At 72.6% G+C, this 55,753-nt stretch carries 52 protein-coding genes and 1 tRNA gene (1 of these 53 cut by a window edge); 22 read left to right on the top strand and 31 right to left on the bottom strand.

From position 1 onward, the window contains the following. Both JW613_RS31945 and JW613_RS31940 read left to right on the top strand, forming a co-directional pair. Window positions 1-220 carry the 3' portion of an excisionase family DNA-binding protein gene (locus tag JW613_RS31945; RefSeq protein ID WP_209214348.1) on the top strand. 11 nt of this gene lie to the left of the window's left edge, so 220 of the gene's 231 nt are visible here — the last part of the coding sequence; the start codon falls outside the window, past its left edge; the stop codon is at window positions 218-220. Beyond that, entirely contained in the window at window positions 217-1,479 is a 1,263-nt protein-coding gene (locus tag JW613_RS31940) for a tyrosine-type recombinase/integrase (protein WP_245226621.1), read from the top strand. Before JW613_RS31945 ends, JW613_RS31940 begins: the two co-directional genes overlap by 4 nt. Window positions 1,480-1,574: 95 nt before the next feature. Here JW613_RS31940 and JW613_RS31935 read toward each other — a convergent pair. Then, window positions 1,575-1,648, bottom strand: a tRNA-Thr gene (locus tag JW613_RS31935). 165 nt (window positions 1,649-1,813) lie between these two features. Here JW613_RS31935 and JW613_RS31930 point away from each other — a divergent pair. From JW613_RS31930 to JW613_RS31920, 3 genes are all read left to right on the top strand, one after another. After that, on the top strand, window positions 1,814-2,938 hold the full coding sequence (locus tag JW613_RS31930) for an ABC transporter ATP-binding protein (RefSeq protein ID WP_209214346.1): 1,125 nt from the start codon (window positions 1,814-1,816) through the stop codon (window positions 2,936-2,938). A 234-nt stretch (window positions 2,939-3,172) separates the two neighbouring features. Further along, window positions 3,173-3,610, top strand: coding sequence for a hypothetical protein (locus JW613_RS31925; protein WP_099882304.1), 438 nt, complete (start codon window positions 3,173-3,175; stop codon window positions 3,608-3,610). A 138-nt stretch (window positions 3,611-3,748) separates the two neighbouring features. Further along, a complete protein-coding gene (locus JW613_RS31920) occupies window positions 3,749-4,468 on the top strand; it encodes a nucleotidyltransferase family protein (RefSeq protein WP_209214345.1) in 720 nt (239 codons plus the stop codon). A gap of 101 nt (window positions 4,469-4,569) precedes the next feature. Here the strand turns inward: JW613_RS31920 and JW613_RS31915 are convergent, their stop codons facing one another. The 11 genes from JW613_RS31915 to JW613_RS31865 form a co-directional block, all read right to left on the bottom strand. Continuing rightward, complete coding sequence (locus JW613_RS31915) at window positions 4,570-6,711, bottom strand: DoxX family membrane protein (protein WP_443742849.1); 2,142 nt, start codon at window positions 6,709-6,711, stop codon at window positions 4,570-4,572. Window positions 6,712-6,942: 231 nt separating this feature from the next. Beyond that, window positions 6,943-7,854, bottom strand: coding sequence for a 23S rRNA (guanosine(2251)-2'-O)-methyltransferase RlmB (gene rlmB, locus JW613_RS31910; protein WP_099882310.1), 912 nt, complete (start codon window positions 7,852-7,854; stop codon window positions 6,943-6,945). A gap of 178 nt (window positions 7,855-8,032) precedes the next feature. Then, a complete protein-coding gene (cysS, locus tag JW613_RS31905) occupies window positions 8,033-9,433 on the bottom strand; it encodes a cysteine--tRNA ligase (RefSeq protein ID WP_209214343.1) in 1,401 nt (466 codons plus the stop codon). A 114-nt stretch (window positions 9,434-9,547) separates the two neighbouring features. Next, window positions 9,548-9,955, bottom strand: coding sequence for a PPOX class F420-dependent oxidoreductase (locus JW613_RS31900; protein ID WP_099882314.1), 408 nt, complete (start codon window positions 9,953-9,955; stop codon window positions 9,548-9,550). A gap of 172 nt (window positions 9,956-10,127) precedes the next feature. Next, a complete protein-coding gene (locus JW613_RS31895; RefSeq protein WP_209214342.1) occupies window positions 10,128-11,429 on the bottom strand; it encodes an MDR family MFS transporter in 1,302 nt (433 codons plus the stop codon). After that, the gene (locus JW613_RS31890; RefSeq protein WP_209214374.1) at window positions 11,419-13,293 is read right to left on the bottom strand and encodes an ABC transporter permease subunit; all 1,875 of its coding nucleotides are present in this window, start codon (window positions 13,291-13,293) and stop codon (window positions 11,419-11,421) included. The genes JW613_RS31895 and JW613_RS31890 overlap by 11 nt, the downstream gene beginning before the upstream one ends. A 47-nt stretch (window positions 13,294-13,340) precedes the next feature. Then, on the bottom strand, window positions 13,341-14,894 hold the full coding sequence (locus tag JW613_RS31885) for an ABC transporter substrate-binding protein (protein WP_209214341.1): 1,554 nt from the start codon (window positions 14,892-14,894) through the stop codon (window positions 13,341-13,343). A 27-nt stretch (window positions 14,895-14,921) separates the two neighbouring features. Continuing rightward, window positions 14,922-15,509, bottom strand: coding sequence for a GNAT family N-acetyltransferase (locus JW613_RS31880; protein WP_209214340.1), 588 nt, complete (start codon window positions 15,507-15,509; stop codon window positions 14,922-14,924). Window positions 15,510-15,664: 155 nt separating this feature from the next. Next, window positions 15,665-16,219, bottom strand: a complete 555-nt coding sequence (gene ispF, locus JW613_RS31875; RefSeq protein WP_245226620.1) for a 2-C-methyl-D-erythritol 2,4-cyclodiphosphate synthase — start codon at window positions 16,217-16,219, stop codon at window positions 15,665-15,667. Further along, window positions 16,209-16,988, bottom strand: coding sequence for a 2-C-methyl-D-erythritol 4-phosphate cytidylyltransferase (ispD, locus tag JW613_RS31870; RefSeq protein ID WP_209214339.1), 780 nt, complete (start codon window positions 16,986-16,988; stop codon window positions 16,209-16,211). The genes ispF and ispD overlap by 11 nt, the downstream gene beginning before the upstream one ends. Before the next feature lie 349 nt (window positions 16,989-17,337). After that, on the bottom strand, window positions 17,338-17,820 hold the full coding sequence (locus JW613_RS31865; RefSeq protein WP_016472332.1) for a CarD family transcriptional regulator: 483 nt from the start codon (window positions 17,818-17,820) through the stop codon (window positions 17,338-17,340). A gap of 756 nt (window positions 17,821-18,576) precedes the next feature. Between JW613_RS31865 and JW613_RS31860 the strand changes: the two genes are divergently transcribed. Beyond that, a complete protein-coding gene (locus JW613_RS31860; RefSeq protein ID WP_209214338.1) occupies window positions 18,577-19,251 on the top strand; it encodes a copper chaperone PCu(A)C domain-containing protein in 675 nt (224 codons plus the stop codon). A gap of 244 nt (window positions 19,252-19,495) precedes the next feature. On the opposite strand, the gene phoP is transcribed toward JW613_RS31860, so the two are convergent. Then, window positions 19,496-20,176, bottom strand: coding sequence for a two-component system response regulator PhoP (gene phoP / locus JW613_RS31855; protein WP_099882326.1), 681 nt, complete (start codon window positions 20,174-20,176; stop codon window positions 19,496-19,498). Continuing rightward, the gene (gene phoR / locus JW613_RS31850) at window positions 20,173-21,474 is read right to left on the bottom strand and encodes a two-component system sensor histidine kinase PhoR (protein ID WP_099882328.1); all 1,302 of its coding nucleotides are present in this window, start codon (window positions 21,472-21,474) and stop codon (window positions 20,173-20,175) included. Before phoR ends, phoP begins: the two co-directional genes overlap by 4 nt. Before the next feature lie 255 nt (window positions 21,475-21,729). Here phoR and phoU point away from each other — a divergent pair, with 255 nt between their 5' ends. Further along, window positions 21,730-22,494 carry a phosphate signaling complex protein PhoU gene (gene phoU, locus JW613_RS31845; protein WP_245226619.1) on the top strand — a complete coding sequence of 255 codons (765 nt, stop codon included), beginning with the start codon at window positions 21,730-21,732 and terminating at the stop codon, window positions 22,492-22,494. Between the two features lie 424 nt (window positions 22,495-22,918). On the opposite strand, the gene JW613_RS31840 is transcribed toward phoU, so the two are convergent. The 3 genes from JW613_RS31840 to JW613_RS31830 all read right to left on the bottom strand — a co-directional run bounded on the left by JW613_RS31840 (window position 22,919) and on the right by JW613_RS31830 (window position 25,689). Beyond that, window positions 22,919-24,289, bottom strand: coding sequence for a sensor histidine kinase (locus JW613_RS31840; RefSeq protein ID WP_209214337.1), 1,371 nt, complete (start codon window positions 24,287-24,289; stop codon window positions 22,919-22,921). Between the two features lie 123 nt (window positions 24,290-24,412). Then, window positions 24,413-24,772: a cupin domain-containing protein gene (locus JW613_RS31835; RefSeq protein WP_209214336.1), complete on the bottom strand. Its 360-nt coding sequence runs from the start codon at window positions 24,770-24,772 to the stop codon at window positions 24,413-24,415. 155 nt (window positions 24,773-24,927) lie between these two features. Further along, complete coding sequence (locus JW613_RS31830) at window positions 24,928-25,689, bottom strand: phosphoglyceromutase (RefSeq protein ID WP_209214335.1); 762 nt, start codon at window positions 25,687-25,689, stop codon at window positions 24,928-24,930. 126 nt (window positions 25,690-25,815) lie between these two features. Here JW613_RS31830 and JW613_RS31825 point away from each other — a divergent pair, with 126 nt between their 5' ends. Continuing rightward, window positions 25,816-27,291 (top strand): MFS transporter, encoded by a 1,476-nt coding sequence (locus tag JW613_RS31825; RefSeq protein WP_209214334.1) that lies wholly within the window; start codon window positions 25,816-25,818, stop codon window positions 27,289-27,291. Here JW613_RS31825 and JW613_RS31820 read toward each other — a convergent pair. Together JW613_RS31820 and JW613_RS31815 are read right to left on the bottom strand one after the other, a co-directional pair. Next, window positions 27,253-29,352 (bottom strand): helix-turn-helix domain-containing protein, encoded by a 2,100-nt coding sequence (locus JW613_RS31820; protein ID WP_245226618.1) that lies wholly within the window; start codon window positions 29,350-29,352, stop codon window positions 27,253-27,255. The two genes, JW613_RS31825 and JW613_RS31820, sit on opposite strands and share 39 nt — an antisense overlap. Window positions 29,353-29,362: 10 nt before the next feature. Next, window positions 29,363-30,193 (bottom strand): 3-hydroxybutyrate dehydrogenase, encoded by an 831-nt coding sequence (locus tag JW613_RS31815; RefSeq protein ID WP_209214333.1) that lies wholly within the window; start codon window positions 30,191-30,193, stop codon window positions 29,363-29,365. A 241-nt stretch (window positions 30,194-30,434) separates the two neighbouring features. On the opposite strand from JW613_RS31815, the gene JW613_RS31810 reads away from it, so the two are divergent. The 4 genes from JW613_RS31810 to JW613_RS31795 all read left to right on the top strand — a co-directional run bounded on the left by JW613_RS31810 (window position 30,435) and on the right by JW613_RS31795 (window position 33,781). Further along, on the top strand, window positions 30,435-31,430 hold the full coding sequence (locus tag JW613_RS31810) for an extracellular catalytic domain type 1 short-chain-length polyhydroxyalkanoate depolymerase (RefSeq protein WP_209214332.1): 996 nt from the start codon (window positions 30,435-30,437) through the stop codon (window positions 31,428-31,430). A 191-nt stretch (window positions 31,431-31,621) separates the two neighbouring features. After that, entirely contained in the window at window positions 31,622-32,920 is a 1,299-nt protein-coding gene (locus JW613_RS31805; protein ID WP_209214331.1) for an MDR family MFS transporter, read from the top strand. 249 nt (window positions 32,921-33,169) lie between these two features. Next, window positions 33,170-33,355 (top strand): class I SAM-dependent methyltransferase, encoded by a 186-nt coding sequence (locus JW613_RS36165; RefSeq protein ID WP_245226617.1) that lies wholly within the window; start codon window positions 33,170-33,172, stop codon window positions 33,353-33,355. A gap of 141 nt (window positions 33,356-33,496) precedes the next feature. Then, on the top strand, window positions 33,497-33,781 hold the full coding sequence (locus JW613_RS31795; RefSeq protein WP_209214330.1) for a hypothetical protein: 285 nt from the start codon (window positions 33,497-33,499) through the stop codon (window positions 33,779-33,781). A gap of 181 nt (window positions 33,782-33,962) precedes the next feature. On the opposite strand, the gene JW613_RS31790 is transcribed toward JW613_RS31795, so the two are convergent. Further along, the gene (locus JW613_RS31790) at window positions 33,963-34,412 is read right to left on the bottom strand and encodes a hypothetical protein (RefSeq protein ID WP_209214329.1); all 450 of its coding nucleotides are present in this window, start codon (window positions 34,410-34,412) and stop codon (window positions 33,963-33,965) included. 272 nt (window positions 34,413-34,684) lie between these two features. Between JW613_RS31790 and JW613_RS31785 the strand changes: the two genes are divergently transcribed. Genes JW613_RS31785 through JW613_RS31775 form a run of 3 tightly spaced genes read left to right on the top strand, consistent with a single transcriptional unit; the run spans window position 34,685 to window position 35,771 of the window. Then, entirely contained in the window at window positions 34,685-35,134 is a 450-nt protein-coding gene (locus JW613_RS31785; RefSeq protein ID WP_209214328.1) for a phage holin family protein, read from the top strand. After that, on the top strand, window positions 35,131-35,508 hold the full coding sequence (locus tag JW613_RS31780; protein WP_209214327.1) for a DUF3618 domain-containing protein: 378 nt from the start codon (window positions 35,131-35,133) through the stop codon (window positions 35,506-35,508). The genes JW613_RS31785 and JW613_RS31780 overlap by 4 nt, the downstream gene beginning before the upstream one ends. Continuing rightward, a complete protein-coding gene (locus tag JW613_RS31775; RefSeq protein ID WP_099882367.1) occupies window positions 35,505-35,771 on the top strand; it encodes a DUF4235 domain-containing protein in 267 nt (88 codons plus the stop codon). Before JW613_RS31780 ends, JW613_RS31775 begins: the two co-directional genes overlap by 4 nt. Window positions 35,772-35,891: 120 nt before the next feature. On the opposite strand, the gene JW613_RS31770 is transcribed toward JW613_RS31775, so the two are convergent. Beyond that, entirely contained in the window at window positions 35,892-36,404 is a 513-nt protein-coding gene (locus JW613_RS31770) for a type III secretion system chaperone family protein (protein WP_099882369.1), read from the bottom strand. Next, the gene (gene mshA, locus JW613_RS31765; protein WP_209214326.1) at window positions 36,397-37,779 is read right to left on the bottom strand and encodes a D-inositol-3-phosphate glycosyltransferase; all 1,383 of its coding nucleotides are present in this window, start codon (window positions 37,777-37,779) and stop codon (window positions 36,397-36,399) included. Before mshA ends, JW613_RS31770 begins: the two co-directional genes overlap by 8 nt. A gap of 155 nt (window positions 37,780-37,934) precedes the next feature. Here mshA and JW613_RS31760 point away from each other — a divergent pair, with 155 nt between their 5' ends. Further along, entirely contained in the window at window positions 37,935-38,756 is an 822-nt protein-coding gene (locus JW613_RS31760) for a class I SAM-dependent methyltransferase (RefSeq protein WP_209214325.1), read from the top strand. A gap of 44 nt (window positions 38,757-38,800) precedes the next feature. Here the strand turns inward: JW613_RS31760 and JW613_RS31755 are convergent, their stop codons facing one another. From JW613_RS31755 to JW613_RS31715, 9 genes are all read right to left on the bottom strand, one after another. Continuing rightward, the gene (locus tag JW613_RS31755; protein WP_209214324.1) at window positions 38,801-40,099 is read right to left on the bottom strand and encodes a CHAD domain-containing protein; all 1,299 of its coding nucleotides are present in this window, start codon (window positions 40,097-40,099) and stop codon (window positions 38,801-38,803) included. Between the two features lie 111 nt (window positions 40,100-40,210). Then, window positions 40,211-42,421, bottom strand: a complete 2,211-nt coding sequence (locus JW613_RS31750; protein ID WP_245226616.1) for an RNA degradosome polyphosphate kinase — start codon at window positions 42,419-42,421, stop codon at window positions 40,211-40,213. Between the two features lie 181 nt (window positions 42,422-42,602). Beyond that, window positions 42,603-43,298 (bottom strand): ester cyclase, encoded by a 696-nt coding sequence (locus JW613_RS31745; protein ID WP_209214322.1) that lies wholly within the window; start codon window positions 43,296-43,298, stop codon window positions 42,603-42,605. Window positions 43,299-43,395: 97 nt separating this feature from the next. Continuing rightward, entirely contained in the window at window positions 43,396-44,295 is a 900-nt protein-coding gene (gene mshD / locus JW613_RS31740; RefSeq protein WP_209214321.1) for a mycothiol synthase, read from the bottom strand. 70 nt (window positions 44,296-44,365) lie between these two features. Beyond that, window positions 44,366-45,796, bottom strand: a complete 1,431-nt coding sequence (locus JW613_RS31735) for a HAMP domain-containing sensor histidine kinase (protein WP_209214372.1) — start codon at window positions 45,794-45,796, stop codon at window positions 44,366-44,368. 56 nt (window positions 45,797-45,852) lie between these two features. Next, window positions 45,853-46,608, bottom strand: a complete 756-nt coding sequence (locus JW613_RS31730; protein ID WP_209214371.1) for a response regulator transcription factor — start codon at window positions 46,606-46,608, stop codon at window positions 45,853-45,855. A 50-nt stretch (window positions 46,609-46,658) separates the two neighbouring features. Further along, window positions 46,659-47,801 carry a S1C family serine protease gene (locus JW613_RS31725; protein WP_245226615.1) on the bottom strand — a complete coding sequence of 381 codons (1,143 nt, stop codon included), beginning with the start codon at window positions 47,799-47,801 and terminating at the stop codon, window positions 46,659-46,661. A gap of 73 nt (window positions 47,802-47,874) precedes the next feature. After that, window positions 47,875-48,951, bottom strand: coding sequence for a LacI family DNA-binding transcriptional regulator (locus JW613_RS31720; protein ID WP_209214320.1), 1,077 nt, complete (start codon window positions 48,949-48,951; stop codon window positions 47,875-47,877). 167 nt (window positions 48,952-49,118) lie between these two features. Beyond that, window positions 49,119-49,910 (bottom strand): winged helix-turn-helix transcriptional regulator, encoded by a 792-nt coding sequence (locus JW613_RS31715; RefSeq protein ID WP_209214319.1) that lies wholly within the window; start codon window positions 49,908-49,910, stop codon window positions 49,119-49,121. A gap of 309 nt (window positions 49,911-50,219) precedes the next feature. Between JW613_RS31715 and JW613_RS31710 the strand changes: the two genes are divergently transcribed. The 6 genes from JW613_RS31710 to JW613_RS31685 all read left to right on the top strand — a co-directional run bounded on the left by JW613_RS31710 (window position 50,220) and on the right by JW613_RS31685 (window position 55,524). Continuing rightward, complete coding sequence (locus JW613_RS31710) at window positions 50,220-51,347, top strand: alpha/beta hydrolase family protein (protein WP_209214318.1); 1,128 nt, start codon at window positions 50,220-50,222, stop codon at window positions 51,345-51,347. 13 nt (window positions 51,348-51,360) lie between these two features. Beyond that, window positions 51,361-51,627: a MoaD/ThiS family protein gene (locus JW613_RS31705; protein WP_209214317.1), complete on the top strand. Its 267-nt coding sequence runs from the start codon at window positions 51,361-51,363 to the stop codon at window positions 51,625-51,627. Then, window positions 51,624-53,036, top strand: coding sequence for a YML083C domain-containing protein (locus JW613_RS31700; RefSeq protein ID WP_209214316.1), 1,413 nt, complete (start codon window positions 51,624-51,626; stop codon window positions 53,034-53,036). The genes JW613_RS31705 and JW613_RS31700 overlap by 4 nt, the downstream gene beginning before the upstream one ends. A gap of 107 nt (window positions 53,037-53,143) precedes the next feature. Next, window positions 53,144-53,860 carry an LmeA family phospholipid-binding protein gene (locus JW613_RS31695; protein WP_209214315.1) on the top strand — a complete coding sequence of 239 codons (717 nt, stop codon included), beginning with the start codon at window positions 53,144-53,146 and terminating at the stop codon, window positions 53,858-53,860. 507 nt (window positions 53,861-54,367) lie between these two features. After that, window positions 54,368-55,204, top strand: coding sequence for a sulfurtransferase (locus JW613_RS31690; protein WP_209214314.1), 837 nt, complete (start codon window positions 54,368-54,370; stop codon window positions 55,202-55,204). 32 nt (window positions 55,205-55,236) lie between these two features. Beyond that, on the top strand, window positions 55,237-55,524 hold the full coding sequence (locus JW613_RS31685) for a DUF1416 domain-containing protein (protein WP_099882393.1): 288 nt from the start codon (window positions 55,237-55,239) through the stop codon (window positions 55,522-55,524). The last annotated feature ends 229 nt before the right edge of the window (window positions 55,525-55,753 follow it).

Here is a 55,753-nt window from a genome sequence, read left to right as displayed (position 1 = left end):
CACGACCACCATCACGCCCAAGTGGCACACCACGGCTGAAGTCGCCGCCATGCTCGGCTTCGGCCTTTCCAAGACCAAGATGCTCGTCCTGACCGGTGAGATCCGTTCGGTCAAGGTCGGCCGTAACCGTCGCATTCTCCCGGCCTGGGTGGACGACTACGTGAACCGCTGCGCCGAGGAAGCCGAGGCCGGCACCGACGTCTTGGGGTGGTCCGCATGAGCGGCAAGCGGGGCAACGGCGAAGGCTCCATCTACCCGTACCGCAACGGTGGCTTCGCCGCGTACGTCTGGGTCACCACCCCGGACGGCAAGCGCAAGCGCAAGTACGTCTACGGCAAGACCCGCCCGGAGGTCCACGAGAAGTGGCTGAAGCTCCACAACGAGGCCAAGAAGGGCCCGGTGGCCACCCAGCACCGCACCGTGGCCACCTTCCTCGACTACTGGCTGACCTCGGTCGTGAAGCCCAACCTGGCGCCCCTGTCGTACGTCGCGTACGAGGGTGCCGCTCGCCTCTACATCGTGCCCCGCCTCGGCTCCAAGCGGCTCGACAAGCTGACGGTTCGCGACGTGCGCGAGTGGCTGACGAAGCTCGCCGACACCTGCCAGTGCTGCGCCCAGCGCAAGGACGCCAATCGCCGTCCCGAGCGGCAACGCTGCTGCGCCATCGGCGAGTGCTGCGAGCAGTACCCGAGCGGGCGGGTCGTCCAGATCGCCCGGGACACCCTCCGCGCGGCTCTGAGTCAGGCCGTGGTCGAAGAGGAGATCCCGCGCAACGTCGCCAAGCTCGTACGTGTCCCGAAGCCCCGGCGCCGGAAGGTCAAGGCGTGGTCCGTCGGGGAAGCCAGCGGCTTCCTGGAGCACGCCGTCACCTCGGACGACCCGCTGTACGCCGCGTGGGTCCTGGCGCTCACTCTCGGGCTCCGGCGCGGTGAGATCCTCGGCCTCACGTGGGAGTCCATCGACTTCGACGCCGGAGAGCTGTACATCGATCACCAACTCCAACGCGCGGGCCGTGAGGTCCTGCACCGCGAGACGAAGACGGAGGACTCGGAGGACTTCCTCCCCCTGCCGGAACTCTGCCTCGCAGCGCTTCGCCAGCGCCGCCAGCAGCAACAGGAGGACCGAAAAGCGGCCGGAGAGCTCTGGCAGGACGTGCATGGGCTGATCTTCACCACTCGCTACGGGACGCCGATCGAGCCCGGCAACCTCACCCGGGCCTTCGCCGTCCGCATCCGCCAGGCCGGCGTCCGCGCGATCCCGCTCCGGAACACTCGGCACACCACCGGTTCGCTGCTCGTCGCGATGAAGGTGCACCCCAAGGTGGCGCAGCGGATCTTGCGGCACTCCAAGTTCACGATGACCTTCGACGTGTACTCGGAGGCCAGTGACGAGGAGATCCGCGAAGCACTACAACGGCTCTCCCGCGGCTTCGGCCAGAGCTCACCGGACGACGCCGAGGAGTCCGACGAGGACTCGTAGCGGCCCGTAACGATCACCCCGGTTGCTGTACTTCGCTGCTGTACGGCACGAAAGAGGCCCCGCATCGATCATGATGCGGGGCCTCTGACCTGCGGAGCCGCCTGTCGGATTCGAACCGACGACCTTCTGTTTACAAGACAGATGCTCTAACCAGCTGAGCTAAGGCGGCGGGGTGTCGTCGCTCGTGCAGTGTACCTGGGAGCTGGATCGTGATGTCTGGGGCTACTGACAAACGGGCGGGGAGGGGCTAGCGTCTCGCCAGGTTCACGCGGTGGACCACCTCCCTTTACGACGGATCGTCCGGCACGTACCTGCCGGTGAAGGAGAAGAGAACATGGCCACGGTCACCTACGACCAGGCGACCCGGGTGTACCCGGGCGCCGACAGCCCCGCCGTCGACAAGCTCGACATCGAGATCGCGGACGGGGAATTCCTCGTTCTCGTCGGTCCCTCCGGTTGCGGTAAGTCCACCTCGCTGCGGATGCTCGCGGGGCTGGAGGACGTGAACGAGGGCAACATACGCATCGGTGACCGGGATGTGACCCACCTTCCGCCGAAGGACCGGGACATCGCGATGGTCTTCCAGAACTACGCGCTGTATCCGCACATGACCGTGGCCGACAACATGGGCTTCGCCCTGAAGATCGCGGGTGTGCCGAAGACCGAGATCCGCAAGAAGGTCGAGGACGCGGCGAAGATCCTCGACCTGACCAAGTATCTGGACCGCAAGCCCAAGGCGCTCTCCGGTGGTCAGCGGCAGCGGGTCGCGATGGGGCGGGCCATCGTCCGGGAGCCGCAGGTCTTCCTGATGGACGAGCCGCTGTCCAACCTGGACGCCAAGCTCCGCGTCCAGACCCGTACCGAGATCGCCAGCCTGCAGCGTCGGCTCGGCATCACCACCGTGTACGTCACCCACGACCAGGTCGAGGCCCTGACGATGGGCGACCGGGTGGCCGTGCTCAAGGACGGGCTGCTCCAGCAGGTCGACAGCCCCCGCAAGATGTACGACCGCCCGGCCAACCTGTTCGTCGCGGGCTTCATCGGCTCCCCGGCCATGAACCTGATCGAGGTCCCGATCACCGACGGTGGCGTGAAGTTCGGCAACAGCGTGGTGCCGGTCGAGCGGGAGGCCCTGACCGCCGCCGTGGACAAGGGTGACAAGACGGTCACGGTCGGCGTCCGCCCCGAGCACTTCGACATCGTCAACGGGGACGGCAACGGCAAGGCGCTGTCCAAGGACGAGAAGGCCGGCGTCCCGGTCACGGTGAACGTCGTGGAGGAGTTGGGCGCCGACGGCTACGTCTACGGCACCGCCGAGGTCGGCGGCGAGAAGCGCGACCTGGTGGTCCGCGTTCCGGGCCGCAGCGTCCCGGAGAAGGGCAGCACCATCCACGTGGTGCCGCAGGGCGGCGAGAGCCATGTCTTCTCCACCTCCTCCGGCGAGCGCCTCAGCGACTGACCCGGGCGGCACCCAGGGGGTGCAGTGAGCGACAAGGGCCGTGACGGCATCCCCGTCACGGCCCTTCGCCGTACGGGGATGCCGCACGCCGCATGCCGAACACCGCACGCCGGACGCCGCGTCACCGTTCCGTTCCCTCTTCCGTGCGGTATCGCTCGAACAACCCACTTTCCGCGTCCCTCGATGTGGTGACCAAATGTCGCCAAATCACTACCGCTCGCTACCATCGCGGTCGTGAACCACGCAGCCCGCCGTATCGGCCGATCCCTCGCCCTTGTACTCCCGGTCGTACTCGTCCTGTCCGGGACTCTCGCCGTCACGCATGTCCCGTGGGCGCCAGCGCCCGCGGACTCGCCGGTTCTCGCCTCCTCGGCGCACAAGGCGTCGGCGCCCGACGCCTCGACGCCTGCCGGGCCGGCGACGCACCGCGCCCCGAAGGACGTGCTCCGTGACCGGCTCATCGCCGAACTCCAGGAGCAGGACCCGGGGGTGGCGCTGACCAGTCTGCAGCGCGCGATCACCCGCAAGCCGTCCCTGGCCCGCCACTGCGTCTCGATCGCGCGGGCGCTCGGCAAGGCAGCCGTCCACAAGTACGGTGCCCAGCGCGCCCAGCGCTTCTCGCGGCCCGTCTGCGACACGTCCTTCGCGTCCGGAGTCGCGCAACTGAGCTGAAGGCAGCAGCCCGAGCCGGACATCGCGGGCGCCCGAGGCTTCGGGGCGGGCCGCCGGAGTCCGTGCGTACGGCGCGAAGACAGCTGGAATCCGGGGCACGACCCCCGGCGTGCGCCCCGCACGCATAGGCTGCGGCACATGACCCAGCACCCGACCCAGGCCGTGATCCTTGCCGGTGGACAGGGATCACGGCTGCGGCCGTACACCGACGACCGTCCCAAGCCGATGGTGGAGATCCCGGGTACCGGCGTACCGATCATCGGTCACCAGCTGGCCTGGCTCGCGGCCGAGGGCGTCACCGATGTCGTCGTCTCCTGCGGCCATCTCGCCGAAGTGCTCGACGAGTGGCTCGCCAAGGCCGAACTCCCCTGCCGCGTCACGACGGTGATCGAGCGCGAGCCGTTGGGGCGCGGCGGCGGACTCAAGTTCGCGGCGCGCTCCCTGCCGCGCGCGGACGAGCCGTGGTACGCCACGAACGGCGACATCTGGACCCGCTTCTCGTTGCGCGAGATGGCCGCCTTCCACGGCGAACGGGACGCCACCGCCACGCTGGCGCTGGCCCGTCCGCGTATCCCCTGGGGCGCCGTGGAGACCGACGAGTTCGGCCATGTCCTCGACTTCATCGAGGCGCCGCCCTCCCCGTATCTGATCAACGCGGGTGTCTATGTCTTCTCCCCGCGGTTCGCCGGGCTGCTGCCCGAGCGCGGGGACCACGAGCGCACCACGTTCCCGCGTCTCGCCCGGGAGCGCGCCCTCGCCGGCTTCCCACTTCCCCAGGGGTCGTACTGGCGGGCCATCGACACCGCCAAGGATCTCCGCGAAGCAGCCAAGGAACTCGCGGACGGCAACCCCCGCTGAAGCCCTCCATACAGGCCCGTAAAAGTGCCTTCGGCTCCCCTTCCTGGGGAGCCGAAGGCACTTGTCCGCGGTTCAGCCGCGTCCGGTGGGTGCGGTGCGGTTCAGCGTCCCAACAGGCCGCCCAGCGCGCCGCGTCCACCGCTGCCACCGCCCGACGAGGACGTGCCGCCGCCGGAGCCGGACGAACCGCCCGTGGTGTCGGAGTCGTGGGAGAGGCCCGAGCGGGAGCCGGTGCTGCCGCCGGTGGTGGCCTGCGGCTGCTGCTCGGGCTGCTGCTGGGCCGGGGGCGCCGTGGTGCCCTGCTGCCGGCCCGGCGTCGTGGCGCCCTGCGGGCCGCCCTGGTCGGCGCCCTGCGTCCGGCCCTGGCTGGGGGTGGACTCGGGGCCGCTGGTGGCCCGGCCCTCGCCCGGCTCGGTCTCGTTCGCGGAGGGGCGGCCGTCCTTGCCGCGCCGGTCCGCGTCGCCGCGCCGTCCTTCGGAACCGGCCGGGCCCTGGGTCTCCTGGCCGGACGAGGACTGTCCCGGTGACTGCGGCATCGGGGAGCCCGGCAGCCGGTTGGTGGGCGTCTTGCCGCGCTCGGGGGCCGTGGTCGGCTGGGAGGAGCGGACGGCGCTGCCCAGCAGCGATCCGATGAGCAGGGCGAGGCCGACGACGACCGTGGCGATGACGGTTCCCCGGCGCAGTACGCGGCGGCGCAGGTCCCGTAGTTCGACACGGGGGCCGAGTTTGCGCCAGGCCTCGCCGGCCAGCCGTCCGTCGACGGAGTAGACGGGGGCGCCCGCGATGATCAGTGGGCTCCAGGCGGCGAGGTAGATGATGTCCGGCGCCTCGTAGGCGGGGACGCTGCTCCAGCTGACCGTCATCAGCAGTGCCGCCGACAGCAGGGCGCCGATGCCCGCCGCGACCCGCTGCCACAGCCCGAACATGGTCAGCACGCCGACGATCACCTGGAGGAAGGCCACCGTCAGGCCGGCCCCCACCGGGTGCGCGAGGGCGAAGTCCCGCAGTGGGGAGGCGATCGTCCACGGGTCCAGGGAACGCAGCCAGGTGACCATGGAGCCGCGTTCGCCGCCGTCGAAGTAGACGGGGTCGCACAGCTTGCCCATGCCGGCGTAGACGGTGATGAAGCCCAGGAAGAGCCGCAGCGGGAGCAGGACGACGCCGAGGTTCATCCGGCGCCCCGGGTAGTACGCGTGCCGTACGGTCTCGCGGCGGCGCCGGCTCTCGGAGTCCACCGCGCCGTCGTCGGCCCCGTGCTGGGCGTAGCCCCCGTACCCCTCGTAGTCCTCCGGGTCCTGGTGGCGGGAGTGGTAGTGGTGGCCGTCGTGGTCGAGGTGGCCGTCGTGGTCGGGGTGGCCGTCGCCCGGCCGGTAGGGGTCGTGGCCGCGGTAGGCGACCGTCGCCAGCTCTCCGGTGTCCTGCTCGAGCGCTTCGAGTTCACCGGTGTCCTCGTCGAACGCGCCGCGCGCCGGGCGTACGCCCTTCAACAGCGGTTCCGGGCGCGGGGGTTCGGGCCGCGGCGGCACCGGCCGGCCGCTCTCGGACGGCTGCGGGCCGCGGGGCGGGCCGACCACGGTGGCGGGGCCGCTCCCGGAGGCACCGGCCCCGGCCCCGGTCCCGGCGCGACCGGGGCCGCCGGGGCCCTTGACGCGGGGCAGGGTCTGGGTGGCGGAGGGGTCGGACTCGGCGGTGGCGGTACCGCTTTCGAAGCCGACGAGACCTGCGGTGCGGGCGGCCTGGATCAGCTTCGTGGCGCCCGTGTCGTCCGGCTCGCGGCCGCCGCTCCACACCACGGGGGTGCGGCGCCCGGTCCGGGCGGAGCCGGTGCGGCGGGTCGCCGCCGACTCGCTGCCGCCGGCCGCGACAGGAAGGGGCTCGGTGTCCTCGAACGCCGCCGCCTCGCGCCCGGCGGGCGTCAAGGTACCGGCGGATGCGGACGTCCCCGCGGATGCGGACGTCCCGGCGGGCGCGGGGCTCGCGGAGGCCCCGAGTTCGGCGGCGGTCCCCGCTGCGGAGCCGGCCCGCGTTCCCGGCCAGGTGGGCGCGGGCGGTGCGGCGGCGGTGGCCGGCGAGAGGGCGGCGTACGCGCCCGTGGGCGAGGAGGCGGCGGGCGGCGGGGTCGGCCCGGCCGCGGTGGGCGGCGTGGCCGAGGCGGCGGACGCCGCGCCGAGCCGCACTCGGAAACTCGCGTGGTTGACGACCACCTCGGCGGGGTCGGACGGGACCTTGACCGTGCTCAGCACCGGTTCGTCGTCGAAGAAACCGCGTGGGCTTCCCGCTGGGCCGTGCCCGGAGCCGCGGCCCGAAGCGCCGGGTGCGCGGGGTGTTCTGGTGTCCACACTCATCTAACCGAGTGACGGACGGTTAGGACACTGCCACGGAGCCGCCGATCTGTCCGAGGCCCGTCAAGTGATCAACCGGAGCGGAACCGGCCGCGTCCCGGGCGCCGCCGCGGGCCGCGGTTCAGCCCCGTCTCACGCGCGTCGCCGCGCCGCCTCGTAGAGGACGACGCCCGCGGCGACGCCCGCGTTCAGCGACTCGGCGCCGCCCGGCATCGGGATCCGTACCCTCAGGTCACAGGTCTCGCCGACCAGCCGCGACAGGCCCTTGCCCTCGCTGCCGACGACCACCACGAGCGGACCGTCGAGCGCGGCGACATCGCCGAGCTCCACCTCGCCGTCGGCGGCGAGCCCGATCACCGTCAGTCCCGCCTTCTGGTACCCCTCCAGCGCACGGGTGAGGTTGGTGGCGCGCGCCACCGGCGTGCGCGCCGCCGTACCGGCGGACGTCTTCCACGCGCCGGCCGTCATGCCGGCCGCCCGCCGCTCCGGTACGACCACACCGTGCCCGCCGAACGCGGAGACGGAACGCACGACAGCGCCCAGGTTCCGCGGGTCGGTCACCCCGTCCAGTGCGACGATGAGCGGGTCCTCGCCGTCGTCGAAGGCGGCGTTGGCCAGGTCCTCGGGGTGCGCGTACTCGTACGGCGGGACCTGGAGGACGACGCCCTGGTGGTTGAGGCCGTTGGTCATCCGGTCCAGCTCGGGCCTGGGGGCCTCGACCAGCCGGATGCCGCCGCGCTCACCCGCGACGCGGACCGCCTCGCGGACGCGCTCGTCGTTGTCGATGAACTGCTGGACGTAGAGGGCGTTGGCGGGCACCCCCTCGCGGAGGGCTTCGACGACGGAGTTGCGGCCCACGACCAGCTCCGAGGTGCCCTTGCCGCGCTGCGGGCGGGTCTGGGCGCGGCGCGCCTTGGCCTGGGCGGCACGCTGCTTGGCGTGGCCCTTGCGCATCTCGGCGGGCGGCGTCGGGCCCTTGCCCGCCAGGCCGCGGCGGCGGTTGCCGCCGCTGCCGACCTGCGGCCCCTTCTTCTTACCGGGCATCTGGGCACCTACCTTGCTTTCTGCGGCCTGGCTCCGGCCTGTCGTTCGGCTTCGGCCTTCGGCCTGTCGTTCGTCGGAGCGGTCGGATGTACGTACGGCTTTACAACGGTACCGGTACCGGTACCGGGTCCCTGCCCGTCCGGAGGGGACAGCCCACCGGCGGGCAGGGGCGCTCGCGTCACTCGGCGCCGAGCTCCCAGCGGGGGCCGGTGGGGGTGTCCTCGATCGTCAGGCCCGCGCGCTTGAGCTCGTCGCGGATGGCGTCCGCCGTCGCGTAGTCCTTGCGCGCCCGGGCGGCCTGCCGCTGCTCCAGCACCAGTCCGACCAGCGAGTCCACGACGGAGTGCAGGTCGGCGCCGCCGGCCGGGGCGCCGCCGGACCAGGTGGCGTCCAGGGGGTCCATCCCCAGCACCCCGAGCATGGCGCGGACCTCGGCGAGAGCCGTCGCCACAGCGGTGTCGTCGCCGTCCCCCAGCGCGGCGTTGCCCTGGCGCACCGTCGTATGGACGACGGCCAGTGCCTGCGGCACCGCGAAGTCGTCGTCCATGGCCTCGGCGAACGCGTCGGGCACCCGTTCCGCAGGGGCCACCTGGCCCGCCTGTTCGACGGCGCGCTGCAGGAAGCCCTCGATGCGGCCGAAGGCGGACTCGGCCTCACGCAGCGAGGCGGGGCTGTACTCGATGGTGGAGCGGTAGTGCGGGCCGCCCAGGTAGTAGCGCAGCACGAGCGGGCGCCACTGCTTGACCATCTCGCTGACCAGCACCGAGTTGCCCAGCGATTTGCTCATCTTCTCGCCGCTCATGGTGACCCAGGCGTTGTGGGCCCAGTAGCGGGCGAAGTCGTCGCCGAAGGCGCGGGACTGGGCGATCTCGTTCTCGTGGTGCGGGAAGACGAGGTCGACGCCGCCGCCGTGGATGTCGAAGACGCGGCCGAGGTACTTGTGCGCCATCGCGGAGCACTCCAGGTGCCAGCCGGGGCGGCCGGGCCCGAAGGGGGTCTCCCAGGCGGGCTCACCGGGCTTGGCGGCCTTCCACATGGCGAAGTCGCGCGGGTCCCGCTTGCCGGTCTCGCCCTCGCCGGCGGGCTGGAGGAGGTTGTCGAGCTCCTGGTTGGACAGGGCGAGGTAGTCGCCGTAGGAGCGGACGTCGAAGTAGACGTTGCCGTCGGCGGCGTAGGCGTGCCCGCGGTCGATCAGCACCCGCATCATCTCGACCATCTCGGGGATGTGGCCGGTGGCGCGCGGCTCGTAGGTGGGCGGCAGGCAACCGAGCGCCTCGTAGGCGGCGTTGAAGGCGCGCTCGTTCTCGTAGCCGATCGCCCACCAGGGGCGGCCCTGCTCGCCGGACTTGGTGATGATCTTGTCGTCGATGTCGGTGACGTTGCGGATGAACGTCACGTCGTAGCCGCGGTAGAGGAACCAGCGGCGCATGATGTCGAAGTTCAGCCCGGAGCGGATGTGCCCGATGTGCGGGGCCGCCTGCACGGTGGCACCGCACAGGTAGATCGAGACGCAGCCGGGTTCGAGCGGGCTGAAATCGCGGATCTGCCGGGCGCTGGTGTCGTACAGGCGAAGAGTCACGAGGTCAAGGGTAGTAGTCCACCGGGCCCCGCCGTGCCCTGGCCGACAGAGCGGGGCCGGGACGGGTGCGGGGCCGGGGGCCGGGGCCGCTCGCGGCCGACGGAGCGGGGCCGTTCAGAGTCGGCCGGTGACCTTGTCGACGGTGACGCGGACGACGACGCGCTCGGCGTCCTGGTCCGAGGCGGGGTTGAACTCGGCGTAGCTCTTTCCGGTGTACTTGCGCGACAGCTCGTCGATCAGCTCCTGGGCGCCCTCGCTGCTGAGGGAGGCGGTGCCGCGCAGTTCGGCGTAGGTGTACGGCTCCTCGGCCGGCTGCACCAGTACGGTCACCCGGGGATCGCGCCTGAGGTTCTTCGTCTTGCGGCGGTCGACGGTGGTGGAGAACAGCACGTCCTCGCCGTCGCGCTTCACCCACACCGGCGACACCTGCGGGCTGCCGTCGGGCTGGATGGTGGCGACGGCGATGAAGACCTTGCCGTCGAGGACCTTCTTGAGTTCGTCGGAGAGCACCTGGTCTGCCACGGAAGCGGCTCCTCTCGTCTCGTCCCGGCGCCGTGCGTCGGGTCTCGCCTGCCCCGGACGGTATCCCACGCACCGGCCGCGCCATGCGTTCCGCACCGCCGGACCGGACGGTTTCGCACCCGGCCGTCCGGCACCCGGCCGCCTGTTCCGCGACCGCTCGGCGCCCGGACCGTCAGACACCCGGCCGCGTGGTGTCCGTGCCGCTTCGTACCCGTATCGCGCGGCCCGCCGCGGCGCCCAGCAGCGGCACGCAGGCCAGCACCGACCAGACGGCGGCGGGTGCCGCCCCCGTACCGAGCAGGGCTCCCGTCGCGGCGCTGCCTCCCAGCACGACGGCGCCCGCGAGGGAGGAGAGGGCGCCCATGCTGAAGCCGAGCCGTCGCTCGGGCACCAGTTCGGTCACCAGGGCGCGGGCTGCCGGCACGGTCAGCATCTGGCCGAGGGTGAGGGCCAGGACGTAACCGGCGGCCGGTACCAGGCCGACCACGCCCGTCGGGGCGACCGGCGCGAACGCCGCCACCAGGAGGAAACCGGCCGCCACCACCCCCAGCCCGGCGCAGAGTGCGGTGCGGTGCCCCATCCGCGCCCCGGCCGCCCGGGTGACGGGCAGCTGCGCGCAGACGACCAGCAGCGAGGAGAGCGCGAACAGCCAGCCGAGCGCCGCCTGCGAACCGGTGGCCCTCACCACCTCTTCGGGCAGCGCCAGATAGAGCTGGTTGTAGGCGAGCAGATAGCCGCCGTAGGCGAGGCACAGCAGCAGGAAGGGACCGTTGCGGGCGGTCTCGCACACGGCGCCGCCCCGCTCGTCCGGCCCGCGCCGTACCACCTCCGGCCGCTCGCGCGGCATCCAGCGCCAGTGCCCCGCCAGGACGGCGACGAAGACGGCCGCGCCCGCCAGACAGGCGGTACGGAAGTCGGCGAGCAGGAGCAGGGAGCCCAGCAGCGGGCCGAGGAAGGCCCCCACCTGGCCGGCGGCGGAGAAGACCGCGAGGGTACGGGCGCGGGGGTGCCCGGTGGCCTGCTCGTGGCGGACGGCCTGGCGGGCCGTCTCCGACTCGACGGCGGGCGAGAACAGTGCCGCCGCGAAGCCCACGCACAGCACGGCGGCGATGACGGAGCCCGTCTGCTGCGCGTACCCGAGCCAGACGAACCCGGCGATGCGCAGCAGGCACCCGGCCAGTACGAGCGGGCGCGGCCCCCACCGGTCGGTGAGCGCTCCCCCGACGACGAACAGCCCCTGCTGGCTGAAGGTCCGCAGCCCCAGCACCAGTCCGACCAGCCAGCCGCCCATCTTGAGGGTGCCGCCCAGATGCGCGGCCAGATAGGGCAGTACGGCGAAGAAACCCACGTTGAACGCGAGCTGTGTCGCCGCCAGCAGCCGCACGAACGGCGGCAGTGCCCGTATGTCGGAGGGTGGGCCGAGGGGCGGGCGCAGCCGTCCGCCGCCGCGCCGGGCCACCCGGTCACGCCTCATCGCGGCTCCCGGCGCGGGGTCGGCCCCCGGCGCGCAGGCCGTTCCCGGTGCGGAGGCCGTTCCCGGTGCGGGCGGGTCCGCGGCGGGTTCCGGGTCCCCGGCGGGTTCCGGGTCCCCGGCGGGTTCCGCGTCCCCGGCGGGTCGCGGGGGCGAGGGCCGCGGTCGTCACGGCCAGTACGCCGACGGCGGCCAGGCCCGCGGCGGGGGCGAGGACGGCCCAGGGGGCGCGCTCGGCGTAGGGCATGTTCTCCGAGAGCATGCGGCCCCACTCGGGCGCGGGCGGTGCGGCGCCCAGCCCGAGGAAGCCGAGGGAGGCCAGGGCGAGGGCCAGCGCGGGGATACGCAGCACGGCGTGGCGCAGGACCGGGGGCAGTACGCCGGGCAGGATGTGCCGGCGCAGCAGATGCCCGCGTCCGGCGCCCAGCGCGACGGCGCCCTCGACATGGGTGGCGGCGCGCTCCTGCTCGTAGAGCGCGGCGGTGTGCGCCGCCAGTGGGGCCCAGGCGACGACGGCGACGGCGGCGGCCGCCCCGAAGGCGCCGGGCCCGGCGATCCCCGCGACGACCAGCCCGGCGATGACCGGCGGCAGGGCGTTGACGACCTCGCGCAGGCCCTCGGTCCAGCGGGTCAGCACGCCCAGGGCGACGCCGACGACGAGGGTGACGGCCGCGACCGCCAGCGAGGTGAGGGCCGTACGTGCCGCGCCGTGGCCGAGCCGGGCGAGGACGTCGCGGCCGAGCGCGTCGGTGCCCAGCGGGTGCGCGGCGCTCGGCGCGGCCAGCCGGGCGGCGGCGTCGACATGCAGCGGGTCGCGCGTCATCCCGTACGCCACGACCGCCACCAGCAGCGCCGACAGGGCGCAGGCCGAGCCGATCAGGGCGCGCCCGGGCGGCAGTCGGGGCCGGCGCAGCGCCGGCAGCGCGGCCGCGTCGAGTGCGGGGCCGATCAGGGAACGCCGTGCGGCGCCCACGGCGACGCCCACGGACAGTCCCAGTGTGAGCAGCAGCAGGACGCAGGCCTGGAGCACGGGCAGGTCCTGTGCGAGCGCGGCCGACAGGGCGGTGCCGCCGAGGCCGGGAATGGAGAAGAGGGTCTCCACGGCGACGGCGCCGCCGGTGAGGCCGATGACGACGAAGCCGAACTGCGGCAGCAGCGGCGGCAGTACGCGCCGCAGCGCGTATCCGGCGATCCGCGCGGGCGGCAGTCCGCAGGCGACGGCGGTGCGCACCCACTCCTCGGCGAAGGCGCCCGGCAGCGCGTCGTCCAGCAGCCGCCCCAGCAGGGCGCCCGCGGGGATGCCCATGGCGAGAGCGGGCAGCACGGCGGCGGCGACCGCCTGGTCGCCGCCCCAGCCCAGCGGGGGGAACCAGCCGAGGCGTACCGCGAAGATCGTCGCGAGGACGGCGGCCAGCAGGAATTCCGGCAGCGCGGCGAGTACCGCGCCGAGCGCCCCGGCGCGTGCGCGCGGCGTCCTGCGCCCCGGTCCGCGCGCCCCCGTACGCAGGGTGCGCAGGCTGAGGGCCACCGCGAGCAGGACGGCGACGACGAGCGAGACGCCCATCAGGGTGAGGGAGACGCCGAGCGCGGAGAGCACATCGGGGCCGACCGGCCGGCCGGAGACCCACGAGGTGCCGAAGTCGCCGCGCAGCAGGCCCCGGGCCCAGTCGGCGAGCAGCCGCAGCGGCCCCGCGTCCAGCCCGGTCTCCTGCCGGATGGCCGCCAGTGCAGCGGGCGAGGCCTCGCGGTCGGCGTAGCGGGCGTGCAGGATCGTGCGCGCCGGGTCGGTGCCGGTCAGCCAGGGCAGCAGCCCGATGACGAGCAGCACCCCCAGCGCCGAGAGGAGCCGTCCCGTCAGTACCGGCAGCCTGGGGGCACCTCCCGGCCGGAGGCTGGGGGAGGGCGGCGTTCCGCTCACTCGCGGTGGGTGTCGGCGGTGACCAGAGTGCGCTCCATCGGGTCGAGGGAGACGCCCTCGATGTCGTCGGCGACGCCCTGGATGAAGCGCTCGTGCAGCAGCGGCACCACGGCGTCGGTGCGCAGGATCTTCGCCTCGGCCGCCAGCTCGGCGCGCTGCCGCTCGGCCGTGGACCCGGTGCCCGCCGCCTTGTCGACGGCCTTGTCCACGGCTTTGTCGCACAGCTGCGACATGTTGAAGGAGCCCTTGCAGGTGAAGTCGGACTCCAGGTACGACACCGGGTCGCCGGTGTCCAGCAGGGTGTTGCGGGCCTGTACGAAGATGTCGTACTTGCCGGCGAGCGCGTCGGCCTCCATCCGCGCGTAGTCGCGTACGACCTGCTTGACCCGGAAGCCCGCCTGCTCGAACTGCTGCTGGAGGGCGGTGACGACCTCGGGCAGCTCGGGGCGGTTGGTGTAGGTGGCGAGCGTGAGGGTCGGCGCCTTCTTCACCTGCGCCTTGGTCGCGGGCTTCGCCCGGCCCTTGACGGGGACACGCAGTTCGTCGGCCCACTTCACGCCCGGCCCGAGCAGCCCCTCGGGCTCGTCCGCGTACCCCTCGTACACGCTCTTGATCAGCGCCTTGCTGTCGATGGCCGAACGGACCGCCGCCCGCAGACGCGGGTCCTGGAGCGGTCCGCGCCCGGTGTTCATGTAGAGGCTGTTGGTGCGGGCGGTGGGCACCGCCTCGATCTGACTCTGCTTCAGCACGGAGGCCTGCGAGACGGGGACGTACTCGGCGATGTCCGTGCTGCCCGACCGCAGCGCGTTGGCGCGGGTGGTGCCGTTCGCGGTGAACGTCACGTCCACCCCGGCGGCCTTCGCCTTGCCGCCCCAGTAGTCGTCGTTGCGCTCAAGTGTGGCGCTGACCGCCCCGTCGACCTCGGTGAGGGTGAACGGCCCGGTGGCGTGCCCGGCGACGGTCACCTTGCCGCCCTTGTCGGCGCCCTCGCCCCGGCCGTACGCCTCGGGGGAGAGCACGGCGAGAGAGGGGTTGGCCAGCCGCTGGGGCAGCAGCGTGTCCGGCTCGCCGCTGGTGACGGCGACCGTGTCCGCGTCCTTCGCCTTCGCCTTGAGCTCGCCCGCGTCGCTGAGCACCCGGGGCTCGGGCGAGGCCTTCGTGGCCTCCTCGATCGAGCGGACGACCGCGTCGGCCGTCACCTTCCGCCCGTCCTGGAAGCGGGCCTTGCGCAGCTGGAACGTCCAGGTGCGCCCGCCGTCGGAGGGCTTCCAGGAGGTCGCCAGCGCCGGCTCGGCCTCCCCGGAGGTGTCCAGCTTGGTCAGGCCTTCGATCACGGAGAGCCGGCTGAGCAGCACGGCGTCGTCCCCGTACGGGGACATCGACTGGGCGGGCGGGAACGCCATGGAGACCCGCAGCCGCTCGCCCGAGCCGCCACCGGAGCCCCCGCACGCGGTGAGGGTGAGCGCGCCCGTGGTCACGAGCGCGACGGCGGCCGGGGCGCTGCGGAAGCGGAAGGCGCCCGCGGGGCGGGCGCGGCGTATCTGGGGCATGACTCGGACTCTATCTGGAAGCGATTTTCAACAAACGGTCGCGGTCAGCGAGCCCGCCGACACGGCGGAGCGGGCCGCCGACAGCGCCGGGACCGGCAGCGAGAAGTGGACGATGCCCTGGCCGCCGCCCGGCAGTTCGCGCTCGTCGCAGACGACCGTCGCCATGGCCCGCCAGAACGGCTCGGCGCCGGGCACGGTGGGATCGGTGTGCAGATAGATCGCCTCGTAGCCGCCCGCTTCCGCCACGAAGGCCGACAGCTCCCGCACCATCGCACGGGCGATACCCAGCCGGCGGTGGGTCGAGCGCACATAGATCCTGCACAGCTGCGCCGTACTCCCGGAGGGGAACCGCTCGGCGACCCACGGCGGATTCGGCGGCGCCTGCGGCCCCTGGTCGCGGACCGCGCCCGTCGCGACGACCTCGCCGCTCGCCTCGTCGACGGCGACGAGGAGGGTGCGGCGCGGCGGGCGCAGATACGTGCCCTCGATATCGATGATGTCCCGGTGCCAGCGCGGCACGTAGCCGGACCGCAGATCGCCGTAGACGGTGTCGAGCATGACGCTGCGCGCGACCTCGACATCGGCGGGCGCGGCGGTACGCAGGAGGTAGGACATCGCCTCAACTGTAACTGCGAACGATGCGCAACTGGGAAGCGAGTGCAGCCCGGGCCCCATCGCCGTCCGGCGGAACGGCCGTCCGGCAGAACGGGAGGAGGCCCGGGCTCCTTCGCGTACAGCCCGGGCTCCTTCGCGTCCAGGCGGGCCCGCCGCTAACGGTGTGGGAGCACCAGAGCCGTGGCGACGGCCGCCAGCCCCTCGCCGCGACCGGTCAGACCGAGGCCGTCGGTGGTGGTGCCCGAGAGGGAGACCGGAGCGCCGACAGCGTCCGACAGCGCCTTCATGGCCTCCGCGCGCCGCTTGCCGACCTTGGGGCGGACACCGATCACCTGCACGGCCACATTGCCGATCTCGTACCCCGCCGCACGCACGATGCGAGCCGCCTCGGTGAGCAGCGCGACGCCCGAGGCGCCGGACCACTCGGGCCGGGCCGTGCCGAAGTGGGCGCCCAGGTCCCCGAGTCCGGCGGCGGAGAAGAGCGCGTCGCACGCCGCGTGCGCCGCCACGTCGCCGTCGGAGTGCCCGGCGAGTCCGTACCGCTCGCCCTCCCACAGCAGTCCACCGCACCACAACTCGCGCCCTTCCTCGAACGCGTGCACATCGGTGCCGATGCCGACCAGGGGCAGCGGCGGGGACGGGAGCGGGGGTGGGGCAGCGGCGGGCGGCTGATCGGCGGAGGAGGGGCGGTCGACGCCGTCAGAACGCATCGTGCGCCCTCCTCCTGGCCAGCACGGCCTCCGCGAGGACCAGGTCGAGCGGGCGGGTCACCTTGAACGCCTCCTCATGACCGGGGACGACGACCACCTCGACGCCGAGCCGCTCGACCATGCCCGCGTCGTCCGTGGCTCCCTCGCCCCGCGCCGCCAGCCGGGCGTGCGCCTCGGCGAGCACCTTGCGGGCGAACCCCTGCGGGGTCTGTACGGCACGCAGCCGGGCGCGGTCGGGGGTACCGGTGACCGGCTCGGGCTCCCCGTCGGCGCGGGGTTCCACCTGCTTGACGGTGTCCGTGACGGGCAGCGCCGGCACCACGGCGGGGGCACCCGCACGGACGGTCCGCGCGACGGCGTCCACCGTCTCGTCCGGGACGAGCGGACGCGCCGCGTCGTGCACGAGCACCGTCTCGACGGTGTCGGGGAGCGCCGCGAGACCGAGGCGCACGGAGTCCTGGCGGGTCTCGCCGCCGGGTACGACGGCGACCTCGGGCAGTCCGTGCTCGTCCAGCAGCGTGCGGACGGCGGGTGCGCCGTCGGAGGGCGCGACCACGACGACGAGTTCGACGGCGCGCGCCCGCGCTGTGGCCCGAACGGCGTGCACCAGCATCGGTGTACCACCCAGCTCGCGCAGCGCCTTGGGCGCTCCGGGGCCGAGGCGTACGCCCTTGCCGGCGGCGGGGATGACGACGGCGGTGCGGGGTCCGGCGTCGCCGGAGGGTCGCCGGTCCCCGGATGGGGCGAAGTCTGTGGAATCGATTGACATCGGTAGCGCGTTCAGGGTTTGTGTCCTCAGCCGGGGTGGGTATGGCCTGGGGGTACCCCCGGCCATAGGTTGGGGGGAGTGCCGGGCGCAACCACTCGACCGAACCCTTCCGTGACCATCGGTCGAGCCGGCTGCCCTGGCCCGGCACGCATACCTGCACGACCCTGCACGACCGGACGGGCCCCCGCAACGATCGTCGGCATCGAGGACCGAGGATCACCGGGGGCCGGCAGGATCGCCGTAGCCGGCGCCGAAAGCCGGACATCCGGACATGCTGCCGAACATGCCGCAGCGCCCGGTGACGACTGATGTCATCCGGGCACCGCGGCATCGTGGGGCAGATCGAGTGTCAGGAAGCGAGAACCTCGTCGAGCAACGCCTCGGCCTTGTCCTCGTTCGTGTTCTCCGCCAGAGCCAGCTCGCTCACCAGGATCTGACGGGCCTTGGCCAGCATCCGCTTCTCACCGGCGGACAGGCCGCGTTCACGCTCACGGCGCCACAGGTCACGCACGACCTCGGCAACCTTGATCACGTCGCCGGACGCAAGCTTTTCGAGATTTGCCTTGTAGCGGCGGGACCAGTTGGTCGGCTCCTCGGCATACGGCGCGCGGAGCACCTCGAAGACCCTGTCCAGCCCGTCCGAACCAACGACGTCGCGCACGCCTACGAACTCCGCATTGTCCGCGGGTACACGAACGGTCAAATCGCCCTGCGCGACCTTCAGAACCAAGTAGGTCTTGTCCACGCCTTTGATCTGGCGAGTTTCGATAGCCTCGATCAGCGCGGCCCCGTGATGGGGATAGACCACGGTGTCGCCAACCTTGAACGTCATGTGTCAGGTACCCCTTCCGTGGCTATCCAGGGTAACACGGGAACGACGTCTTCTGAATGGCGTTTTCGCAGGTCAGGGCACATCTCGGGGCTTGACAAGCGGCCCTCTATCGTGCATCGACCAGCCAATGCAAGCGGGTATTCGCAGGTGAGAGCGGTTCTGCCCACCCCTGGAAACACCACGAGGGCGCCCCCGGAAGAGGGTTACGACACGTCCGCTTTGACCGATTTGTCTGATCGTAGGGAGTGGCGTCTTCACCACACCTTCCCGCTTTCCCAAGAATTGATCAATGGCCGCACAAGAGGCTGTTGATCAATTCTTCATCAACCTCTCGCATTCCCGTGGAATCGCTCGTACGGAGGTCACCCGTGCTCCGGCCGACGCTATTCGACGGCGTACGGGCGCACGGACACGCAGACGGGCCGACAGGCAGAGGAGCCGACAGGCCGACAGCCAGACGGGCAGACGGGCAGACGGGCAGACTCGCGTCGGCGCCCGCCGGCAGGGGGACGGGCAAGGACGACAGCCACCACCGGCCCGACCTGGGCCGGTCCCGGTCGGCGGTCCCGGTCGGCGGTCCCGGTCGGCGGTCCGGGTCGGAGGGTCGGGTCGGCGGTCCGGGTCGGAGGGTCGGGTGCGGGGCGTCCACAGGCTGTCGGTAACCTGAGCGCGCACGCGAAAGCCCATCCGTACTGCGACCGGCACGCGCCTGAGGAGCGTGCCGCCGCCATAGCTCGCCTAGGAGTTGCCGCCGCCGTGAGCAGCAGCCTTCGTCGCGGCACCCTCGCCGCCACCACCCTCGCGCTCGCCGCCGTCTCGCTGACCGCCTGCGGCGCCGGGAACGACGCGCAGACTCTGGAGATCAAGCCCGACAACGCGGCGACGCACGTCGGGGTCATCGAGATCCAGAACGCCAACGTCGTCACCGGAACCACGGGTTCCGACGAGGCGACCGTCACCGCGCGGATCTTCAACGACGGCGAGAAGGATCAGATCCTCAAGGGCATCCGCACCAAGGGCGCCCGCGCCGAACTGAGCCCCGCGAAGGGCGAGAAGAAGCTGGTCGTACCGGCCGGCGGCTCACTGGCGCTGGGCGGCAAGGGCAAGGCCTCCGCGGTGTTCGCAAACGCGGAGAAGACGGGCATCAAGGACGGCAACGCGCAGCCGCTCACCTTCGACCTCAGCCGCACCGGCGCGGTCAAGCTGCGTGCGACGGTCGTCCCGGCCAAGGGCGCCTACGAGACGGTCGGCCCCAGCTCGTCGCCCTCGCCGTCCCGCCGGGCTCCTGAGCCGGGTGCCTCCAGCACTGCCTCGCCCTCCGGGGCGCCCTCCGGCTCGCCCTCGACCTCCGAGTCCGAGAAGCCGGGCGAGGCCGACTCGTCCTCGCCGGCCGGCACGCCGGGCGCCCAGGAGGAGCACGCCGGGCACTGAGTCGCCCCGAAGGGGCGCGGGGAACTGCTCCCCCAGCCTCCGGCCGGGAGGTACCCCCAGCGACCCACGGCCGGTCGCACCCGGGACTCCGCACCAGGCCCTACGGCGAGAGGCCGCCTCCCCCGCGGGGGGGTGCGGCCTCTCGCCGTAGGGGCTAGGGTGCTGGGCCCGGTGCGGGCACGTTGTGGTTGCTCGCGCAGTTCCCCGCGCCCCTTACGGGGCGCGCCGCCCCCTCAAGCGCGGTTTACGGCTCGAACTTGTAGCCGAGCCCCCGGACCGTCACCAGATAGCGCGGGGCACCCGGGTCGGGCTCGATCTTGGCGCGGAGCCGCTTGACGTGCACGTCGAGGGTCTTGGTGTCGCCGACGTAGTCCGCGCCCCAGACCCGGTCGATCAGCTGCATCCGGGTCAGCACCCGGCCGGCGTTGCGCAGCAGCATCTCCAGCAGGTCGAACTCCTTGAGCGGCAGGTCGACCTTGCCGCCGCCGACCGTGACCACGTGCCGGTCCACGTCCATCCGGACCGGACCCGCCTCCAGCGCCGCGGGCACGACCTCCTCCGGCTCGCCGCGGCGGCGCAGCACGGCGCGGACCCGGGCGACCAGTTCCCGGGAGGAGAACGGCTTGGTGACGTAGTCGTCGGCGCCTATCTCCAGGCCGACAACCTTGTCGATCTCGCTGTCCTTGGCCGTCACCATGATCACTGGGACGTTGGAGCGGCCGCGCAGCTGGCGGCAGACCTCCGTGCCGGGCAGTCCCGGCAGCATCAGATCGAGCAGCACCAGATCGGCGCCGTTGCGTTCGAACTCGTCGAGCCCCTCGGGACCCGTGGCCGCCACGGCGACCTCGAAGCCTTCCTTACGGAGCATGTACGACAGTGCGTCGCTGAACGATTCCTCGTCCTCGACGACGAGCACTCGGGTCACGGGAGGACCTCCGGGGCGGAAAGTTGTTCATCAGCCTGATCGACATACGGCCGCTCTTCCTCGTCGAAGGCGGCCGGTTCCTGCAGTGCGCCGGACAGGCCGTTCCGGCCGAGCCGGTCGGCCTTGTCGGACGCGGCCTGCTCCCGCGCGCTGCCCGCCTCGGGCAGCCGCAGGGTGAAGGTGGAGCCCTGTCCCTCGGCGCTCCATACGGTGACCTCCCCGCCGTGCGAGGCGGCCACGTGCTTGACGATGGACAAACCCAGCCCGGTGCCTCCGGTGGCCCGGGATCTGGCCGGATCGACGCGGTAGAACCGCTCGAAGATGCGTTCCTTGTCCCGGTCGGAGATGCCGATGCCCTGGTCGGTGACGGCGATCTCGATCAGATCGCCGCCCGGGGCCTGGGTGAGGCGTCCCGCGACCTTGACGCGGGTGCGGGCGGGTGAGTAGTTGACGGCGTTCTCCACGAGGTTGCCGAGGGCCGCGGCGAGCTGGCCGCGGTTGCCCCATACGTGCAGGCCCTCCGTGCCGCCCGCGAGAAGGGTGATCTGTTTGCTGTCGGCGCTCTGCCGGCTTCGCTCTATCGCCTCGTTCACCAGTTCGTCCACCCTGACCGACTCGGAGTCCTCCAGCGGGTCGTCGTTCTGCACCCGGGACAGGTCGATCAGCTCCTGGACGAGATTGGTCAGCCGAGTGGCCTCGTTCTGCATCCGGCCGGCGAAGCGTTCCACCGCCTCCGGGTCCTCGGAGGCGTCCAGCACCGCCTCCGAGAGGAGGGAGAGCGCGCCGACGGGGGTCTTGAGCTCATGGCTGACGTTGGCGACGAAGTCGCGCCGCACCGCCTCGATCCTGCGGGCCTCCGTCAGGTCCTCCACCAGCAGGAGCACCAGCCGGGAGCCGAGTGGGGCCACCCGCGCGGAAACCGCGAGGGCATCACCCCGCCCCGTACCGCGCCGGGGCAGGTCCAACTCGACCTGCCGTATCTCCCCGTCCCGCCTGGTGTCCCTGGCCATCTGCAGCATAGGCTCCACGGCGAGCTTGCCGCCGCGCACCAGACCCAGCGCGTAGGCGGCGGAGCTGGCCTTGACGACGGCATCGCTCTCGTCCAGCACCACGGCTGAGGAGCGGAGCACCGACAGGACGGTGTCGACGCCCGGGGGCAGCCCCGGCTCGGTGTGCAGGGAGGTGCGGGTGGGGCGGGCCTGCTCCCGCTCGCTCCACCGGAACGCCAGCATCGCGATCACGCCGGTGCACACACCGGCGATCGCTGCTGCCGCGGCGACCGCCGCATTAACGTCCATACAGCCAGGTTATGCGCCTCTTACGACAGTGCCCCAGTCCTGGAGGGGGCGACCGAAAGAGCTGTCGCCCAGTGTTAACCCTCAAGGCGCCTTCGGTTCACCGTGGGGGGCGGAACCGGTCGCATTTCGGGCGCACCGTGGGATCGTAGGGGCCCGAGCGCCCCCCACCAGCACGACCGGGGCCGCAGCGCCCCAGCAGAAACGATTGGGGCCGTGCGCCTCACGAGAACAATCCATGCGTAGGGAAGGACAGCCATGCGGGACGCGTACCACGAGGAGCTGGACTCGATCGGGGACAGCCTGGTCGAGATGGCCAGGCTCGTCGGCTCCGCGATCGGGCGCGCCACCACGGCGATGCTGGACGCGGACCTCAAGCTCGCCGAGAGTGTCATCGCCGCCGACGAGAAGGTCGACGACCTCCAGCGGGACCTGGAGACCCGGGCGATACAGCTGCTGGCCCGGCAACAGCCGGTCGCCACCGATCTGCGGATCGTCGTCACCTCGCTGAGGATGAGCGCCGACCTGGAGCGCTCCGGTGACCTGGCGCAGCATGTGGCGAAGGTCGCCAGGCTGCGCTTCCCCGAGTCCGCCGTCCCCCAGGACCTGCAGGCGACGCTGCTGGAGATGGGGCAGCTGGCACAGCGGCTGATGGCGAAGGCCGCCGAGGTCATCATCACCAAGGACGTCGACCTGGCGATGCAGCTGGAGCAGGACGACGACGCCATGGACCTGCTGCACCGCACCCTCTTCCAGCACCTGATGGACGACCGCTGGAAGCACGGCATCGAGACCGCCGTGGACGTCACCCTGCTGGGCCGCTACTACGAGCGGTTCGCCGACCACGCCGTGTCCGTGGCCCGCCGGGTCGTCTACCTGGTGACCGGCGACTACGCGGACGAGATCGACCCCGCGCTGGCGGCCGCCACCGGCGGTGCCGAGAGCGGCGGGGGCAGCGGGGCGGGCGGCTCCGACGCGACCGCCTCCTCGGACGAGGCAGCCGCGTCCGGCGAGAACCACTGATCAGGCACGTGCGCGGGACGGTGCGGAGCCGTTCCCGCGCACGTTGCCGGTGGTCGGCCACGCGTGCAACCGCGCGCCCTTGATGCGCCGGTGCCTGTCCGGCGTGCAATGGGACTGTGTCATGTCCTGTCCATGACTGTCCCTGCCGAGGAGGGCACGATGGCCGACTCCCCCGAATCGCCCCGGACCACGGCCGAGCAGCCGCCGACCACACCTTCGGACGCCCGGCACCTGCCTCTGGTGGGAGCCTGCGGATGCGGCCCCGGCTGCGGATGCGGCTGCCAGTCGGGCGGACCCTGCAGCTGCGGGGGCTCCTGCGGCTGACCGCGGGAAGTCCTGAGGGAGCACGAGGCGGGGCCCTGACCGGTTCGACGGGTCAGGGCCCCGCCTCGCGCGCCCTCCCAGACCCTCTCGCGCCCCCGCGCTACGGCCCCGCCTCGTACCCCGTCTCCGGCGGCGGCCACGGCAACCGGGCCAGCAGCGTGAACCTGCCGTTCTCCGGACCGTAGGCGAGGGTGCCGCCCTCGATCTCCAGCCGCTCCCGCAGCCCCGTCAGCCCGGCACCGGCACCAGGGATCACCGCTTCGCCGCGCCTCGGCTCGCGCGCGCCGGGCAGCGGATTGCTGACCCGCACCGTCAGCTCCTCCCCCACGGTGCCCGCCACCCGCACCTGGACCGGGCTGCCGGGTGCGTGCTTGCGCGCGTTGGTGAGCCCCTCCTGAACCGCCCGGTAGGCCGTGCGCTGCAACTGGGGGCGCAGCGGCCAGCCGCCCTCGCCGTCGACCCGCTCGGGCAGCTCCTGGTCGAAGCGGACGGTCTGACCCGCGGCACGCGCCTCGTCGACCAGCTCACCGAGCCGGGTCAGATCCGGCTGCGGCCGCGCACCGTCGGAGGTTCCGACCGCCCCGCTGCCGCCGGGCTCGCCCGGGCGCCCACCGGGGCAGGGGGCTTCCTCCTTCTCGTCCTCGCGCAGGACGTGCAGCACATCGCGCAGCTCCTCCAGCGCCTGATGCGCGTTGTCGCGGATGACGGTGGCGCTCTCGGCGATCTCCGAGTCGTCCAACGCCGCGCCCTCGCCCGCCGCCGTGCGCCGCGTGCGGTAGGCGAGCGCGCCCGCGTGCACGGACAGCAGCGAAACGCGGTGCGCGAGCACATCGTGCATCTCCCGGGCGATCGCCCGCCGCTCGGCCCGCCGCACGTCCGCCAGCCGCCGCTCATGGTCCGCCTGCGCGCGCACCGCGTCCTCCCGCAGCTTGAGCACCAGCTGCCGCCGGGCCCGGGTGGCGCTGCCCCAGGTGAAGAAGAGCAGGTAGAAGATGAGCACGAAGACGGCAACCGTCCAGCGCTCCTCGTGCGGCACCCCGTAGAACAGGACGTAGGGGAGCGTGGCCGCCAGATGCAGCAGCAGCACCAGCGCGGCCGCTCGCGGCGGGATGCGCAGCGCCAGATTGAAGATGATGACGGCCAGCGCCCCGACGACGGTGTCCGTCAGCGCGGCGGCCGGCACCGCCGCCAGCGCCACCCCCAGCGGCCAGCGCCGCCGCAGCCACAGCGACAGGCAGGCGAGCGCCCCCAGCGGCGGGTCCAGTGCCACCAGCCACCCGGGCAGATACGTCTTGGACTCGACCTGCTCGAACAGCACCGCCCAGCACAGGACGGCCCAGGCGAACAGCAGCACATCGACGGCCCAGTCCCGCGCGCTGCGCCGCACCCGCTCCGGGCGCGGCGTGCCCCCGGCGGTCAGCTCCCCCGGCAGCAACCGCCGCGCCAGCGCCGAGGTGGGATGGGTGGTCATGTTCCGAGCGTATGCGCAAGGGCCGACATCGCCCCGCCGTCACCGAACCGCCGGACCGCTGTCCGCTGCCGCGCCGCCGGGCGTCGAGGCCCCAGGTCCCGGGGCTCCAAGCCCCTCGGGTCCTCAGCGTTTCGCGTAGCCCGCGTAGCCCTTCCAGTCGATCATGACGCAGGGCTCCTGCCCGACCACCCAGGCGTCGTGACCGGGCTGGGCGTCGATGACGTCTCCGGGACCGAACTCGGCCTCCTCGCCGTCGTCCATGACGACCTTCAGCCGCCCGGAGACGACATAGCCCGTGTGGGCCGCCTGGCAGCTCTCGGTCCCGGCGATCGGCTTGACGTGCTTGGACCACTGCCAGCCCGGCTGGAACGTCGCCCTGCCCAGCTCCCCACCCAGGTCGACGACTTCCAGGTGCCCGGTGCCCCCTTCGAAGGGCCGGACCTCATCAGGTGCTTCGAAGCTCTTGCGAACAAGTCCCGCCATCGCGCACTCTCCCTCGTCCCGCTCGACCCCCTCGTCCTTGTGGACGCCTTCGCCATCGTCCGGCGGGCACACGGTGATCGCATCCGGAGACCGGAAAGCCCCCTGCCCGGCGGGAGGACCGCAGGCAGGGGGCTCGATCGTGTCGGCTTGCTCGGTTACTTCTTCTTGCCCTGGTTCTTGACGGCCTCGATGGCGGCCTTGGCGGCCTCCGGGTCGAGGTAGGTGCCGCCCTTCTTGACCGGGTGGAAGTCGGCGTCCAGCTCATAGGTGAGCGGGATGCCGGTGGGGATGTTGAGACCGGCGATGTCCTCGTCGGAGATCCCGTCCAGGTGCTTGACCAGGGCGCGCAGGGAGTTGCCGTGCGCGGCGACCAGCACGGTGTGCCCGGCGATCAGGTCGGGGATGATGCCGTCGAACCAGTACGGCAGCATCCGCTCGACGACGTCCTTGAGGCACTCGGTGCGGGGCCGCAGCTCGCTGGGGACGCCCGCGTAGCGGGGGTCGTCGCTCTGCGAGAACTCGGCGCCGTCCTCCAGGGCGGGCGGCGGGGTGTCGTAGGAGCGGCGCCAGAGCATGAACTGCTCCTCGCCGAACTCGTCGCGGACCTGCGCCTTGTCCTTGCCCTGGAGCGCCCCGTAGTGGCGCTCGTTCAGCCGCCAGGAGCGGCGCACGGGGATCCACAGGCGGTCCGCGGCCTCCAGCGCCAGCTGCGCGGTGCGGATCGCGCGCTTCTGCACGGAGGTGTGCAGTACATCGGGGAGCAGGCCGGCGTCCTTGAGCAGCTCGCCGCCGCGGACCGCCTCCTTCTCGCCCTTCTCGGTGAGGTTGACGTCCACCCAGCCGGTGAACAGGTTCTTGGCGTTCCACTCGCTCTCGCCATGGCGGAGCAGAATCAGCTTGTACGGTGCGTCGGCCATACCCGAGAGCCTACGCGTCCCCCTGCGGAGCCTGGACGAGGTGGGGCCCCACCGCACAGCGGGACGGCGAAGTGTGGGGTGCCGCCACATGGGGGGCGGCGGCGGGTTTCCCTAGCGTGCGGCGGCATGGTCTCCCCTTCTTCGTCCCCGGAGTCGCCGGGGCGCGCTCCCGCCGCCGGTCCCGGCTCGCTGCGCCGGATCGTCGCGGCCAGCCTGGTCGGTACCACCATCGAGTGGTACGACTTCTTCCTCTACGGCTCGGCCGCCGCGCTCGTCTTCAACAAGCTGTTCTTCCCGGACTCCGATCCGCTCGTCGGCACGCTGCTGGCATTCCTCACCTACGCGGTGGGGTTCGCGGCCCGGCCCATCGGGGCCCTGGTCTTCGGTCACTACGGCGACCGCGTCGGCCGGAAGAAGCTGCTGGTCATCAGCTTGCTGCTGATGGGCGGTGCCACGTTCGCCATCGGGCTGCTGCCCACCCACGCGACGGTGGGGGCGTTCGCCCCCGTCCTGCTGACGGCGCTGCGGCTGGTGCAGGGCTTCGCGCTGGGCGGCGAGTGGGGCGGTGCGGTGCTGCTGGTCTCCGAGCACGGGGATCCGCGGCGGCGCGGCTTCTGGGCGTCCTGGCCGCAGACCGGGGCGCCAGCGGGTCAGCTGCTGGCGACCGGGGTGCTGGCGGCGCTGACGGCGCTGCTGTCGGACGGCGCGTTCGAGAGCTGGGGCTGGCGGGTGCCGTTCCTGCTCTCCGGGGTGCTGGTGCTGGTCGGTCTGTGGGTGCGGCTGGCCGTGGACGAGTCGCCGGTCTTCCAGGAGGCCCGCGCCCGTGCGGAGGCCCGCAAGGAGCAGGACCGCAAGGCCGGCGGGAGCGCCGTGGAGGAGCTGCCGCTGCTGGCCGTGCTGCGGCACCACTGGCGTGATGTGCTGGTGGCGATGGGAGCCCGGATGGCGGAGAACATCAGCTTCTACGTGCTGACGGCGTTCCTGCTGGTGTATCTCACCGACCATCTGGATCTGTCCAAGCAGACCGGGCTGAACGCGGTGCTGATCGCCTCCGCCGTGCACTTCGCGGTCATTCCGCTGTGGGGTGCCCTCTCGGACCGGGTGGGGCGGCGCCCCGTCTACTTCCTGGGCGCGGTCGGCGTCGGTGCGTGGATCTTCCCGTTCTTCGCGCTGCTGGACACCGGGGACTTCGGGTGGATCACGCTCGCGGTGACGGTCGGGCTGGTGCTGCACGGGGCGATGTACGCGCCGCAGGCGGCGTTCTTCTCCGAGCTGTTCGCCACCCGGATGCGGTACTCGGGTGCCTCGATCGGGGCGCAGTTCTCCTCGGTGGCGGCGGGCGCGCCCGCGCCGATGATCGCCACCGCGCTGCTGGCGGAGTACGACGGGTCGGCGATGGTGTCGGTGTATGTGATCGCCGCCGCGCTGCTGACCGTGGTGGCGCTGGCCTGCGCGGCGGAGACGCGGGAGCGGGATCTGGCGACGGTGGGCGAGCCGGCGGCGGCCGGGGAGCAGGGCGGCCGGGATGCGGCCCCCGCGCCCGGCGCGGGCGGATCGCCCGACTCAGCCGCCGAGGGCACCCGTCAGCCGGTGGAGCCGTAGCGCGAGCTGGATCTCCAGCGCTCGATGCGGTTCCTGCCAGTCGTCGCCCAGCAGCCGGCCCACCCGCTCCAGCCGCTGGGCGACGGTGTTGACGTGGACGTGCAGCATCTCCTTGGCCCGTACGGGGCTCGCACCGCTGGCGAAGTAGGCGTCCAGGGTGGCCACCAGTTCGGTCCCGCGCCGCTCGTCGTAGTCGAGTGCGGGGCCCAGGGTGCGGCGTACGAAGCCCGCCACGTCCCGCGCGTCGGTCAGCAGCAGCCCGAGGAAGCCCAGGTCCTCGGCGGCGGCGCCCTCGCCGCTGCGGCCGAGCAGGCTGAGCGCCTCCAGACAGCGGCGGGCCTCCGGGTAGGCGGCGGCGACGGAGCCGGGGCGGGCGGCGGGGGAGGGCACGGGCGCGGAGGCGCCGACGGTGACCGGTCCGCCGACCGCGCGGCCCAGCTCGGCGGCGACCTGGCGGGCGGTTCCGGAGACGGCTCCGTCCCCGCCGTCGACGGTCCGCCCGGAGCCCGGTCGCCTCAGGGGCAGCAGCAGGACGGGGCCGCCGTCGCGGGTCGCGGCCAGGCCGTGGCGGGTGGCGGCGAGGTGGGTGGCCGCCGACCAGAGGCGCTGCCGGTCCACCTCGTCGGGTGGCTGGGTGCCCTGCCCGGAGGGGTCCAGTCGCACGGCCAGCACGGTGTGCGGGAGGTCCAGGTCGGCGTTGACCCGGGCGGCGCGGTCGCGCAGCAGATGCGGGTCGCGGTGGGCGGCGTCCAGCAGGTCGTCCAACAGTTCGCCCCGTACCCGCTGTTCGGCCTCGCCCGCCGAGCGGCGGGCGAGTTGCAGCAGTGAGGTCACCATCGCGGCGCGCTCCAGGGTGCGCTGGTCGACGGGTGCCAGCTCGGCGTGCCCGTGCAGCAGCAGCGCGCCCAGCAGTTCGCCGCCCGCGGTGACGGCGGCCACCCAGGTGCCGTCCTCGCGTACGGCGTGTCCGTCGCGGCGCGAGCGTTCGATGGCCGACGTCCAGGCCGTGTCGGCCCGCTCCCCGTGCTCGGCGAACTCGGCGCGTTCGCCGAACTCGACGCGCCCGCCCAGCACCTCCGCCAGCGCCCGGGTCACATCGTCCACCCCGCCGCCGCGCAGCACCAGCTCCGTCAGCCGGTCGTGCACGTCGGAGGCGCGGCGGATGGTCTCGTTGACCGCCCGCAGTCCGGCCAGCGCCTGTGTCGTCTCGGACAGCAGCCGGGTGTTGTCTAGAGCGACGGCGGCGTGCGCGGCGAACGAGCGCAGCAGTGCGATCTGTTCGGGTTCGAAGACACGCTCCCGTCGGTCGGCCGCGTACAGCACGCCGATGACCTCCCGGCCGCCGAGCAGCAGCGGCACTCCGAGAATCGCGATCAGTCCCTCCTCGCCGACGCCGCTGTCGATGGCGTCGGTGTGCTGGAAGCGGGCGTCGCGGGGGTAGTTCTGGGTCGCGTAGGGGCGCGCGGTCTGCGCCACGAGCCCGCCCAGGCCTTCCCCCATGCCGAGCCGCAGCTGCTGGAAGCGGGCGGAGACCGAGCCCTCGGTGACCCGCATATAGGTGTCGCCGCGCTCCGGGTCGTTGAGCGTCATATAGGCGACCTCGGTGCTCAGCAGGCGGCGGGCCCGCTGCACGATGGCCTGCAGCACGTCGTCCAGGTCGCGGAGCCCGGCCAGGTCGTGCACCGTCTCGAACAGCGCCGTCAGCTCGGCTTCCCGCCGCCGCCTGGCTTCGAGTTCGGCGCGGATACGCAACGCCAGCTGCTTGCCGCGCTCGGCGGCGGAGACTCCGCCCCCGGCCCGCGCCCCGCTCCCGGCGCCGGGGTCGGCGCCAGGGCCGGTCCCGGAGTCGGCGCCGGGGAGCCGGGTGGCCGCGGACGCCACGGACGCCGCGGGCGCTGCGGACGCTGCGGGCGACGCCGGATCGCCGTACGCCGCCGGATCGTCGTACGCCTCGGCCGGGGCGCCGCGGGTGAGCAGTTCGAGGTAGCCGAGGCAGGTGGCCTCGGCATCGGGGGCGGCGGGCTCGGGGCCGTCCGCGCTGTTGTCGGTGGGGCTGCGCATGGCCACAGGGTCAGTGAGCACTCCACGCGCCGTCGAGGGGCAGGGCGGATCCGGTGAGGAAAGCGGCGGCGGGAGTGCACAGATAGGCGACCGCCTCGGCGACCTCCCACGGCTCCAGCAGCCGCTTGAGAGCCGAGTCCGCGAGCATGATGTCGGTGACGACCCGATCGGCGGGGATGCCGTGCGCCTCGGCCTGGTCCGCGATCTGCCGCTCCACCAACGGCGTGCGCACATAGGCCGGGTTGACGCAGTTGGAGGTCACTCCGTGGGGGGCCGCCTCCAGCGCCGTCGTCTTGGACAGTCCCTCCAGGCCGTGCTTGGCCGCCACATACGCCGACTTGTAGGCGGAGGCCCGCAGCCCGTGCACGGAGGAGATGTGCACGATCCGGCCCCACCCCCGCGCATACATGTGCGGCAGCGCTCCCCGGGTGGTGCGGAAGGGCGCCTCCAGCATGAGGGTGAGCATCCGGTGGAACACCTCGGGCGGGAACTTTTCGATCGGCCGGACGAGTTGGGTGCCGGCGGCGTTGACGAGCACATCGGCGCCGTCCGCGGCGCGCTCGGCCGCGTCCAGCCCCGCGGGGGCCGTCAGATCGAGCGGGTGCAGCTCGACCGGCTCCCGGCCCGTGGCACCGTCCGCCCCCGCCACCTCCTCCGCGAGCGACTTGAGCCCCTCGGGGTCCAGGTCGACCGCGCGCAGCCGGGCCCCGGCCGCCGCGAGCCGCACGGCACAGGCCCGCCCGATGCCGCCGGCCGCGCCGGTGACCAGGGCCGTACGGCCGCTGAGGTCCAGGGCGACGGAGGGGGACTGCGCGGGCGCGGACTCGGGCTCAGGCGTCATGGCCGCAGCCTAGGGGCGGGTGCGGGCCGGCCGGATGTGGTGCCGACCCGCACTTCAAGAGGGCCGTATGTGCCGGTGACACACCAGGCCCGGTGCGGCGTCGGCAATGTGGCGGTCGCACAGCGGCACGGCGACGCGGCTGGCGGGCGCGCACGTTCGCCCCTCCCGGCCCGCGCCCTACGTTACGGCTGACCGGGCTTCGGGCCCGTATCCCCCACAGGCACCACGGAAGGAATCCCTCATGCGAACCTCCGTGCGCACCGCGGCAGTACTGCTGGCCGCCCTCGCCCTCTCCGCACTCGGCGTCTCCGGCACCTCGTCCGCGTCGGCCGACGGGCGGCAGCACGGCGCCGGCGCCGCCGCCCTGGAGCGCGTCACCGACTTCGGCTCCAACCCCGGAGCCCTGTCCATGTACCGCTACACGCCCCAAGGGCTCGGCACCGGCCGCCCCGTGGTCGTCGTCCTGCACGGCTGCACCCAGAACGCGGCGACGTACTTCGACGGCGCGGGCTGGCGGCGGGCCGCCGACGAGCACGGCTTCTCCGTCGTCGCGCCGCAGCAGGAGTCGGCCAACAACGCCAACCGGTGCTTCAACTGGTTCCAGTCCTCGGACACCGCGCGGGGCCGCGGCGAGGCGCTGTCCGTCCGGCAGATGGTCGAGCGCACCGTACGGGACCTGGACGCGGACCCCTCCCGGGTCTACGTCACCGGGCTGTCGGCCGGTGGCGCGATGACCTCCGCGCTGCTCGCCGCCTACCCCGACGCCTTCGCGGGCGGCGGCGTCGTCGCGGGGGTGCCGTACGGCTGTGCGACCTCCCTGATCGGCGCGTTCACCTGCATGAACCCGGGCGTCGACAAGACCCCTCGGCGGTGGGGCGACCTGGTACGCGCTGCGTACCCCGGATACTCCGGCCCTCGCCCGAAGGTCTCGGTCTGGCACGGCACGGCCGACCACACCGTCGCGCCCCGCAACGCCACCGAGTCCGTCGACCAGTGGACCGATGTGCTCGGCGCCGACCGGACCGCCGACGCCACCCACCAACTCCCCGGCGGCACCACCCGGTCCGACTACCAGGACGGCACCGGGCAGGTGGCCGTACGCAGCTACCTCGTCACCGGCATGGGGCACGGCACGCCCGTCGCACCGGGCGAGGGCTGCGGAAAAGCGGGCGCGTACTTCCTGGACACGATCTGCTCGACCGAGTACCTCGTGCAGGACTGGTCCCTGAGCGGCTGACCGGCGCAGCAGCCCACCGACAGGCTCGGGAGCGCCAGGAGACGTCCCCGCACGGATTGCCGGACCCGGTGGCCGATTGACCGGAGCCGTCAATTCGCTGGCGCCCCCGAGAACGCCACGAGTAATCTGCACCGCACTGGTAAGCCACTTACATCCTCACCGGGTGTGCGGGTTCTCAAGGGGGAGCTGTCGTGGGCGGGACGAAAGCGTCGGGCAGACTCCGACAGGCTGCGGTCAGGAGCGTCGGCGGGCTGCCCCGCCAGTTCTGGTGGCTGTGGACCAGCACCCTCGTCAACCGGCTCGGCGCCTTCGTGGCGACGTTCCTCGCGCTGTATCTGACCGTCGAGCGCGGCTACTCCGCCTCGTACGCGGGACTCGTCGGCGCCCTCTACGGCCTCGGCGGGGTCGTCTCCTCCATCGGCGCCGGCGTACTGACCGACCGCATCGGACGGCGACCGACCCTGCTGGTCGCCCAGTTGTCGACCGCCCTGTCCGTCGCCGCCCTCGGCCTGGTCACCCACCCGGTGGCAATCGCAGCCGTCGCCTGCCTCGTCGGTATGGCCACCAACGCCTCACGGCCCGCCGTGCAGGCGATGATGGCCGACATCGTCCGCCCCGAGGACCGGGTGCGGGCCTTCTCGCTCAACTACTGGGCGATCAACCTCGGTTTCGCCGTCTCCTCCACCAGCGCGGGACTCATCGCCCAGTACAGCTATCACCTGCTGTTCTTCGGTGAGGCCGCGATGGTGCTGGCCACCGCACTGCTCACCTTCTGGAAGCTGGCGGAGTCCCGGCCGACAGCCGAACCCGAACGGGAAACCCGCCCCGGACGGGACGCGGACATCTCCATGTGGACGGTGCTGCGGGACTCCCGCTTCATGGTCGTCGTCGCGCTCAACCTCCTGCTGGCCACCCTCATCCAGCAGGCGTTCGTCTCACTCCCCATCTCCATGGGCCAACAGGGCCTCAACAGCACCGACTTCGGCACCGTGATCGCCGTGAACGGCGTACTGATCGTGCTGCTGCAGCTGCCCCTCACCCGCTTCATCGAACACCGCGACCCCGCCAAGCTGCTGATCGTCTCGGCGCTGCTGACCGGGTACGGCTTCGGACTGAACGCGTTCGCGGGGTCGTCGGCGGCCTTCTACGCGTTCGCCGTCGTGGTGTGGACGCTGGGCGAGATGATCAACTCCCCCACCCAGATGGGCCTGGTCGTCCGCCTCTCCCCCACCCACGGACGGGGCCGCTACCAGGGCATGTACACCCTCTCCTGGTCCGTCGCCAACCTCGGCGCCCCCCTGCTCGGCGGCACCGTCATCGACCACTACGGCGCCGACACCCTCTGGGCCGCCAGCGCGGCAATCGGCACCCTCGCAGCCCTGGGCTACGGCTTGCTGCTGCGCAGCATGCGGGCCGCCGAAGCGGAAGAGCCCGCCCCCATGTGCCCCGAACCCCCGTCTCCCGCACCTGAACGGGAGCCGACGCACTGAGGGCAGCGAGCCCACCGCGCAGCGGGAGCCCGCCGGAGCCCTCGCCGACCGTGTCACCCACCGCGCCTCACGCTGGGGCCGCCCCATCGCCACCGTTCCCCGACACCAGTTCGTGCCCCGCTGGTGGGCGCGCACCGGCACCGGCCGGGAGCTGCGCGACGGACTCGCAGGCCCCGACGCGCCACCGCCCAGGACGAGCCCCAGGGCGCCCCCACATCGTCGGCGACGCTGCCCTCGCTGCTGGTACGCATGTACCGGCACGCCCAAATCGAGGACGGTGACAACGTGCTCGACGTGGGCACGGGCAGCGGATCCGGCACCGCGCTGCTGGCCCGCCGCCTCACCCCCGAGCAGGTGACGAGCGTCGATACCGACCCGTATCTGATCGAGGCCGCACGCGGGCGCCTCGCACACATCGGCATGGCACGACACTGATCGAGGCGGACGCAACCGGAACGCTGCCCGTCGACGCCGACTGAATCCGAGCCCACCAGCGACGGCGCCTCCGGTGTGGATGTACGCGCAGCGCTACGCTGAGGTTGACATTCGGACAGCAGCAGCACGAGGAGGCCGGCCGTGAGCGACCAGCCGTGGACCATCGAGTGCATCCGCGGCGCCCTCCGCGACCCCGACCTGGCGCAACGCTTCCTCAGTGAGATCAACAAAGCACCGGCCCACCAGCTGCTCCACGTCTTTGCCAAGTGGGAACGCATCGCGAAGAACCGCCAGGCGGCGTTCACCGAAAACCAGGAGATCATCGCCCGGGAGCAGCGAGGTGAAGGCCCCGCCGAGGGGTCCATCGACGTCACCGAGCGGGTCCTCGAGGAAGCTGCCCGAATCCGGTCACGCGGCGCCGCTTGATCTGACAATCTCTACGGGGTGTACAAGCTCCGTCACTCCATCGACGCGCCGCCCATCCAACGCGTCTACCTCCGCACCATCGACCTCATCGCCTGAACACGACGAAACGTCGGCCCCAGCCAGGGGCCCCGGGGGCCTACCGAATTCGGTAGGTGGATGATCCGGCCGAGCCGACGGTGCGTCAGCCGGTGAACTGCCCCAGGAGTTGCTCCGCGAGCAGAAGCAGCAGCAGGGCGCACAGGCCGATGCCGCCCGCGCGGGCGCCACGGCGGGCCGCGAAGAGGGCGACCACCGTGCCCAGCGTCGTGAGCGGCACCGCGACAGCGGAGACCGCGAACAGCGCCTCCCCGAAACGGAGCGGGCTGCGTACGCCGTCCTGGCAGCTGGAGCAGGAGATGGCCAGCAGCGGCCCGAAGACGTGGACGAAGGCGCCGAAGAGCAGCACCACGACGGCGAGCAGCGCCAAGCCCGCCCACTCGGCGGCAGTACGGCGCTGTCCGGCCGCACCACCCCCGTCCGCCGGGCCACTTGCGGCTGCCGCACCGCTCATGTCCGCCGCGGCATCCGCACCGTCGGTGGGGGCTGCTGCTTCCTCGGTCCGGTTCGTCGTCCCGGTGCTGGAGGTTTCCATGGCACGGAACGTACGGTTCGCGGCCCACCGCGCACATCCGCTCCCGTACTCAGACGTTCCCCCCGAGTACGGAGCGCAGCCGCATAGGCGGTCGGCGCCGGGGTACCGCCGGGGAGGGGTGACCCAGCACAAGACCGACATACGAGACGAACGGAGCCGGCCAGGGCGACCGGATCGCCATGGTTGCCGGACCACTCCGGCAACCACCGTGTCGGGGGTCCCACGTCCTGTCGCTCGCGCCCCGGCTGAGCAGCGAAAGGCTGATGTGCACCATGACCACGACACATGAGGCCCCACCTCGCACGGACACAGCCACTGAAACCCGCAGGAACACAGCCGCCGACGAGTCGGTGAGCCACCTGGTACAGCAGGCCTCGGGGCAGATCTCCCAGCTCATGCGGCAGGAGCTGCGCCTGGCCCAGACCGAGATGCAGCAGAAGGGCAAGCGCTTCGGCCTCGGCGGCGGGATGTTCGGCGGGGCGGGCCTGATGGGCTTCATCGCGCTGCAGGCGCTGGCCGCCACCGCCATCGTCGCCCTCGATCTGGTGCTGCCGCTGTGGCTGGCGGCCCTGGTGGTGACCGCTGCGCTGGCAGTGATCGCGGGCGTGCTGGCCATCGCCGGCAAGGGGCAGATCAAGAAGGGCACTCCACCGGCCCCGGAGCGCACCGTAGCGAGCGTGAAGGCCGACGTGGCCGAGGTGAAGGAGAGGTCCCACCGATGACGCACCACACCAACAGCCACGGTTCCGCACCGAGCACCGAAGAGCTGCGGGCCCAGGTGGAGGAGACCCGGCGGGAGCTGGGCGAGACCGTCGAGGCCCTGGCCGCGCGTGCCGACGTCAAGGCACAGGCCCGGCACAAGGCCGCCGAGCTCAGGAAGAAGGCGCGGCACCGGGGCGCCGCCGCGCGGGAACAGCTGTCCGGGGCGGCCCACGTCATGGGCGAGAAGGCCCAGGAGAGGACTCCCGAGCAGGCCAGGGCCAAGGCACAGCAGGCGGCGGACAAGACGCGCGGCAGCCCGGCCGTGCCCGTTGCCACGGGACTGGGGCTGATCTTGGTGATCCTCTTCTTCCGTCGCTGCAGGAGGCATCGATGAACGCGGTCAAGATCGCCTACAAGCCCTTCGGCATGCTGCTGGGAGCCGGTGGCGGCGCCTTGGCGGGCGCGGCGTTCCAACGGGTCTGGAAGGCCACCGGCCACGAGGAGGACGCCCCCGAAGCCACCGACCAGGACCGGGCGTGGCGCGAGGTGTTGCTGGCGGCGGCCCTGCAGGGGGCGATCTTCGCCGCGGTCAAGGCCGCGGTCGACCGGGGCGGCGCCACCACGGTGCACCGTCTGACCGGCACCTGGCCCAGCTGAGGCCCCCCGGCACCGGCCGCCCCTGGCGGCTCCGGCACCGGCCCGCCCCCCCCGGCGGCTCCGGTGCCTCCCGCTGTGCCGCCCCGGCCCCGAGGCCTCCGCCCGGCTCTGACGGTTTTTCTACTCCCGCTCCGTCAGATGCGTGAAAGCGTCCAGGTTGCGGGTGGACTCACCCCGCGAGGTGCGCCAGGCGTACTCCTTGCGGATGGCGGTGGCGAAGCCCATCTCCAGCAGGGTGTTGAAGGAGCCGTCCGCGTTCTCCAGGACGCTGCCCAGCAGCCGGTCGACCTCCTGCGGGGTGACGGCGGCCAGCGGCAGCCTGCCCGCCAGATAGATGTCACCGTGCTGGTCGATCGCGTAACCGACGCCGTACAGCTTGGTGTTGCGCTCCAGGAGCCAGCGGTGCACGGCGGCATGGTTCTCGTCGGGGTTGCGCACGACGAAGGCGTTGACCGAGAGGGAGTGCGCGCCGACCGCCAAGGAGCAGGTGGTCTGCAGCTTGCGGGTGCCCGGGAGCGTGACGACATAGGTGCCCTCCGCGGGGCTCTCCCACTCCAGCTCGGCGTCCCTCAGCGTCTGCTCGATCGCCGCCCGTGCCGCGGCGGCTGCGTCAACAGCGTCAACGTCACCCATGCGGCGATCGTAGGCGACGGCGCCGCTCCTGCAACGCGGCGGCGTACACCTCCGCGGTGGCCTGGGCCGCGGCGTCCCAGCCGAAGCGCTGGGCGTGCCCGGCCGCCGCGGCACCCAGCCGCTCGGCCAGCGACGGGTCGGCGGCGAAACGGCGCAGGGCGCGGGCGTACTCGGCGGGATCGTGCCCGGCGACGAGATAGCCGCTGGCGCCGTCCCGTACGGCGACGGGCAGCCCGCCCACGGCGGCGGCCACCACGGGCGTGCCGCAGGCCTGGGCCTCGGCGGCGACCAGCCCGAACGACTCGCTGTAGGACGGCATGACCAGGACCGAGGCGGCCCGGTACCAGTCGGCGAGCTGCTCCTGGCCGACCGGGGGCCGGAACATCACCAGGTCGGCTATCCCGAGCCGGGCCGCGAGCTTGTGCAGCCCCTCCGGCCTGGCCAGACCGCTGCCGCTGGGTCCTCCCACCACGGGGACGACCATGCGCCGCCGCAGCGAGGGGTCCTCGTCCACCAGCAGGGCGACGGCGCGCAGCAGGATGTCCGGGGCCTTCAGCGGCTGGATGCGCCCGGCGAACAGCGGGATCAGCGCGTCCTGGGGCAGGCCGAGGCGGGCGCGGGCCGCCGCGCGGCCGTCGCCGGGGCGGAAGCGGTCGAGGTTGACCCCGGGATGGACGACGGCGGTGCGGTCGGGGGAGGCCTCGTAGTGGTGGACGAGCTCGCCCGCCTCCTCGGCCGTGTTGGCGATGAGGCGGTCGGCGGCGCGCACGATCTGCGTCTCACCGATGACGCGGGCCGCCGGCTCGGGGGTGTCGCCCTCGGCGAGCGCCGCGTTCTTGACCTTCGCCATGGTGTGCATGGCGTGCACGAGCGGGACGCCCCAGCGCTGCGAGGCGAGCCAGCCCACGTGCCCGGAGAGCCAGTAGTGGGAGTGCACCAGGTCGTAGTAGCCGGGCCGGTGACCGGCCCACACCTGCATCACCCCGTGCGTGAAGGCACACAGCTGCGCGGGCAGGTCCTCCTTGGACAGGCCCTCGTAGGGGCCGGCGTCGATGTGCCGCACCAGGACGCCGGGGGTCAGCTCGACGGTGGGGGCGAGCGCGCCCGTGGTGGCCCGGGTGAAGATCTCGACCTCGGTGCCCTGCGCGGCGAGCTGCCGCGCGAGTTCGACGATGTAGACGTTCATCCCGCCCGCGTCGCCCGTACCCGGCTGGTGGAGGGGGGAGGTGTGCACGCTGAGCATCGCCACCCGACGGACCCGCCGTGCGCCGGACAGCCGCAGCAGCGGGGTTCTGGGCTGGTGCGGGAGTGCTGAGCGGCCGCCGCGCCGCTGACCGAGCCGGGACACGTCGAGCCGGGACACGTAGTGGCTCACGGTTCCGATGCCTCCTCCGTTGCGGACGGTGGGATACGGGACCAGGCCGTACGCGGCCCTCGACGGGGAACAGCGAAAAGGTTGCCTCCTCTTCCTTCTTCGCCCGGTATTTTGCCAAACCGTGACACACGGGTGCCGCTGCGTATCCTCGAGGCATGCCGCGTACCCCCGCACCGTCCCGCCCAGTCGGAACGGTCACGCGCGGAACGACGAACCCGAACCGGCTGCGGCGGATGGACCGCTGGATCGCCGCCGCGCACGGTCCGGCGCTCCGCCGCTCCCCCGCACCGCCCACCGCCGTCGACCTCGGCTACGGCGCGGCGCCCTGGACCGCCGTCGAACTGCTGGAACGGCTCAGCAAGGTGCGCCCGGACGCCCGGGTGTACGGCGTCGAGATCGACCCGGAGCGGGTGGCGGCGGCCCGCCCGTACGAACGTGCGGGGCTCGCCTTCGTCCGAGGCGGCTTCGAGCTCCCCGTCGAGGGGGCGCACGGCCCACGGCCCACGGGGCTGACGCTGATCCGCGCGGCGAACGTGCTGCGCCAGTACCCGGAGGCGGAGGTCCTCCCCGTGTGGCGGCGGCTGTGCGCCCGGCTGGCGCCGGAAGGGATGCTGGTCGAGGGCACCTGCGACGAGATCGGCCGCCGCCACGTCTGGGTGGCGCTCGGCCCCGAAGGACCCCGGACGGTCACCTTCGCGGCCCGTCTCGCCACTCTGACCGCCCCCTCCGACCTGGCCGAACGGCTCCCGAAGGCGCTCATCCACCGCAACGTGCCCGGTGAGCGGATACACACGTTCCTGGCCGACTTCGACCGCGCCTGGGCCACGGCCGCCCCCTACGGCGCCCTCAGCGCCCGGCAACGCTGGGTGCGCGCGGTACGCGCCCTGGCCGCGGACTGGCCGCTGGCGGACGGTCCCCGTCGGTGGCGTCAGGGTGAGGTGACGGTCCGCTGGTCCGCGCTGGCGCCTGTGAGGTGACGCGGTGACGTTCCGGGGGAGGGGAGCCCCTGTCCGTCGTCCGGCTAGAGAGGGCCGCCCTCCCTCCAGTGGTGGCCGAAGGCGAAGCGGGCGGCCTCCACCTCGTGGCGCTGGTCGGCGTGCAGGACCCCGAGGGCGTAGGCGGTGGCGGGGGCGATGCGGGGGGTGGCGGCGGCCGAGGCGGCCGCCGCTGCCGCGGCGGCGGCGTCACGGTGCCGCTCCAGCGCCTCACCCGCCGGGCCCAGCCGCGGATCGGGCTCGGCGCAGGGGCCCAGCACCTCCTGCGCGTAGCGGTGCAGCCGCAGCAGCACCCGTACGTGGTCCCAGGCGGCGTCCTGCCGCGCCTCGGTGCCCAGCGACCGGGCGAGCGCGTCCGCGTTGTACGGGGCTTCGGCGCGGGAGAGGGGCAGCGCGGCGACGGCCTCGGTGAGCTTGCGGCGGGCCTGGTCGGCCAGCGGGGGAAGGACGGCCGCCGCCGGCCGGTCGGCGGCCTCGCCCCCCGGGCGGAACGGGGCCTCCGAGGCGAGCAGCGCGACGGCGTCCGCGACCGCGTGGAAGCGGGCCGAGCCCAGCGCCTGGAGCGCCGCCGAGTGGGCACGCGTACGGGACAGGGTGAGCCGGCGCTCCAGCAGCGCTCCGGCACGGGCCGCGCCCACCGGCAGGGCACCGCGCTCACGGGTCGCCGCGCCACCGCGGCTGCCGCCGCCGACCGACTGGCCGGTGCCGCCCGCCCGGCCCGCGGTACCGCTCGGCGTGGCAGCGGAGGACCCCGACGGGCGCGCACCCGCCTCGCCGGGCGGCGCCTCGCCCTCGCGGCCCGTCCCCCCGCCGCTCGCCAGCCGGTGCAGGGCGCCCAGCAGCCGCTCCAGCCGCGCCGCGTAGGCGTACTCGCTGGCCAGCGCGCCCGCCAGCCAGCTCAGTTCGGTACGCAGATCGTCGGCCCAGACCGGGTCGAGGAGCGAACGGTAGGTGATCAGCGCCCCGTGCAGCCGCCGGGCGGCACCCCGGAGGGTCTCGACGGACGCGGCGGCGCGGGCCGGATCGGCCGTCCCGGAGGCACCTCCCGGGCCCGGGCCGGACGCGCCGGACGCGGCGCCCGTGCCCTGCGCATGGTCCCGCAGGCCCCGCAGGAACTCCGCGGCGCGCTCGTGCAGATAGCCACCGAGCACCTCGGCGGCCGTGCCCGCGAGCACTTCCGGGTCGGCGGACGCACTCGACGCGCTCGTCGCCGTGCCGGGGGCCGGCTGAGTCGCCGTGCCCTGTGCCGTTCCCGTTCCGACGGCCTGCGCGGGCTCCCGCGTGCCGTGTCCGGACCCGACGACCGCGTCCCGGCTCCGTCCCATCACGTCCCCTTCCCCGCACGGCGCGCGTTCCCCGCACCGTGCACGCGTGCCGAACCGCACTCACGTCGCTGCACCGACCTCAGCTCCCCAACAGCCGCCCGGCCCCACGCGTCACGTCCTCGTCGCCGGACCACGCTTGCGCCGCCGCCCCTCGATCAGCATTTCCTGCACGTTGGACAGCCGCTGCCCGTTCTCGTCGTGGGCGTGCCGCGTCCACTCGCCGTCCGGACCCAGATGCCAGGAGGCGGTGGCGTCCGACATGCCCGTGACCAGCAGCCGGTCGAGGGAGGCCCGGTGCGCGGGGTCGGTGACCCGCACCATCGCCTCGATCCGCCGGTCGAGGTTGCGGTGCATCATGTCGGCGCTGCCCAGCCACACCTCCGGCTCGCCGCCGTTGCCGAAGCAGAAGACCCGCGAGTGCTCCAGGAACCGGCCAAGCACACTGCGCACCCGGATGTTCTCGCTCAGCCCGGGCACCCCGGGCCGCAGTGCGCAGATCCCGCGCACCCACACCTCCACCGGCACCCCCGCCATGGAGGCGCGGTACAAGGCGTCGCACACGGTCTCGTCCACGATCGAGTTGACCTTGATGCGGATGTACGCCTCGCGCCCGGCCCGATGGTGGGTGATCTCCCGCTGGATCCGGGAGACCAGCCCGTCCCGCAGGGAGTGCGGAGCGACCAGCAGCCGGCGGTAGGTCTCCCGCCGCGAATACCCCGACAGCCGGTTGAACAGGTCGGACAGATCCGCGCCGACCTGCTGGTCGGCGGTCAGCAGCCCCAGGTCCTCGTACAGCCGGGCCGTCTTGGGGTGGTAGTTGCCGGTGCCCACGTGCGCGTACCGGCGCAGCACCTCGCCCTCCTGCCGCACCACCAGCGACAGCTTGCAGTGCGTCTTGAGACCGACCAGCCCGTAGACGACGTGGCAGCCCGCCTCCTCCAGCTTCCGCGCCCACTTGATGTTGGCCTGCTCGTCGAAGCGGGCCTTGATCTCCACCAGCACCAGCACCTGCTTGCCGGACTCGGCGGCGTCGATCAACGCGTCCACGATCGGCGAGTCGCCCGAGGTGCGGTAGAGCGTCTGCTTGATCGCCAGCACGTCCGGGTCGCCGGCGGCCTGCTCCAGGAACGCCTGGACGGAGGTGGAGAACGAGTCGTAGGGATGGTGCAGCAGCACATCGCGCTCGCGCAGCGCCGCGAAGATGTCGGGGGGCGAGGCGGACTCGACCTCGGCCAGGTCCCGGTGGGTGCCGGCCACGAACTTCGGATACTTCAGCTCCGGGCGGTCCATGGCCGACGCGATCCCCGACAGCCCGGTCAGATCCAGCGGCCCCGGCAGCGCGCAGACCTCCGCCTCGCTCACCTTCAGTTCGCGGACCAGCAGATCGAGGACGTACGGGTCGATGGACTCCTCCACCTCCAGCCGTACGGGAGGACCGAACCGGCGCCGCATCAGCTCCTTCTCCAGGGCCTGCAGCAGGTTCTCCGCGTCGTCCTCCTCGACCTCCAGGTCCTCGTTGCGCGTCACCCGGAACATGTGGTGCGCCAGCACCTCCATACCGGGGAACAGCTCCTCCAGGTGCGCCGCGATCACGTCCTCCAGCGGGACGTAGCGGTGCGGCGAAGCCTCCAGGAAGCGCGGCAGCAGCGGCGGCACCTTCACCCGCGCGAAGTGGTTGTGCCCGCTGACGGGGTTGCGGACGACGACGGCGAGGTTGAGCGACAGCCCGGAGATGTACGGGAACGGATGCGCCGGGTCGACGGCGAGCGGGGTGAGGACCGGGTAGATCTGCCGCCGGAAGAGGGTGAACAGCCGGGCCTGCTCCTTCTCCGTCAGCTCCGCCCAGCGCAGCAGCTGCAGCCCTTCGGCGGCCAGCGCCGGGGCGATGTCCCGCTGATAGCAGGCGGCGTGCCGCGCCATGAGCTCCCGCGAACGGCTCCAGATGCCCTCCAGCACCTCGCGCGGCTTGAGCCCCGACGCGCTGCGGGTCGCCACACCGGTCGCGATCCGCCGTTTGAGACCCGCGACGCGGACCATGAAGAACTCGTCGAGATTGCCCGCGAAGATCGCCAGGAAGTTCGCCCGTTCGAGCAGCGGCGTCCCGGGGTCCTCGGCGAGTTCGAGCACCCGCTCGTTGAAGGCCAACCAGCTGCGTTCGCGGTCCAGGAAGCGGTCGGGCGGCAGATCCGTCACCGCCGCCTCACCGTCGGGGCGGTCCCGGTCCCCCTCGTACACATCGGCGTCGGAGTCGAGGTCCGGGTCCAGGCCCAGGTCGGGGCCGGCCCCGGGGACGTTGCTGGAGACGTTGCCGGGGTTGGTCATGACGCCATTGTCGACGCTCTGCGCTGCGAGGCTCTCTGCGAGGGAGGACCGGACCATTCCGCGAGACTCGCACGCGAGTTTGAATCAACGGTTACGTCGACATGGCATCGCGGGGTGCCCCGGGTGGCGTACCGGTTCGGGCGCCACCGTCGACACCCCGGCCGGCCGAGCGCCCGACGGTTCAGATCTCCAGGGCCCCCAGCTGCCGCAGCAACCCGAGGTCGTCCCAGTTCCACCAGCTCTCGGCGATCTTGCCGCCCCGGCAACGGAACGTGGCGTGCATGGTGCCGGCGACGTCCTGGCCGGTGGGCTCCAGCCCCTGGTAGGCGCCGGTGTGACGGCCCCGGTAGGTCATCCGGCAGGCCACCATCTCTCCCTCGGCGATCATGTTCTCCACCGTGACCTGGGGGTTGAAGGCGGCGATGATCTCGCCGTTCTCCTGTTTGGCCCGGGCGAGGTCCACGTCGTAGGAGGAGAGGGCGGGATCGTGCTCCCGGTAGTCGTCGGTGCACAGGGCGTCGGCGGCGTCGAGGTTGCCGGCGTCGACGACCTCTTCGAAGAAGCGGCTGACGACGAGCTTGTTGAGCTGGTCTTCCCGTACGACATCGAGGTCCGTGAAGGTGGGCATCTCGTCGCAGGCAGCGACCAGTTCCTGGAAGATGCGGTTGGTCTCGGGCAGCTCGGAGTTCTTCATCGCCTCCTCGTAGGACGGGAACTCCACGATCTCGACGACATGCGCGGAATCCGAGCGGTCCTGTCCGACCATCGAGTGGGTGGCGGTCCGCTTGCCCTGGGTCGCCTCGACCCAGTCGTCCATCAGCCGGTCGAGTTGCCCGACATCGCTTGTCCTGCAGTCGATGAACTGGACGAATGTCATGAGTGCCTCCTGAGCGAGGAGCGGCACAACTGGAATCGAATCCGCTTGTTCCAGGGTAGACGTCGGCCGCCCCCTCACTCCTGGGCCGGAGCCGCACTCAGGTTTCGGTGCGGTACATCAGGTCCGTCTCGTGGGTGCGGAAGCCGAGGTTCTCGTAGACGCGGACGGCGGCGGTGTTGTCGGCGTCCACATAGAGCATCGCGGTCGGCAGGCCCCGCTCGTCGGCGAGATACCGCAGGCCGATGGTGGTGAGGGCCTTGCCGAGGCCGCCGCCCTGCGCCTCGGGGCTGACGCCGAGGACGTAGACCTCGCCCAGTCCCTCCGCCGAGTGCACCTTCGTCCAGTGGAAGCCGATCAGCCGCCCGTCGCGTTCGGCGAGGAAGAAGCCGACCGGGTCGAACCAGGGCTCGGACTTGCGGTCGTCGAGGTCGCGCTGGGTCAGGGTGCCCTGCTCGGGGTGGTGGGCGAAGGCGGCGGCGTTGAGGGCCAGCCACGCGGCGTCGTCCTCGCCGGGGCGGAAGGTCCGCACGGTCACGCCCTCCGGCAGCACGGGGTCGGCCAGTTCGAGCCCGGCCAGCGGGCGCCGCAGCTGCCGCAGCTCGCGGAAGAGGGTCATTCCCAGGCTCTGGGCCAGGTGCCGGGCGGCGGGGTGGCCGCCGTGCGCCCAGACCCGGAGCCGCCGCCCCGACAGTTCCAGCAGTGTCTGTCCGAGCCGCCTGCCGTGGCCGTTGCCGCGGCGCGTGGGTGCGACGACGAGCTCTCCGGCGGGGGCCTCCACCGGGTCGGTGTCCTCCAGCTGCGCGTAACCGGCCAGCACCCCGTCGCCGTCGCGCAGCAGCAGATGGCGTACGCCCGGGCGGGCGCCGCCGCGCAGCTGGAGCCTGCCCTGCTCGGAGACGGCGGGCTGGCCGTCCTCCCGCGCGGCGGCGTCGATCAGTGCCTGGACCTCACGTACGCCTTGCGCGGACACCTCGTCCACAACATCCACGTCACTCATGGGAACGACCCTACGGCCGAACGCACACGAGTGAACGCCGCGTCCCCTCCCGGCTTCCGTCCTTCGTGTCTCAGCCGGGCGGCTCGGCGGGCGGCGGGGTGGGCGCCCCGGGCAGCCGCAGCACCGCCTCGGTCCCCGGGCCGCCGTCCGCGGGGTGCCGGAGCCGCACGTCGCCGCCGCTCTGCCGCACGGTGCGGGCGACGATGGACAGTCCGAGACCCGAACCGGGCAGGCTCCGCGCCGTCGGCGAACGCCAGAACCGGTCGAAGACGTGCGGGAGTTCGTCGGCGGGGATGCCGGGCCCCTGGTCCCGTACGGTCAGCACCCCGTCCCGCAGCACGGTGTGCACGGTGCCGCCCTCGGGGCTGAACTTGATCGCGTTGTCCAGCAGATTGACGACGGACCGCTCCAGTGCCGCGGGTTCGGCCCGCACGTACCAGGGGGCCAGCTCGGTCGTCAGCGTCAGCCGGGGCCCGCGCGGACGGACCCGTTCCACGGCGCGCTCGGCGATCTCGTGCAGGGCGACGACCCCCGTCCGGGAGGGGGCGTCCGAGGCTGTGGTGCCGCCCTTGTCACCGGAGCCCTCCTCGCCGTCCGGCATCGTCTGCGGACGGGAGAGCTCCTGCAGATCCCCGATCAGCTCGGCCAGCTCGGCCATCTGCGCCTGCACGGACGACAGCAGCTCCCTTCGGTCGTCCTCGGGGAGTGGCCGCCCGGTCTCCTCGCTGCGCACCAGCAGGTCGATGTTGGTGCGCAGCGACGTCAGCGGGGTGCGCAGCTCGTGTCCGGCGTCCGCGATGAGCTGCTGCTGCAGTTCCCGGGAGGAGGCCAGCGCCTCGGTCATGGCGTTGAAGGAGCGGGACAGCCGTGCGATCTCGTCGTGGCCGTCCGCCGGGATGCGTACCGCCAGATCCTCGGTGCGGGCGATGTGCTCGACGGCCTCGGTGAGCCGGTCGACGGGCCGCAGCCCGGCGCGGGCCAGCGCCACGCCGGCGCCGGCCGCACCCAGTACCCCGGCGCCGCCGACCAGGCCGAGGATCAGTGCGAGGTTGCGCAGCGACTCGTCGATCTCGGCCATCGGACGGGCCACCGACACCGCGAGCCCGGTGCCCGCCACCGGTGTGGTGCGCACCCGGTACTCGGTGCCGTCGGAGGCGCGCGCCGTGTGCAGGGACTCGCGCCGGCGCCGCTCGGCCACCCGCACGTCGGCGTCGGTCACATCCAGTTTCCGCCCGACGATCACACAGCTGCCGCCGGAGGTGTCCACCACCTGCACGGTGGCGCCGAAGGGGTTGGGTGCGGGCTGGTCGGGCGGGGTGCACTGCCCGGACTGCACCCGGTCGACGACCGTGCCGGGCGAGACGGAGTTGTCCCGCAGCGAGTCGTCCAGCGAGTTGAGCAGCTGAGCGCGCACCAGGAACCAGCAGGCCAGCGCGCAGGCGGCGACCGCCAGCGCCACCGTTGTCGCGGCCAGCAGCGCGAGGCGTCCGCGCAGCGGCATGGAGACGGCGCGGGCGCCCTTGCGGCGCAGCCGGAACAGCGCGCTGCGCCGAGAGCTCACGTGTCGTCCCTGAGGACATAGCCGACGCCGCGCACCGTGTGCACCAGGCGCGGTTCGCCGCCCGCCTCGGTCTTGCGTCGCAGATACATCACATACACGTCCAGCGAGTTGGACGACGGCTCGAAGTCGAAGCCCCAGACGGCCTTGAGGATCTGCTCCCGGGTGAGCACCTGGCGCGGGTGGGCGAGGAACATCTCCAGCAGCGTGTACTCGGTGCGCGTCAGCTCCACCGGGCGCTCGCCCCGGGTCACCTCGCGGGTCCGCAGATCCATCCGCAGGTCGGCGAAGGACAGCGTCTCGGGCTCCTGGGCCGCCTCGGCCTGCGCCTGGGCGCGGGCGTAGGAGCTGCGCCGCAGCAGCGCCCGGACGCGGGCGAGGAGTTCGTCCAGTTCGAAGGGTTTGACCAGGTAGTCGTCGGCGCCCGCGTCCAGCCCGGTGACGCGGTCGCCGACGGTGTCGCGGGCGGTCAGCATCAGGATCGGCACCCGCTGCCCGGTGGCCCGCAGCCGCCGGGCAGCGGTCAGCCCGTCCATGCGCGGCATCAGCACATCGAGGACGACGAGATCGGGCCGGTGCTCGGCCACCTTCTCCAGGGCCTCGGCACCGTCGGCGGCCAGCTGGGTCTCGTACCCCTCGAAGCTCAGGCTGCGGCGGAGCGCGTCACGGACGGCGGGCTCGTCGTCCACGACGAGGATGGTCTGCCGCTCGGACGCCGAAGGGGAGGGCGAGGAGGATGCGATCTCGGAGGCCATGGCTCCCAGCTTGGCACCGTCCCGACCGTCGGGCAGGTGGAGCACCGCCCTCACGCACCCCCCTCCCGCAGCGAGCCCAGGTCCTGCTTCACATCGTCGACCGGGATGGCGAAGCCCAGGCCGACGCTGCCCGCGCTGGAGGCGGAAGCCTGGCCGTCCCCGGAACCGGAGGAGAAGATGGCCGAGTTGATGCCGATGACCTGCCCGGACATGTTGAACAGCGGGCCGCCGGAGTTGCCCGGGTTGAGGGAGGCGTCGGTCTGTATGGCCTTGTAGGTGGTGGTCTCCCCCTGGACGCTGCCGTTGTACTGACCGCCGTCGTACTCGAACGGCCACCCGCCGCCGGGTCCGCCGCCCTGGCCGCCCTGCTGCCCACTCTGGTCGCCGTCCTCCTTGGGGACCTTCACCTCGCGGTCCTTGGCGGAGACGATGCCGCTGGTCACGGTTCCGGACAGGCCCTCGGGGGAACCGATGGCGACCACCTGGTCGCCGACACCGACCGCGTCCGAGTCACCGAGCGCCGCCGGCTTGAGATCGTCCTGCCCGTCCACCTTGAGCAGCGCCAGGTCCTTGTCGGCATCGGTGCCCACGACCTCGGCCTGTGCCGTCTTGCCGCTGCTGAAGGTGACCTGCACCGTGTCGGCGCCGGACACGACGTGGTTGTTGGTGATGATCTCGCCGTCCTTGGTGATGATGACGCCGGAGCCGGTCGCCTGTCCGGAGCTGCTGGTCGACTTGATCTCCACCACGCTGTCCCGCACGTTCTGCACCACCTCGGACACCGCGCCCTTGGCGGTCGCGTTGCTGCCGCTGGCGGTGGGCGCCGCGGCGCTGGTCCCGCCGTGGCCGTCCAGGAGCTGCTCCATCCCGTAGGCGGTGCCCCCGCCGATCACGGCCGCGACCGCGGCGACGGCGGTGAGCAACGCGGCCGGGCGCCGCATCCGGCCGCGCGGGCGGCCGTGCCCGGCGGGGAGGGCGTCCCCAGGGGCCGCGGAGGCGCCCAGGGACGCTGAGCCGGTGGGGGCGCCGGGGTCGGCGGGGAACGTCGCGTACGGCGGCGAAGCCGGCGGCGGGGGTACGGCACCGTGGGCCGCCGTGCTGTGCGCGCTCTCCGTGCCCTCCGGGCCCTGCGGGGCGGCCCCGGGGTACGGCTGCTGTCCGGTGTGCGGGGTCTCCCGTTCGAAGTTCTCCATGCCACCGAGAGTGGTCCCGCAATATGAGAACGGCCTGAAGAGGCCCTGAGAAAGCTCCGAGTTCCGGTCGGCGTCAGGCCGGACGGCACCCGCACGAGCGCCGGACGACGAGGCCGGACGGGAACTGCCGCACCCGGCCCTTGCCGACCTGGGCGTGACCGCCGGCGGCAGCCGCGGGGGCGCCGCCGTTGCGCCCGCCGGGAATCCGCAGCGAGTCGTCCAGCACCAGGTCGACGGCGGCCTTCGCCATCCCCTCGCGGTCCGAGCCGACGGTGGTCAGCGGAGGGTCGGTCAGCGCCGCCTCCTTCACATCGTCGAACCCCGCGACCGCCAGCTCGCCGGGCACGTCGATGCCGAGCTCGCGCGCGGCCCGCAGCACCCCGATGGCCTGGTCGTCGGTGGCGCAGAACAGCGCGGTGGGCCGGTCGGGGCCGCTGAGCAGGTCCAGCGCGATCCGGTAGGTGTCGTACCGGTTGAACGGGGACTGGAAGAGGCGGCCCTCCACGGACTTGCCCGCCTCCTTCATCGCCCGGGCCCAGCCCTCGACGTGATCGGTCACCGGGTCCCCGTGCTCCGGGGTGGTCTCCGTCCCGCCGAGGCAGGCCACGTAGGCGTGGCCGTGCTCCAGCAGATGCCGGGTGGCCAACTGGGCGCCGCCCACGTCGTCGAGGACGACGGCGACGTCGTCGATGGCCTCGGGCCGCCGGTGCATCAGGACGACACGGGCGTCCCACGCGTCGATCTCCGTCGCGGCGTGCTCGCTCGGGCCCGCGCTGATGAGGATGAGGCCGGAGACGCGCATCCCGAGGAACGCGCGCAGATAGTGCACCTCGCGCTCGTCCAGATAGTCCGAGTTGCCGACCAGGACCATCTTTCCGCGCTCGGCCGCCGCGCGTTCGACGGCGTGCGCCATCTCCGCGAAGAAGGGCTGGCGTGCGTCGGGGACGACCAGGCCTATGAGGTCGGTGCGCCGCGACGCCATGGCCTGCGCGACCCGGTCCGGTCGGTACCCCAGCTCCTTGATGGCGGCGAGCACCCGCTCGCGGGTCGCCGGCGCGACCGGGCGGGGACCGTTGTTGATCACATAGCTGACAACGGCTGTCGAGGTCCCCGCCACTCTTGCCACGTCGTCCCGCGTCACCTTGGCCACGCCGAGAGTCTACGCGGGATGAGCCCTCTCACCACTCCGCCGCATGCCCACTTCCCGCCGCGCACTTTCCCGCCGCGACGGTGCTCAGCCGCCTGCTACCTGTCCGGCGGTGCCGAACTCGCCCGCGCTGCGGGTCGGCCCGGCGCCGCCGGACAGGTACGACGTGGCTAGTCGCCGTTGCGGGATGAGGGAGCGCCCGATGAGGACGCGGCCTCCCTTGCGACGCGCTCCGCCTCATCCGCCACGGACGACTCCGCGGAGTTGGCGCCCTCGCTCTTCTCGGCCGCCTTCTCGGGAGAGACGAAGCGGTAGCCGACGTTGCGGACGGTACCGATCAACGCCTCGTGCTCCGGGCCCAGCTTGGCCCGCAGCCGCCGCACATGGACGTCGACGGTGCGGGTGCCGCCGAAGTAGTCGTAGCCCCACACCTCCTGGAGGAGCTGGGCCCGGGTGAACACCCGCCCGGGGTGCTGCGCCAGGAACTTCAGCAGCTCGAACTCCTTGAAGGTCAGGTCCAGTACCCGGCCCTTGAGCTTCGCGCTGTAGGTCGCCTCGTCGACCGACAGATCACCGTTGCGGATCTCCATCGGGCTGTCGTCGGCGGCGACCTGCTGCCGGCCGGTGGCCAGCCGCAGCCGGGCCTCCACCTCGGCGGGCCCCGCCGTCTCCAGCAGGACGTCGTCCACCCCCCACTCCGCCGTCACGGCGGCGAGCCCGCCCTCCGTGACGATCAGCATCAGGGGGCAGCCGGGCCCGGTGGAGCGCAGCAGCTGACACAGGGACCGCACCTGGGGAAGGTCGCGGCGGCCGTCGACGAGGATCACGTCGGCGGACGGGGCGTCGACCAGCGCGGGGCCCTCGGCGGGGGCGACGCGCACATTGTGCAGGAGCAGTCCCAGCGCCGGCAGCACCTCGGAGGAGGGCTGGAGTGCGTTGGTGAGGAGAAGCAGTGAACTCATGCGGTGACACCCGCCCTCGGGGAGAGGGACCACGTGCTCCGGGTGCCACCCGGTTGGTGCGCTTTCGAACGGCCTCGGTTCCGGTCTCGGTTCTGCACGGTTCGCTTGCCCATGACGTCGAGTTCCCTCCTGGCGCCCTGCGCCGGGGCGCCACCCGGGCCGTCGCCCGGGGGAATATGGCGGCACTGCTTCGTACGGCACTGCCCGAGGGCCGGGCCGCGGCCTGTCCTACCGGCCTCGACCCCCAGAAAGCACAAAAGGACCCGGGGGCGACGCTGCCCGGATCCTGCTTGCCAGCAGAATACCCACATGAGAGTCGGAGCGGCATGTGACATCGCTCGCGCTCCCCGGCCGGGCGTCACGGACAGTGCCCAGGCGGGGGCGGTGCGGAGGGAGTTGCGGACGGCGGACGGAGTCCGCATCGAGGCCCGGTACGAGCCGTACGCGGGGCGGGCCGCGGAACGCGGAGCGGACCGGGATCCGGGCGTCATCGTGCTGGCGCACGGCTTCACCGGCTCCCTCGACCGGCCCGCGCTGCGCCGTGCGGCCACCGCGTTCACCGCGCACGCGGCGGTCGTGACCTTCTCCTTCCGGGGCCACGGCCGCTCGGGCGGGCGTTCGACGGTGGGCGACCGGGAGGTGCTGGACCTGGCGGCGGCGGTGGCGTGGGCGCGGTCGTTCGGGCACCGCCGGGTGGCGACCGTCGGCTTCTCGATGGGCGGCTCGGTCGTTCTGCGGCACGGGGCGCTGCACCGGACGGAGCACGGAGACGGTCACTCAGCGTCATACTCCCGCCCTGTGATGCACAGGGGGCGCACAGTCGCGCACCCGGTTGACACGGGAGACACGGAAGGTGGCACCGGCACTGCGGCCTTCCGCACCGGCGCCCCGCCCGCCGACGCCGGCGCAGCGGTGCACGGCGGCACCCACGCGGACGCCGTGGTCGCCGTCAGCGCACCCGCCCGCTGGTACTACCGGGGCACGGCACCGATGCGCCGACTGCACTGGGCGATCCAGCATCCGCTCGGCCGCCTCGTCTCCCGCTACGGGCTCCGCACCCGCGTCCACCACCGGGACTGGGACCCGGTTCCGCTCTCCCCCGTCGCCGCGGCCCCGCTGCTCGCCCCGGTGCCGCTGCTGGTCGTCCACGGCGACCAGGACCCGTACTTCCCGCTCGACCACCCCCTCGCACTCGCGGACGCGGCGCACCCGGAGTCGTCCGAGCTGTGGCTGCTGCCCGGTTTCGGCCACGCCGAGAACTCCGCCGGCGCCGCGCTGCTGGAGAAGATCGGTGACTGGGCGGCCACCCGGCTACGCGCACCCGCCGCGAGGCCCCATCATGGGAGCCGCGACGCGCACGGCCCACGCGCCGCCGACAGCACGACGGAACCGACACCGGGCCACACACAGGACGCCACCGAGGGCACGGACGGCTGAGAGGGACCCCACCATGGCCAGCGGCACGATCCGCTACTGGGCGGCGGCGAAGGCCGCGGCAGGCACCGCCGAGGAGCCGTACGACGCCGGCACCCTGGCGGACGCGCTGCGGCGCGCCCGCGAGACCCACGCCGAACAGCCGGAGTTCGCACGCGTACTGCTGCGCTGCTCCTTCCTGGTCGACGGCGACCCGGTCGGCACCCGCGCCCACGAGACCGTCCACCTCAGCGAGGGCGGGACCGTCGAGGTGCTCCCTCCGTTCGCGGGGGGTGCCCGATGAACGACGGCCGGTACCAGGAGCCCTACGGCGGCGGGTACGACGAGTACGGCCGCCCCGTCCCGCAGGCCGACGCACAGCCGCTGCCACCGCACGAGCCGTGGCCGGCCACCGCACCCACCGAGGGCGGCCCCACCCCGTACGAGCCCTACGGCGCCCATGGGGCCTACGGGGCTCACGGTTCCCACGAGGCCTCGTACGGGCCGGCCTACGGGCCGACCTACGAGGTGACCTACGAGGTGACCCGGATCGACGAGCCCGGCCCGCACAGCACCACCGGCCACCCCCCGGCCCCGTACCCCACGTACGAGGCCACCGGCTGGCATACCGGTGCGCTCCCGCACGAGGCCCCGGCCACCCATCAGCCTCTCCCCGAGCCCTCCGGGCAGCCCCGGCCCGGGACCGCCGCTCCCCTGCCACCGGAAGACCACTCCGCGCCTCAGCCGATGCCTCAGCCCCAAGCCCAGCCCCAGCACCCGCACCCGCACCCGCACCCGCACCCGCGGCAACCACAGCCGCAGCCCCAGCCCTACGGCGCCCCGGCCGCCCCTTCGCAGCACCGGCAGGCCGCCCCGCAACCGCAAGGCGCCCCCGGTGCGGCGCAGACCACCGCCGCCCCTTCCGCACCCACCGCCCCGCGCGGGGCGAGGGAGCGCACCAGGTCGCCGATCATCGCGCCCGGGTTCCAGCCGGCGGCCGTCACCACGATGCTGGCCGCACTGCTGGCCGGGGCCGCACCGCTGGGGAACGGGGCGCTCGCCGGCGCCCTGGTGCTGCTCCAGGCGCTGACGGCGGCCGGCTGGTACCGGCTCAACGGCATGTGGCCCGCCCGCCAGGGCATCGCCCTCGCGTTCGTGGCGGGGCTGACGGCCAACGCCGGGCTGCTGCTGACCGACGGCTGGCAGCATCTGCCGTCCGGAGCCCCGGGGAACGCACCGACGGTGCTGCTCGGCGCGACCGGTGTCTGGTGCGTGCTGTCCCTCGTGCTGCAGTTGCGCAACAACTCCAGCCCCGACGAACGCCTCTACGCGCTCACCGCCGGCTTCGCCGCCATCGGTCTGACGGTGCTGGCCGCCGGGCTGCTGACCACCGAGCCGGACGCCGTGACGCTGGGCGCCGCAGCCGTCGCGGTGGGCACGCTGGCGCGCGCCGTACCGCTTCCCGCGCCGGTCTCGATCCTGTTCGCGCTCGCCGCCGCCGCGGGGGCCGGAGCGGCGACAGGGCAGCTGAGCGGGGTGGACCCGGTCCCGGCCGCGCTGATCGGCCTGGGTGCCGGTGTCTGCGCACTGCTGGGTCTGCGGGTGGCCAGCTACGACTGGCCCTCCCGGTTCGTCCACATGACAGCGGGCGTCGCCCTCCCCCTCACGCTGGCCACTCCCGCGGTCTATCTGCTGGGCCGCTTCGTGCTGTAACAACGCCCCACCAACCTCAGCAGCACCACGCCTCCCCTGGTCGGCGGAGGCTTCCTGCGGGTTACGCTCGCAGCCAGCCAGCCGACTGTGGGGGGATTACGGACACGATGCGCGCACTTCGCATACTGCTTGTGACCCTGGTGGTACTCGCCGGGCTCTTCGTGGCGGCCGACCGCATCGCGGTGAACCTGGCCGAGGACGAGGTGGCCAAGAAACTCAAGGGGCAGCTGGGAGCAGCCTCCTCCGGCGACCCGTCCGTCTCCATCGAGGGCTTCCCGTTCCTCACCCAGGTCGTCACCAAGGAACTGGACAAGGTGAAGATCGAGGTGGCGGATGTCACCGCCACGACGAGCGACCGCCAGGTGCGACTGAGCAACGTCACCATGGAGGCCGACGACGTGCGGCTGTCGAACAACTTCGGCACGGCGGTCGCGGAGCGGGCCACCGGCACCGTGCACCTCTCCTACGCGGATCTGTCCAAGGCCGCCGACGAAGGTGTGCAGGTCAGCTACGGCGGCAAGAGCACCTCCGGCAAGGACCAGGTGAAGGTCACCGCCAGTGCCGTCCTCCCGATGCTGGGCCGCACCGTCGAGCGCAGCGTCTACAGCACCGTCAGCGTGACCGGCGGCGACACGGTACGGCTGCACGCCGACAAGGTGCCCGGCTCCCGGATCCCCGGTGTCGAGGACGCGATCCGCAAGAAGATCGACTTCGACCGCAGGATCGACCGCCTGCCCGAAGGGCTGAAGCTGGAGAAGGTCGAGACCACCAAGGACGGGGTGGACGTCTCCATGACGGGCACCGACGTCCGGCTGGCCGGCTGACCCACCCGCCCGACCCCCGGGACCCGACCCCGGTCCCGGAATACGAGACAGCCGGGTCCACCCACCGCGCCCTCCCCCACCCCGCACCGCCGCACCGCCCCGCCCGACCCACGATCATTCCCGCATCCTGGACAAAAGCATCTCACCATGCGGATCGGCGGTGACACGACCCCGCCGTCGTCCTTACGATCGAGCGCATGAAGCGACAGGCGGACCTCACGAAGCGCCGGGCAGTGGACCTGTGCCGCATCGCCGCCATGCTCTGTCGCGGCTCCCGCTGACCCGCTGACCGTCCGCGCGTTCCGCCGACGCCGCGGCGCCCAGCGCATCCGGCGCCCCGGCGTACCCGCAGCGCACACACGCCGCAGAGCAGTTCCCGCGTACCTCTCCCCGCGCACCCGCACGCTGTGCGCCCGACTCCCAACGGCCCCGGCCACCGGTGCCGGCCCGTACGCGTACCCCTGTTCGCCCTCCGCCGCATCCACCCACCTCACGAGGAGTAACAGCATGAGCCGCAGCGACGTTCTGGTCGACGCCGACTGGGTCGAGGCCCACCTCGACGACCCGAAGGTAGTGATCGTCGAGGTCGACGAGGACACCTCGGCCTACGACAAGAACCACATCAAGAACGCGATCCGCATCGACTGGAAGCAGGACCTCCAGGACCCGGTGCGCCGCGACTTCGTGGACCAGGAAGGCTTCGAGAAGCTCCTGTCCGCCAAGGGCATCGCCAACGACGACACCGTCGTGCTCTACGGCGGCAACAACAACTGGTTCGCCTCCTACGCGTACTGGTACTTCAAGCTCTACGGCCACCAGGACGTCAAGCTCCTCGACGGCGGCCGCAAGAAGTGGGAACTGGACTCCCGGGACCTGGTCGCCGAGGTCCCCGAGCGCCCGGCCACCGAGTACAAGGCCAAGCCGCAGGACACCTCCATCCGCGCCTTCCGCGACGAGGTCGTCGACGCCATCGGCGCCAAGAACCTGGTCGACGTGCGCTCCCCCGACGAGTTCAGCGGCAAGCTGCTCGCCCCCGCGCACCTGCCGCAGGAGCAGTCGCAGCGTCCGGGCCATGTGCCCAGCGCCCGCAACATCCCCTGGTCGAAGTCGGCCAACGACGACGGCACCTTCAAGTCGGACGACGAGCTCAAGGAGCTCTACGAGGCCGAGGGCGTCGACCTGGACAAGGACACCATCGCCTACTGCCGCATCGGTGAGCGCTCCGCGCACACCTGGTTCGTGCTGCACGAGCTGCTGGGCCAGCAGAACGTCAAGAACTACGACGGCTCCTGGACCGAGTACGGCTCCCTCGTCGGCGTGCCCGTCGAGCTGGGCTCCAACTGACGACCACCCGACACGACCCCAGGGAGAACACCATGTGCGGAGCACAGACCGGCGGGCCGGACGCCTCCACCGCCAAGCCCGGCGAGACCACCATCCAGGGCAACGTGACCCGTGACGGCGAGCCCGTCACCGGCTACGTACGGCTGCTGGACGCCACCGGCGAGTTCACCGCGGAGGTTCCCACCTCCGCCACCGGCCAGTTCCGCTTCTACGCGGCCGAGGGGACCTGGACGGTCCGAGCGCTGGTGCCTGGCGGCACCGCGGACCGCACCGTGGTTGCCCAGCACGGCGGGCTGGCCGAAGTCACCATCACCGTCTGACCCCCTCCCCTGGCGGGGCGCCCGCTTTGTGGGGGCACGCCCCCTTGCGTTTTCGGCTGCCGCCGAGGGGTCGTGTCGGGGGGCTCCGCCCCCCAACGGCCCCCCGCTAGGTGGGCTTCGCCCCCCTAGGACCCCCCTGCCGCGCCTTTGGCCCCCTATTGACGTACGTGCAATCCGCCTCGGCGTTACTGCCCCCAATCCGGCCGGTGACGACCCTGCGGGTCGAGTT

The organism is Streptomyces smyrnaeus (genome assembly GCF_017676345.1).
Lineage (GTDB): Bacteria > Actinomycetota > Actinomycetes > Streptomycetales > Streptomycetaceae > Streptomyces > Streptomyces smyrnaeus.
Note: the sequence above shows the minus strand (reverse complement) of the source record. Positions and strands in the feature narration are given on the sequence as shown.

Excerpts from the sequence above, each read along its gene's own strand:
- JW613_RS31940 (WP_245226621.1), top strand. The coding sequence starts at position 217 with ATGAGCGGCAAGCGGGGCAACGGCGAAGGCTCCATCTACCCGTACCGC.
- JW613_RS31930 (WP_209214346.1), top strand. The coding sequence starts at position 1,814 with ATGGCCACGGTCACCTACGACCAGGCGACCCGGGTGTACCCGGGCGCC.
- JW613_RS31920 (WP_209214345.1), top strand. The coding sequence starts at position 3,749 with ATGACCCAGCACCCGACCCAGGCCGTGATCCTTGCCGGTGGACAGGGA.
- rlmB (WP_099882310.1), bottom strand. The coding sequence starts at position 7,854 with ATGCCCGGTAAGAAGAAGGGGCCGCAGGTCGGCAGCGGCGGCAACCGC.
- JW613_RS31895 (WP_209214342.1), bottom strand. The coding sequence starts at position 11,429 with ATGAGGCGTGACCGGGTGGCCCGGCGCGGCGGCGGACGGCTGCGCCCG.
- JW613_RS31885 (WP_209214341.1), bottom strand. The coding sequence starts at position 14,894 with ATGCCCCAGATACGCCGCGCCCGCCCCGCGGGCGCCTTCCGCTTCCGC.
- JW613_RS31880 (WP_209214340.1), bottom strand. The coding sequence starts at position 15,509 with ATGTCCTACCTCCTGCGTACCGCCGCGCCCGCCGATGTCGAGGTCGCG.
- ispF (WP_245226620.1), bottom strand. The coding sequence starts at position 16,219 with ATGCGTTCTGACGGCGTCGACCGCCCCTCCTCCGCCGATCAGCCGCCC.
- ispD (WP_209214339.1), bottom strand. The coding sequence starts at position 16,988 with ATGTCAATCGATTCCACAGACTTCGCCCCATCCGGGGACCGGCGACCC.
- JW613_RS31865 (WP_016472332.1), bottom strand. The coding sequence starts at position 17,820 with ATGACGTTCAAGGTTGGCGACACCGTGGTCTATCCCCATCACGGGGCC.
- phoR (WP_099882328.1), bottom strand. The coding sequence starts at position 21,474 with ATGGACGTTAATGCGGCGGTCGCCGCGGCAGCAGCGATCGCCGGTGTG.
- phoU (WP_245226619.1), top strand. The coding sequence starts at position 21,730 with ATGCGGGACGCGTACCACGAGGAGCTGGACTCGATCGGGGACAGCCTG.
- JW613_RS31840 (WP_209214337.1), bottom strand. The coding sequence starts at position 24,289 with ATGACCACCCATCCCACCTCGGCGCTGGCGCGGCGGTTGCTGCCGGGG.
- JW613_RS31835 (WP_209214336.1), bottom strand. The coding sequence starts at position 24,772 with ATGGCGGGACTTGTTCGCAAGAGCTTCGAAGCACCTGATGAGGTCCGG.
- JW613_RS31830 (WP_209214335.1), bottom strand. The coding sequence starts at position 25,689 with ATGGCCGACGCACCGTACAAGCTGATTCTGCTCCGCCATGGCGAGAGC.
- JW613_RS31825 (WP_209214334.1), top strand. The coding sequence starts at position 25,816 with ATGGTCTCCCCTTCTTCGTCCCCGGAGTCGCCGGGGCGCGCTCCCGCC.
- JW613_RS31820 (WP_245226618.1), bottom strand. The coding sequence starts at position 29,352 with ATGCGCAGCCCCACCGACAACAGCGCGGACGGCCCCGAGCCCGCCGCC.
- JW613_RS31815 (WP_209214333.1), bottom strand. The coding sequence starts at position 30,193 with ATGACGCCTGAGCCCGAGTCCGCGCCCGCGCAGTCCCCCTCCGTCGCC.
- JW613_RS31810 (WP_209214332.1), top strand. The coding sequence starts at position 30,435 with ATGCGAACCTCCGTGCGCACCGCGGCAGTACTGCTGGCCGCCCTCGCC.
- JW613_RS36165 (WP_245226617.1), top strand. The coding sequence starts at position 33,170 with ATGTACCGGCACGCCCAAATCGAGGACGGTGACAACGTGCTCGACGTG.
- JW613_RS31790 (WP_209214329.1), bottom strand. The coding sequence starts at position 34,412 with ATGGAAACCTCCAGCACCGGGACGACGAACCGGACCGAGGAAGCAGCA.
- JW613_RS31785 (WP_209214328.1), top strand. The coding sequence starts at position 34,685 with ATGACCACGACACATGAGGCCCCACCTCGCACGGACACAGCCACTGAA.
- JW613_RS31780 (WP_209214327.1), top strand. The coding sequence starts at position 35,131 with ATGACGCACCACACCAACAGCCACGGTTCCGCACCGAGCACCGAAGAG.
- JW613_RS31775 (WP_099882367.1), top strand. The coding sequence starts at position 35,505 with ATGAACGCGGTCAAGATCGCCTACAAGCCCTTCGGCATGCTGCTGGGA.
- JW613_RS31770 (WP_099882369.1), bottom strand. The coding sequence starts at position 36,404 with ATGGGTGACGTTGACGCTGTTGACGCAGCCGCCGCGGCACGGGCGGCG.
- JW613_RS31760 (WP_209214325.1), top strand. The coding sequence starts at position 37,935 with ATGCCGCGTACCCCCGCACCGTCCCGCCCAGTCGGAACGGTCACGCGC.
- JW613_RS31755 (WP_209214324.1), bottom strand. The coding sequence starts at position 40,099 with ATGGGACGGAGCCGGGACGCGGTCGTCGGGTCCGGACACGGCACGCGG.
- JW613_RS31750 (WP_245226616.1), bottom strand. The coding sequence starts at position 42,421 with ATGACCAACCCCGGCAACGTCTCCAGCAACGTCCCCGGGGCCGGCCCC.
- JW613_RS31745 (WP_209214322.1), bottom strand. The coding sequence starts at position 43,298 with ATGACATTCGTCCAGTTCATCGACTGCAGGACAAGCGATGTCGGGCAA.
- mshD (WP_209214321.1), bottom strand. The coding sequence starts at position 44,295 with ATGAGTGACGTGGATGTTGTGGACGAGGTGTCCGCGCAAGGCGTACGT.
- JW613_RS31735 (WP_209214372.1), bottom strand. The coding sequence starts at position 45,796 with ATGCCGCTGCGCGGACGCCTCGCGCTGCTGGCCGCGACAACGGTGGCG.
- JW613_RS31730 (WP_209214371.1), bottom strand. The coding sequence starts at position 46,608 with ATGGCCTCCGAGATCGCATCCTCCTCGCCCTCCCCTTCGGCGTCCGAG.
- JW613_RS31725 (WP_245226615.1), bottom strand. The coding sequence starts at position 47,801 with ATGGAGAACTTCGAACGGGAGACCCCGCACACCGGACAGCAGCCGTAC.
- JW613_RS31715 (WP_209214319.1), bottom strand. The coding sequence starts at position 49,910 with ATGAGTTCACTGCTTCTCCTCACCAACGCACTCCAGCCCTCCTCCGAG.
- JW613_RS31710 (WP_209214318.1), top strand. The coding sequence starts at position 50,220 with ATGAGAGTCGGAGCGGCATGTGACATCGCTCGCGCTCCCCGGCCGGGC.
- JW613_RS31705 (WP_209214317.1), top strand. The coding sequence starts at position 51,361 with ATGGCCAGCGGCACGATCCGCTACTGGGCGGCGGCGAAGGCCGCGGCA.
- JW613_RS31700 (WP_209214316.1), top strand. The coding sequence starts at position 51,624 with ATGAACGACGGCCGGTACCAGGAGCCCTACGGCGGCGGGTACGACGAG.
- JW613_RS31695 (WP_209214315.1), top strand. The coding sequence starts at position 53,144 with ATGCGCGCACTTCGCATACTGCTTGTGACCCTGGTGGTACTCGCCGGG.
- JW613_RS31690 (WP_209214314.1), top strand. The coding sequence starts at position 54,368 with ATGAGCCGCAGCGACGTTCTGGTCGACGCCGACTGGGTCGAGGCCCAC.
- JW613_RS31685 (WP_099882393.1), top strand. The coding sequence starts at position 55,237 with ATGTGCGGAGCACAGACCGGCGGGCCGGACGCCTCCACCGCCAAGCCC.